Annotated in this window: 57 protein-coding genes, 2 tRNA genes and 1 other RNA gene (1 of these 60 only partly in view); 16 read left to right on the top strand and 44 right to left on the bottom strand. The window is 62.5% G+C overall.

The features are described from left to right. Positions 1-108: 108 nt before the first annotated feature. Positions 109-963, bottom strand: coding sequence for a DUF1206 domain-containing protein (locus AB0O52_RS17855; RefSeq protein ID WP_364540241.1), 855 nt, complete (start codon positions 961-963; stop codon positions 109-111). 81 nt (positions 964-1044) lie between these two features. Between AB0O52_RS17855 and AB0O52_RS17850 the strand changes: the two genes are divergently transcribed. Next, positions 1045-1338 (top strand): DUF503 domain-containing protein, encoded by a 294-nt coding sequence (locus AB0O52_RS17850; protein ID WP_364540238.1) that lies wholly within the window; start codon positions 1045-1047, stop codon positions 1336-1338. 72 nt (positions 1339-1410) lie between these two features. On the opposite strand, the gene purL is transcribed toward AB0O52_RS17850, so the two are convergent. The 3 genes from purL to purS are packed head-to-tail and all read right to left on the bottom strand — an operon-like array spanning position 1411 to position 4734. Further along, entirely contained in the window at positions 1411-3729 is a 2319-nt protein-coding gene (gene purL, locus AB0O52_RS17845; RefSeq protein ID WP_364540235.1) for a phosphoribosylformylglycinamidine synthase subunit PurL, read from the bottom strand. After that, positions 3726-4481 (bottom strand): phosphoribosylformylglycinamidine synthase subunit PurQ, encoded by a 756-nt coding sequence (purQ, locus tag AB0O52_RS17840; RefSeq protein ID WP_364540232.1) that lies wholly within the window; start codon positions 4479-4481, stop codon positions 3726-3728. The genes purL and purQ overlap by 4 nt, the downstream gene beginning before the upstream one ends. Position 4482: 1 nt before the next feature. Next, complete coding sequence (purS, locus tag AB0O52_RS17835) at positions 4483-4734, bottom strand: phosphoribosylformylglycinamidine synthase subunit PurS (RefSeq protein ID WP_028265707.1); 252 nt, start codon at positions 4732-4734, stop codon at positions 4483-4485. Between the two features lie 351 nt (positions 4735-5085). Here purS and AB0O52_RS17830 point away from each other — a divergent pair, with 351 nt between their 5' ends. The 3 genes from AB0O52_RS17830 to AB0O52_RS17820 all read left to right on the top strand — a co-directional run bounded on the left by AB0O52_RS17830 (position 5086) and on the right by AB0O52_RS17820 (position 9153). Beyond that, a complete protein-coding gene (locus AB0O52_RS17830) occupies positions 5086-5271 on the top strand; it encodes a hypothetical protein (RefSeq protein WP_364540229.1) in 186 nt (61 codons plus the stop codon). Positions 5272-5407: 136 nt separating this feature from the next. After that, positions 5408-5698 (top strand): DUF1540 domain-containing protein, encoded by a 291-nt coding sequence (locus AB0O52_RS17825; protein WP_364540226.1) that lies wholly within the window; start codon positions 5408-5410, stop codon positions 5696-5698. Positions 5699-6036: 338 nt separating this feature from the next. Continuing rightward, the gene (locus AB0O52_RS17820) at positions 6037-9153 is read left to right on the top strand and encodes a S8 family serine peptidase (RefSeq protein ID WP_364540261.1); all 3117 of its coding nucleotides are present in this window, start codon (positions 6037-6039) and stop codon (positions 9151-9153) included. A gap of 276 nt (positions 9154-9429) precedes the next feature. On the opposite strand, the gene AB0O52_RS17815 is transcribed toward AB0O52_RS17820, so the two are convergent. Genes AB0O52_RS17815 through AB0O52_RS17800 form a run of 4 tightly spaced genes read right to left on the bottom strand, consistent with a single transcriptional unit; the run spans position 9430 to position 11820 of the window. Then, on the bottom strand, positions 9430-9801 hold the full coding sequence (locus tag AB0O52_RS17815; protein WP_364540224.1) for a serine protease inhibitor: 372 nt from the start codon (positions 9799-9801) through the stop codon (positions 9430-9432). Next, positions 9798-10841: a 3-methyladenine DNA glycosylase gene (locus tag AB0O52_RS17810; RefSeq protein ID WP_364540221.1), complete on the bottom strand. Its 1044-nt coding sequence runs from the start codon at positions 10839-10841 to the stop codon at positions 9798-9800. The genes AB0O52_RS17815 and AB0O52_RS17810 overlap by 4 nt, the downstream gene beginning before the upstream one ends. Continuing rightward, positions 10738-11301: an SSI family serine proteinase inhibitor gene (locus AB0O52_RS17805; RefSeq protein WP_364540218.1), complete on the bottom strand. Its 564-nt coding sequence runs from the start codon at positions 11299-11301 to the stop codon at positions 10738-10740. Before AB0O52_RS17805 ends, AB0O52_RS17810 begins: the two co-directional genes overlap by 104 nt. A 24-nt stretch (positions 11302-11325) precedes the next feature. Next, entirely contained in the window at positions 11326-11820 is a 495-nt protein-coding gene (locus AB0O52_RS17800; RefSeq protein WP_364540216.1) for a MarR family transcriptional regulator, read from the bottom strand. Between the two features lie 123 nt (positions 11821-11943). Here AB0O52_RS17800 and AB0O52_RS17795 point away from each other — a divergent pair, with 123 nt between their 5' ends. Continuing rightward, positions 11944-12153: a hypothetical protein gene (locus AB0O52_RS17795; protein ID WP_364540213.1), complete on the top strand. Its 210-nt coding sequence runs from the start codon at positions 11944-11946 to the stop codon at positions 12151-12153. A gap of 155 nt (positions 12154-12308) precedes the next feature. Continuing rightward, positions 12309-12488, top strand: coding sequence for a hypothetical protein (locus AB0O52_RS17790; protein WP_364540259.1), 180 nt, complete (start codon positions 12309-12311; stop codon positions 12486-12488). Positions 12489-12640: 152 nt separating this feature from the next. On the opposite strand, the gene AB0O52_RS17785 is transcribed toward AB0O52_RS17790, so the two are convergent. Continuing rightward, positions 12641-13987, bottom strand: a complete 1347-nt coding sequence (locus AB0O52_RS17785; RefSeq protein WP_364540210.1) for an aspartate kinase — start codon at positions 13985-13987, stop codon at positions 12641-12643. Between the two features lie 252 nt (positions 13988-14239). On the opposite strand from AB0O52_RS17785, the gene AB0O52_RS17780 reads away from it, so the two are divergent. Together AB0O52_RS17780 and AB0O52_RS17775 are read left to right on the top strand one after the other, a co-directional pair. After that, a complete protein-coding gene (locus AB0O52_RS17780; protein ID WP_364540208.1) occupies positions 14240-15196 on the top strand; it encodes an ABC transporter ATP-binding protein in 957 nt (318 codons plus the stop codon). Continuing rightward, positions 15193-16374 carry an ABC transporter permease subunit gene (locus AB0O52_RS17775; protein WP_364540205.1) on the top strand — a complete coding sequence of 394 codons (1182 nt, stop codon included), beginning with the start codon at positions 15193-15195 and terminating at the stop codon, positions 16372-16374. The genes AB0O52_RS17780 and AB0O52_RS17775 overlap by 4 nt, the downstream gene beginning before the upstream one ends. 59 nt (positions 16375-16433) lie before the next feature. Here the strand turns inward: AB0O52_RS17775 and recR are convergent, their stop codons facing one another. The 4 genes from recR to AB0O52_RS17755 all read right to left on the bottom strand — a co-directional run bounded on the left by recR (position 16434) and on the right by AB0O52_RS17755 (position 21074). Then, a complete protein-coding gene (gene recR, locus AB0O52_RS17770) occupies positions 16434-17033 on the bottom strand; it encodes a recombination mediator RecR (RefSeq protein ID WP_364540202.1) in 600 nt (199 codons plus the stop codon). Positions 17034-17195: 162 nt separating this feature from the next. Continuing rightward, positions 17196-20378 (bottom strand): DNA polymerase III subunit gamma and tau, encoded by a 3183-nt coding sequence (locus AB0O52_RS17765; RefSeq protein ID WP_364540199.1) that lies wholly within the window; start codon positions 20376-20378, stop codon positions 17196-17198. Between the two features lie 33 nt (positions 20379-20411). Next, positions 20412-20508: signal recognition particle sRNA small type (gene ffs / locus AB0O52_RS17760), an RNA gene on the bottom strand. Between the two features lie 242 nt (positions 20509-20750). After that, the gene (locus tag AB0O52_RS17755; protein ID WP_364540196.1) at positions 20751-21074 is read right to left on the bottom strand and encodes a hypothetical protein; all 324 of its coding nucleotides are present in this window, start codon (positions 21072-21074) and stop codon (positions 20751-20753) included. A gap of 333 nt (positions 21075-21407) precedes the next feature. Here AB0O52_RS17755 and AB0O52_RS17750 point away from each other — a divergent pair. The 8 genes from AB0O52_RS17750 (at position 21408) to AB0O52_RS17715 (ending at position 28636) form a co-directional block, all read left to right on the top strand. Further along, a tRNA-Ser gene (locus AB0O52_RS17750) sits at positions 21408-21492 on the top strand. Between the two features lie 119 nt (positions 21493-21611). After that, positions 21612-22724: a site-specific integrase gene (locus tag AB0O52_RS17745; protein ID WP_364540193.1), complete on the top strand. Its 1113-nt coding sequence runs from the start codon at positions 21612-21614 to the stop codon at positions 22722-22724. Positions 22725-22843: 119 nt separating this feature from the next. After that, on the top strand, positions 22844-23383 hold the full coding sequence (locus AB0O52_RS17740) for an ImmA/IrrE family metallo-endopeptidase (RefSeq protein WP_364540190.1): 540 nt from the start codon (positions 22844-22846) through the stop codon (positions 23381-23383). A gap of 1030 nt (positions 23384-24413) precedes the next feature. Further along, a complete protein-coding gene (locus AB0O52_RS17735; RefSeq protein WP_364540187.1) occupies positions 24414-25223 on the top strand; it encodes a hypothetical protein in 810 nt (269 codons plus the stop codon). A 52-nt stretch (positions 25224-25275) separates the two neighbouring features. After that, positions 25276-26040: an SOS response-associated peptidase gene (locus AB0O52_RS17730; RefSeq protein ID WP_364540184.1), complete on the top strand. Its 765-nt coding sequence runs from the start codon at positions 25276-25278 to the stop codon at positions 26038-26040. A gap of 48 nt (positions 26041-26088) precedes the next feature. Beyond that, the gene (locus AB0O52_RS17725) at positions 26089-26388 is read left to right on the top strand and encodes a hypothetical protein (RefSeq protein ID WP_364540181.1); all 300 of its coding nucleotides are present in this window, start codon (positions 26089-26091) and stop codon (positions 26386-26388) included. A 276-nt stretch (positions 26389-26664) separates the two neighbouring features. After that, a complete protein-coding gene (locus AB0O52_RS17720; protein WP_364540256.1) occupies positions 26665-27828 on the top strand; it encodes an acyltransferase in 1164 nt (387 codons plus the stop codon). A gap of 100 nt (positions 27829-27928) precedes the next feature. After that, positions 27929-28636 (top strand): SGNH/GDSL hydrolase family protein, encoded by a 708-nt coding sequence (locus AB0O52_RS17715; protein WP_364540178.1) that lies wholly within the window; start codon positions 27929-27931, stop codon positions 28634-28636. A gap of 245 nt (positions 28637-28881) precedes the next feature. Here AB0O52_RS17715 and AB0O52_RS17710 read toward each other — a convergent pair whose 3' ends face one another. The 31 genes from AB0O52_RS17710 to AB0O52_RS17560 form a co-directional block, all read right to left on the bottom strand. After that, positions 28882-30087: a GDSL-type esterase/lipase family protein gene (locus AB0O52_RS17710; protein WP_364540175.1), complete on the bottom strand. Its 1206-nt coding sequence runs from the start codon at positions 30085-30087 to the stop codon at positions 28882-28884. Then, positions 30088-30444 (bottom strand): hypothetical protein, encoded by a 357-nt coding sequence (locus AB0O52_RS17705; protein ID WP_364540172.1) that lies wholly within the window; start codon positions 30442-30444, stop codon positions 30088-30090. Positions 30445-30456: 12 nt separating this feature from the next. Next, positions 30457-30957, bottom strand: a complete 501-nt coding sequence (locus AB0O52_RS17700) for a hypothetical protein (protein WP_364540169.1) — start codon at positions 30955-30957, stop codon at positions 30457-30459. Next, positions 30954-31280 carry a hypothetical protein gene (locus AB0O52_RS17695; RefSeq protein WP_364540166.1) on the bottom strand — a complete coding sequence of 109 codons (327 nt, stop codon included), beginning with the start codon at positions 31278-31280 and terminating at the stop codon, positions 30954-30956. Before AB0O52_RS17695 ends, AB0O52_RS17700 begins: the two co-directional genes overlap by 4 nt. Positions 31281-31391: 111 nt before the next feature. Further along, positions 31392-32354, bottom strand: coding sequence for a LysM peptidoglycan-binding domain-containing protein (locus tag AB0O52_RS17690; protein WP_364540164.1), 963 nt, complete (start codon positions 32352-32354; stop codon positions 31392-31394). A gap of 61 nt (positions 32355-32415) precedes the next feature. Further along, positions 32416-32745: a hypothetical protein gene (locus AB0O52_RS17685; RefSeq protein ID WP_364540161.1), complete on the bottom strand. Its 330-nt coding sequence runs from the start codon at positions 32743-32745 to the stop codon at positions 32416-32418. Between the two features lie 11 nt (positions 32746-32756). Further along, on the bottom strand, positions 32757-33143 hold the full coding sequence (locus tag AB0O52_RS17680; protein ID WP_364540158.1) for a hypothetical protein: 387 nt from the start codon (positions 33141-33143) through the stop codon (positions 32757-32759). Positions 33144-33169: 26 nt separating this feature from the next. Further along, on the bottom strand, positions 33170-34081 hold the full coding sequence (locus tag AB0O52_RS17675) for a hypothetical protein (RefSeq protein ID WP_364540155.1): 912 nt from the start codon (positions 34079-34081) through the stop codon (positions 33170-33172). Beyond that, complete coding sequence (locus tag AB0O52_RS17670) at positions 34081-35187, bottom strand: hypothetical protein (RefSeq protein ID WP_364540153.1); 1107 nt, start codon at positions 35185-35187, stop codon at positions 34081-34083. The genes AB0O52_RS17675 and AB0O52_RS17670 overlap by 1 nt, the downstream gene beginning before the upstream one ends. After that, positions 35187-36164: a hypothetical protein gene (locus AB0O52_RS17665; RefSeq protein WP_364540150.1), complete on the bottom strand. Its 978-nt coding sequence runs from the start codon at positions 36162-36164 to the stop codon at positions 35187-35189. Before AB0O52_RS17665 ends, AB0O52_RS17670 begins: the two co-directional genes overlap by 1 nt. 11 nt (positions 36165-36175) lie before the next feature. Further along, positions 36176-39859, bottom strand: coding sequence for a peptidoglycan DD-metalloendopeptidase family protein (locus tag AB0O52_RS17660; RefSeq protein ID WP_364540147.1), 3684 nt, complete (start codon positions 39857-39859; stop codon positions 36176-36178). 20 nt (positions 39860-39879) lie between these two features. Then, positions 39880-40278, bottom strand: a complete 399-nt coding sequence (locus AB0O52_RS17655; RefSeq protein WP_364540144.1) for a hypothetical protein — start codon at positions 40276-40278, stop codon at positions 39880-39882. A 50-nt stretch (positions 40279-40328) separates the two neighbouring features. Continuing rightward, positions 40329-40673, bottom strand: coding sequence for a hypothetical protein (locus AB0O52_RS17650; protein WP_364540141.1), 345 nt, complete (start codon positions 40671-40673; stop codon positions 40329-40331). A 29-nt stretch (positions 40674-40702) separates the two neighbouring features. Then, the gene (locus AB0O52_RS17645) at positions 40703-40843 is read right to left on the bottom strand and encodes a hypothetical protein (protein ID WP_364540138.1); all 141 of its coding nucleotides are present in this window, start codon (positions 40841-40843) and stop codon (positions 40703-40705) included. Between the two features lie 86 nt (positions 40844-40929). Beyond that, a complete protein-coding gene (locus AB0O52_RS17640) occupies positions 40930-41604 on the bottom strand; it encodes a hypothetical protein (RefSeq protein WP_364540135.1) in 675 nt (224 codons plus the stop codon). 52 nt (positions 41605-41656) lie between these two features. Beyond that, entirely contained in the window at positions 41657-42061 is a 405-nt protein-coding gene (locus AB0O52_RS17635; RefSeq protein WP_364540132.1) for a hypothetical protein, read from the bottom strand. Further along, complete coding sequence (locus tag AB0O52_RS17630; protein ID WP_364540129.1) at positions 42058-42357, bottom strand: hypothetical protein; 300 nt, start codon at positions 42355-42357, stop codon at positions 42058-42060. The genes AB0O52_RS17635 and AB0O52_RS17630 overlap by 4 nt, the downstream gene beginning before the upstream one ends. Continuing rightward, positions 42357-42686 (bottom strand): hypothetical protein, encoded by a 330-nt coding sequence (locus tag AB0O52_RS17625; protein ID WP_364540126.1) that lies wholly within the window; start codon positions 42684-42686, stop codon positions 42357-42359. Before AB0O52_RS17625 ends, AB0O52_RS17630 begins: the two co-directional genes overlap by 1 nt. A 1-nt stretch (position 42687) precedes the next feature. Continuing rightward, entirely contained in the window at positions 42688-43080 is a 393-nt protein-coding gene (locus AB0O52_RS17620) for a hypothetical protein (RefSeq protein ID WP_364540123.1), read from the bottom strand. 3 nt (positions 43081-43083) lie between these two features. Continuing rightward, positions 43084-43353, bottom strand: coding sequence for a hypothetical protein (locus tag AB0O52_RS17615; RefSeq protein ID WP_364540120.1), 270 nt, complete (start codon positions 43351-43353; stop codon positions 43084-43086). Positions 43354-43468: 115 nt separating this feature from the next. Continuing rightward, positions 43469-44485, bottom strand: coding sequence for a major capsid protein (locus AB0O52_RS17610; RefSeq protein WP_364540117.1), 1017 nt, complete (start codon positions 44483-44485; stop codon positions 43469-43471). 17 nt (positions 44486-44502) lie between these two features. After that, complete coding sequence (locus AB0O52_RS17605) at positions 44503-44889, bottom strand: hypothetical protein (protein ID WP_364540114.1); 387 nt, start codon at positions 44887-44889, stop codon at positions 44503-44505. Between the two features lie 12 nt (positions 44890-44901). Then, positions 44902-45534, bottom strand: coding sequence for a hypothetical protein (locus tag AB0O52_RS17600; protein ID WP_364540111.1), 633 nt, complete (start codon positions 45532-45534; stop codon positions 44902-44904). 86 nt (positions 45535-45620) lie between these two features. After that, complete coding sequence (locus tag AB0O52_RS17595; RefSeq protein WP_364540109.1) at positions 45621-46367, bottom strand: hypothetical protein; 747 nt, start codon at positions 46365-46367, stop codon at positions 45621-45623. A gap of 2 nt (positions 46368-46369) precedes the next feature. Further along, positions 46370-47788 carry a hypothetical protein gene (locus tag AB0O52_RS17590; protein WP_364540106.1) on the bottom strand — a complete coding sequence of 473 codons (1419 nt, stop codon included), beginning with the start codon at positions 47786-47788 and terminating at the stop codon, positions 46370-46372. Between the two features lie 11 nt (positions 47789-47799). After that, complete coding sequence (locus tag AB0O52_RS17585; RefSeq protein WP_364540104.1) at positions 47800-49113, bottom strand: hypothetical protein; 1314 nt, start codon at positions 49111-49113, stop codon at positions 47800-47802. Positions 49114-49324: 211 nt separating this feature from the next. Continuing rightward, on the bottom strand, positions 49325-49720 hold the full coding sequence (locus AB0O52_RS17580; RefSeq protein WP_364540102.1) for a hypothetical protein: 396 nt from the start codon (positions 49718-49720) through the stop codon (positions 49325-49327). A 20-nt stretch (positions 49721-49740) separates the two neighbouring features. Then, complete coding sequence (locus AB0O52_RS17575) at positions 49741-50376, bottom strand: AbiV family abortive infection protein (RefSeq protein ID WP_364540099.1); 636 nt, start codon at positions 50374-50376, stop codon at positions 49741-49743. A 150-nt stretch (positions 50377-50526) separates the two neighbouring features. Beyond that, positions 50527-50793 carry an HNH endonuclease gene (locus tag AB0O52_RS17570; RefSeq protein ID WP_364540253.1) on the bottom strand — a complete coding sequence of 89 codons (267 nt, stop codon included), beginning with the start codon at positions 50791-50793 and terminating at the stop codon, positions 50527-50529. 347 nt (positions 50794-51140) lie between these two features. Then, positions 51141-51213 (bottom strand) — tRNA-Leu (locus tag AB0O52_RS17565). 361 nt (positions 51214-51574) lie between these two features. Further along, positions 51575-51961: the 3' portion of a hypothetical protein gene (locus tag AB0O52_RS17560; RefSeq protein WP_364540096.1), read on the bottom strand. Its footprint extends 357 nt past the window's final position; the window shows 387 of its 744 coding nt (coding positions 358-744); the start codon falls outside the window, past its right edge; its stop codon occupies positions 51575-51577.

Genomic DNA, 51961 nt, shown 5'->3' with positions numbered 1-51961 from the left:
GTCCCGAAAACCCAGACAAATGACAAAGGGCTGGCCCGGAACACATGAACGCCCCGGACCAGCCCCTCAAAGCAATTAGTTCAGCAGTCTCCTAGTCGCGGGCCGCCGTCAGATCCGCTGGTAACGGGAGCGGAACAAGGAGTAGATACCGTAAGCCATGAGTCCGACGCTGACGAACCCCAGCACCCATCCGCCAAACGGTTGTTTCAGGAAGGCCTTGAGCGCCGAATCGAGGCCCCCTTGTTGGGAGGGGTCGTGCGCCGCTGTGGCGATCAGGATGAGCAGGCCGACGGCGCCGAGGGCCACCCCTTTCGCGCAATAACCCACCACGCCCAGCACCACAAACGCATCTCCCAGGCCCCCGGACGGCTTTCCCCTCAGGTTCTTTTCGTATTTGCGTGTGATCCCCAGGAAGACGTACGTGCCGGCTGCCGCCAGCAGCGCCACTCCGATGATCACCAGGACGACGGTGCCGGGACCGCTGGACATGAGGTCTGCGCTGGTCGTACGGGATTTCTCGCTGCTGTTGCTTGGATGGCTGAGCGCAAAACTGCCGAAGGTCACCGCGGCCACGGCGAAGACGATGGCCTGCCCGACTGCCTTGAGCCGGTTCATCCAGGGCTTCGAGCTGCCCCCGCTCCACCCCATCACGGCGTCGCTCGCCATGTAGAGGGCGAGGACGCCGCAGGCGATCAGCCCCGCCCACAAAAGGACGACCCCGCCAGGCGTGGCGGCCATCTGGCTGACCGCTCCGCTTTGGTCGGCTTGGCCGGATGAGCCCAGAGCGATCCCCAAGGCGATAACCCCGATCAGGAGGTGTATCAGCCCTACGGCCACGAAGCCGGCCCGCGCCACCACCTGGACGGTCCGTGAATCCCTTGCGTCGTCTACTGCGTTTTCCACCGAATCGGCGCCGCGGGATACTGCGTTACCGGCCTTGTTCGTATGATCGTCTGCGCCCATGGAGCTCCTTTGGTCTGCCCTCATCTTGCCACCGTGGGCTCCGAAGCGGGAGGGCGCGCCACTACTGGATACGATGAGCGCATGTGGATCGCGTGGATCGAATTCGACATCCTCCTCGGCGAGGTGCACAGCCTGAAGGAGAAACGCTCCCTGGTGCGGCCGCTGATCGGCGAGTTGAAACGGCGTTTCGAGGTCTCTGCCGCCGAGACCGGGCACTTGGACCAGCATCGCCGTGCCCTCATCGGCGCGGGCGCGGTGGCAGCAGACCGTGCGCATCTCGTGGAGGTGCTCGACGCCGTCGAACGCTTCGTTGCCGCGCGCCCCGAACTGGAGCTGCTGAGCGCCCGACGCCGGGACCTCCACAGCGAAGACTGACAACGAACAACGCGGGGTCACTTACGGCCCATCCCGAGGGGATTCTTGGGCCGTAAGTGACCCCGCGTTGGATTAGCCGAAGTACTTCGGCAGCGTGGCCTCGTGGGCTTCGCTGAGAGCGTCCAAGGAGAGCTCGTCCACGCCGTTGATCTCCAACTTGCCGCCGGCAGCGTCGACGACGCCGATCCGGAGGTGGGCGAAGCCGCGGGCGGTGCACATGTCCTTGAAGCGTATTTCCTCGGAGCGCGGAACGGACACGATGGCCCGGCCCTGGGACTCGGAGAACAAAGCCGTGAACAGGTCCACGCCGTCGCGCTCCACGAGTTCGTCCAACGCAATCCGGGCGCCGACGCCGTAGCGCAGTGCGGACTCCACCAGCGCAGCGGCAAGGCCGCCCTCGGAGAGGTCGTGCGCGGCGTCGATCATGCCGTCACGCGAAGCGTTGACGAGGATGTCGCCCAGCTGGCGCTCGATGGCCAAGTCAACCTTCGGCGGCAAGCCACCGAGGTGTCCACGCAGGTTGGACCATTCCGAACCGTCCAGCTCCGCAGCCGTGGTGCCCAGCAGGTAGATGGCCTGGCCGTCTTCCTTCCAGCCGGACGGGGTGCGGCGCGCGACGTCGTCGAGCTTGCCCAGCACCGCAACCACAGGGGAGGGGTGGATCGGCACGGTACCCGTCTGGTTGTACAACGAGACGTTGCCACCGGTGACCGGGACGCCCAGCTCCATGCACGCGTCCGACAGTCCACGAATGGACTCGGCCAGCTGCCACATGACGTCCGGATCCTCGGGGGAACCGAAGTTCAGGCAGTCGCTGACGGCCATCGGGACCGCGCCCGAGGTGGCGACGTTGCGGTACGCCTCGGCAAGTGCAAGCTGCGCGCCGTGGTACGGGTCGAGATAGGTGTAGCGGCCGTTGGCGTCGGTGGACAGGGCCACGCCAAGGCCGGTTTCCTCGTCCACGCGGACCACTCCGGCGTCGTCCGGGAACGCCATGGCGGTGTTGCCGCCGACGTAGCGGTCGTACTGCTTGGTGATCCAGGCCTTGCTGCACATGTTCGGTGAAGCAATGAGCTCGGTGATGGCAGCGGCCAGTTCCCCGGAGGTGGAGGGGCGGCCGGCGTCCTGCACGGAGCCCGTGAAGGTATCGGCCTGGACGGAATCCTGCCATGAGGGGCGGGCGAACGGGCGGTCGTAGACCGGACCGTCGTGGGCAACGGTGCGCGGGTCGACGTCGACAATGACTTCGCCTTCCCACGTGATGATCAGCCGTCCGGTGTCGGTCACTTCACCAAGCCAGGAGTACTCCACGGCCCATTTGTCCATGACCGCTTCGAACGCGGCGACGTTCTCCGGGGTGACAACGGCCATCATGCGTTCCTGCGACTCGGACATCAGGATTTCGCCCGGGGTCAGGGTGGGGTCGCGAAGCAGCACCGACGTCAGCTCAACCTGCATGCCGCCGTCGCCGTTGGAAGCGAGCTCGGACGTGGCGCAGGAGATGCCCGCGGCGCCGAGGTCCTGGATACCCTCAACCAGCGAACCCTTGAACAGCTCCAGGCAGCACTCGATGAGCACCTTTTCGGCGAAGGGGTCGCCTACCTGGACAGCGGGGCGCTTGGAGGGCTTGGTGTCGTCGAAGGACTCCGAGGCCAGCACCGATGCGCCGCCGATGCCGTCGCCGCCGGTGCGTGCACCGAAGAGGACTACCTTGTTGCCCTTGCCGGAGGCGTTGGCCAACCGGATGTCTTCGTGGCGCATGACGCCGACTGCCAGCGCGTTGACCAGCGGGTTGCCCTGGTACACGGAGTCGAAGACCATTTCGCCGCCGATGTTCGGCAGGCCAAGCGAGTTGCCGTAGCCGCCGATGCCGGCAACGGCACCGTGCATGACGCGGGCCGTGTCCGGGTGGTCGATGGCGCCGAAACGCAGCGGATCCATCACGGCCACCGGGCGGGCGCCCATGGAGATGATGTCGCGGACAATGCCGCCGATGCCGGTTGCGGCACCCTGGTAGGGCTCCACGAACGACGGCGAGTTGTGGGACTCGATCTTGAACGTCACGGCCCAGCCGTCGCCCAAGTTGGTGACGCCGGCGTTTTCGCCGATGCCCACGAGCATGTCCTTCTTCATCTCTTCTGTCACCTTTTCGCCGAACTGGCGCAGGTGGTTCTTCGAGGACTTGTAGGAGCAGTGCTCGCTCCACATGACGGAGTACATGGCGAGTTCGGCGCCCGTGGGGCGGCGGCCCAGGACCTTCACGACCTCGTCGAACTCGTTCTGCTTGAGGCCGAGTTCGGCCCAGGGGAGCTCGGTGTCCGGCGTCTTGGCCGCGTTCTCGACGGTGTCGATGTTGAACTTCTTGCCGACGGTTTCAGCTGAGGTAGTCACTGTGCGCCTCCCACGATCTTGTTCAGGACGGAGGTGAAGAAGCCCAAGCCATCCGTGCCGGCGTTGGACTCCGGGCCGAATCCTGGCTCCACCGCGTGCTCCGGGTGAGGCATGAGGCCCACCACGTTGCCGGCCGCGTTGCTGATGCCGGCGATGTCGCGGCGTGAACCGTTCGGGTTCCAGCCGACGTAGCGGAACACGACGCGGCCCTCGGCCTCAAGGGCGTCCAGGGTCTTGTCGTCGGCGATGTACTGGCCATCCTGGTTCTTCAGCGGAACCGTGATTTCCTCGCCGGCCTCGTAATCCGAGGTCCAGAAGGTCTTGTTGTTCTCCACGCGCAGTACCTGGTCGCGGCACAAGAACTTCAAGTGGTCATTCTTGATCATGGAGCCCGGGAGCAGGTGCGACTCGGTCAGGATCTGGAAGCCGTTGCAGATTCCCAGCACAGGCAGCTTGGCGTCGCTGTTGGCAGCATCGATGATGCGGGACATCAGCGGAGCGAAGCGGGAAATCGCGCCGGCGCGCAGGTAGTCGCCATAGGAGAAACCGCCCGGGATGATGACGGCGTCCACGTCGGCGAGGTGGGTGTCCGCATGCCAGAGCGCGACGGCGGTGCCGCCTGCGAGGCGTACCGCACGGGCGGCGTCGCGGTCGTCAAGGGTGCCGGGGAAGGTGACGACGCCGATTTTGGCCCCGAGCAATTGGGGTTCGACGGCCACAGGGGCTCCGCCGATCAAGGGAAGTTCAGTCATGTCAGGCCTCGACGACCTCGACGTTGACGACGTCTTCGATCACCGGGTTGGACAGCAGGGTCTCGGCGGCTTCGCGGGCCTGGGCGAGGATGGCGTCGGTCACCTCGCCGTCGACGGTCAGTTCGAAGCGCTTGCCCTGGCGGACTGCGCTAAAGCTGGTAAAGCCGAGGCGGGGCAGTGCGCCCACGATGGCTTTCCCCTGAGGGTCCAGAATCTCGGGCTTGGGCATGACGTCGACGACGATCCGGGGCATCCGGTAACTCCTGTGCGTGAGCGTTGGTTAAACCTTGGTTAAAGGCTGCCGCGGAGTGGTGCCGTCTCACGCCGGAACTGCCTCCAAACAGTGTTCAGCAACAGTGTTTAACGGCAGTGTCTTACGGAATAAGGGGGGCGCTCCGCGAGCTTGCATGCCCATTCTACCGGCCAAATCGCTACATACCCTATTTGCGGGAGATCGGTGAAGAGGTGGCAACCAGGCAAAAGGTACGCGCCAATTCGCGGCGCCGCCCCGACGACGTCGGGGGTTTTCAATGCCCGACGTCGTCGGGGCGCTGAACGACGGCGGCTCTGGCCGGGGGGTGGTTTGCGTCACTAGGATTGCGGCATGGCCGAGAACGCTAAGTCGATGGTTTTGCCCGTGGTCCTTGCCGCTGTTTTTGCCGGCCTGGGGAGGATGGTTTTCCAAAGGATCATGGCAGGCCGGGCTGCGCGGGAAAACCGCATATCCGTCCCGCCGGATGCATCGACAAGGGCCAAAATCAGCGACGCGTTGCGAGGGATCCGTTCTTAGCGCGGCCCGGGGCGCTGATACCGCACGGAGCGCAATAGGGTACGTGCAAATGCGCTAATCCTCCGGGTTAAAGGTGCGCATTCGGGCGTAGCTTGGAATTGCTGTCAAGGAAATTCCCCGCCCAACAGGAGGAGCAATGACCGAACACGTCGCCGAAGTGTCCGCATGCAGCGTTGGCAGCTGCGGATTCAACCATCATGGCTGCACCGCGTACGGGATCACGATCGGCGGAACCGCAGACCACGCATCATGTGCCACCTTCATTGACACGACGCTCATGGGAGGACTGCCCAAAGTCCTGGCGCATGTCGGTGCCTGCCAGCGCTCGGAATGCACCCACAACAACAACCTGATGTGCGAGGCCCACGATGTCCGGATCGGCCCCGGTGCCGATGCGGCCGATTGCTTGACGTACCAGCACGCCTGAGGCTCTTTTCGACCCTGCCTTCGTCATCAATATCTGAATATCCGCACAGCGGGCACGTCCCTTCCGACGGGGGCGTGCCCGTTGCTGCGCGCGGATGTATTCTGATGCCGAATGACATGACAAAAAACGTGAAATATGTCCTATGTCATATTCAGCTATCGCTCTGTACTCTATGAATCGGCTGGGACTTACCTGATTACAAGAACTGTCAATCGGTGCCCATCCTTAGTTGATTGATCTTGACATAACCGCCACGATCGCCCGGAAAGGTGCAATCACTCGTGAATTCACAAGGAAAGAGCTTCATTGGAAGCGGGGGGCTTCGAAAAGCTGCGGCGTTGGCCGTCGGATTACCGTTTCTGCTCTCCTCGGTGGCATTGACACCCGCCCAAGCTGCGCCCGCTTCCGGCTCAACGGTCTTCGGATCAACGGCTGCGGGGGTTGCCCGGAATGTCGACCCCAAGTCTTATCAGGATGGCCGCTACGTTGTGGTGCTGGCAGAGAAGCCAGCGGCCACTTACGACGGCGGAACGCCCGGCTATGTGCCCACTAAGCCCCAAGCCGGCAAGAAGCTCGACGTCGGCAAGGCCGAAGTGAAGCAGTACCAGGCCCACTTGCAGCAGAAGCAGCAGGACGTGGCCAAGCAGCAGAGCGTGAGCATCAATCGCGACTACACCACAGCCATCAACGGCTTCAGCGCCACCCTGTCCGCGAACCAGGCCGTCAATCTCGCGAAGAACCCCGATGTTCTCCTCGTGGCCCCGGACACGCAGTCGGCTCCGGACTACTCCACTACCGATTTCCTCAACCTCAGCGGACCGAACGGCGTCTGGAATACCCAGTTCGGCGGCCAGGACCAGGCCGGCAAGGGCACCGTGGTGGGCGTCATCGACACCGGCTACACGCCCACAAGCAAGTTCTTCGCCGGCGATCCCGTCCAGCCGCTTGTCGGAGACCCCCAGGTGGGCGTCCCGTACCGCACGAGTGACGGCAAGATCGCCATGCTGAAGGCCAACGGAGATACCTTCGTAGGCGAGTGCCAGAAGGGTACCGACACCGGGGCGGCCTTTGACGGAACTGCCTGCAATTCCAAAGTCCTCGCAGCCCACTACTTCGCAGATGCCTTCCTCCAGACGGTTCCGCCAGCCCAACGGGCACCCAAGGAACAGATCTCCCCCATCGACGTCGTGAGCCACGGTACGCACACGGCCAGCACCGCCGCAGGCGACCCCGGTGTGGAAACGTTCGTGGATGGCCGCAGCTTCGGCAAGACGAGCGGCGTGGCACCAGCTGCCAAGCTCTCGATCTACAAGGTCTGCTGGGAAGACACCGACCCCAATTCGGGCGGCTGCTACAGTTCCGCGGCCATCGCCGCCATTGACCAGGCTATTGCCGACGGCGTGGACGTCCTGAATTACTCCATTTCCGGCGCTACGGACACCACCACGGATCCGGTCTCGCTGGCGTTCCTCTCTGCCGCGTCGGCCGGCATTTTTGTCTCAGCGTCGGCAGGTAACTCGGGTCCGCAGGCCAGCACCGTCAACCACGGCGCACCCTGGATGACCACGGTTGCAGCTACTACCTTCTCCCAGGAGCTCCAAGGAACCGTCGAATTCTCCGACGGCACCAAGTTCCGCGGAGCGAGCATCATGAACCACCAGGTGAGCGGGGCCGGCGTCGTTCTCTCCGCAAACGCAGCCTCAGGTGCCGGCAACGCAGCGCTCTGTGCGCCTGGGTCCCTGGACCCGGCGAAAATCGCCGGCAAGGTAGTGGTGTGTGACCGTGGGGTGGTCGACCGCGTCGCCAAGAGCGCCGAGGTGCTCCGCGGAGGCGGCGTGGGCATGATCCTCGTGAACCTCACCAGTTCCTCGTTGGACACGGACAAGCACGCAGTGCCGACCGTCCACGTGAATCCTCCGGCCTCGCAGGCGATCAAGGACAAGGTCGCGGCGAACCCGGGAATTACCGTTTCCCTGGTTGACCACGACACCACCGGGCTCCCGCTCGAGGCCCAGCCGCAGATCGCCGGATTCTCCTCCCGCGGCCCGCTCCTCGCCACCGATTCGGATCTCCTCAAGCCGGATATTTCGGCTCCCGGCGTTGCTGTACTGGCAGGTGTTTCGCCGATCGGCAGCAACGGTGATGAGTACGGATTCATGTCCGGTACTTCCATGGCATCCCCGCACATTGCAGGTTTCGGAGCCTTGATCCTGGCGAAGAATCCCGATTGGTCACCGGCGATGGTCAAGTCGGCCATGATGACGACGGCGAGTGACGTCAAGCTGGCCAACGGAAGCAAGAACCGGGACGTCTTCGCTACGGGCGCGGGCGAGATGAACCCTGCCAGCGTGCTGGAACCGGGCCTGGTCTACGACGCGGGAACCGAGGACTACCTGAAGTTCATCCAGGGCACCGGCGTCGATCTCGGAAAGCCGGGACTTGGCGCGACACTGCCGCGCGACATGAACCTTCCCTCGTTCGCCCTCGGTAACCTCGCGGGCAAGATCGAGGTCACGCGCACCGTCACCGCCCTGACCCCGGGGCAGTACCGGGCGACAGCCGATGTCCCTGGCGTTGACGTCAAGGTGACCCCGTCCGTGCTGAACTTCAAAGAAGCCGGCCAGAAGAAGACCTTCACGGTGACCTTCGAGAGCAAGAGCGCGCCACTGGGCACCTTCGCGATGGGATCGTTGAAATGGGAAGGCGCCAACAAGTCGGTGGTCTCCCCGATTGCGGTCCGCCCGCAGTCAGTACTGGCATCCAAGAGCGTCGCCTTCACGTCCCAACAGGCAAGCGGATCGGCCGACATCAACATCGTCTCCGGTTCCGACTCACCCACTGCTGTGACCGTTGACGGCCTATCCAAGGCTGATTCCTCGGCCACGGAGCTTGTTCCCGGTCCCGTGGCTGTAGCGAACAATGCTTCGAACTTCGTCAAGACCGCCACCGTTGCCCCCGGAACGGCGTTCGCGAAATTCTCGGTGATTTCCTCCGATCCCACCGCCGATTTCGATCTGTATGTTCTGTCGCCGTCGGGTCAGTTGTTCACGGCAGCGACGCCGAGTGCCAGTGAGTCGCTCTCGCTCGACAACCCGGAACCCGGGACGTACACGATCATCGCGAACCTGTATGCCAGCCCCAACAACCGGCCCACCAAGGCCAGCGTTGATACCGCGATCCTGGGCGCAAACCAAGGCAACGCCACGGTCACGCCCAACCCGATCAACATGAAGAACGGCAAATCCGGAAAGCTCACCTTCGCGTGGAACAAGCTGACTCCGGGCTCCTACATCGGGCGACTCACCTTTGCAGGCACCAGCTCGCCGACATTTGTGTCCGTCCTGGTCTCGGCAAACGGCAGCGTGTCCGTCGCGCCGAATGACGACCAGGAAGGCCAGCACGGCAAGGGCAAACTGCAGAACGAAGGGGAAGACCAGTCGAACAACGCGCTTTAGTGCGGCAGTGATGGTCTGACAGATATGCAAGGCAGCGGCCGGCGGGATATCCCGCCGGCCGCTGCCTTGTGATCCCCCCGGACGCCCGCTCACGTATGTGGTCCTTTTTGCGGACGCCCGCTCAGGTATGTGGTCAAACGGCGGAACCCTGTTGCAGATTATGTGAGCGGGCGTGCGGGTGGGGAGGGGTTGTTTGTGAGCGGGCGTGCGGGTGGGGAGGGGTTGTTTGTGAGCGGGCGTGCGGCTGGGGAGGGTTGTTTGTGAGCGGGCGTTGGGCTAGATGTCTCCCGTTGATCCTGCCACGCCGCCGAGGAGTGCGGCCATGGTGCGCCAACGGGCGATCTCGCAGCCGTCCGTCCGGCTGAAGCGGCTGCTGACCTCGCGACCGCGGAACCGGCCCGTCACCACGGCCACTTGGGGACCGCCGTATTGCTGGGTGCAAATGCGGTCCGGCCGGGGAACCGGAAAGAAGATCTCTTCGCCGAACTGCTCGACGGCGGCAAGCGCCGCGCGGGGGTCCGGAAGCGTTGAGCCTTCGGAGACTTCGCCGCCCGAGCCGAGCAGGACGAACTGATAGTCCGCGGCGCCTGGTGCCTCCGTCAGCGTGATGGTGAGTTCGACGTCGTACTTTCCATTGCTTGAAGTCATCGTTGTCCTTCGAGAGAGGGTGTTTGTGCCAGGATCTCCAGGAGCGGCCGCACTTCGTCGAGCACCCGCGCACGCAGCGCTTGGGCCTCGGCGGCGAAGGCCCTCTGATACTCAACGTACTCGGCCTTGCCTTGCGGCGTCTCGATCCTGATGGCCGGATATCCCCACTCTTCAAGGTCGTAGGGCGAGGCCTGCATGTCCATGGCCCGGATGCGCCAGGACAGTTCGAAGCAGTCCATCACCAGCTCGCTTGGCAGGGCCGGCGCCAGCTTGTACGCCCATTTGTAGAGGTCCATGTTGGCGTGCAGGCAGCCAGGTTGTTCCATAGTGCGCTGGTTGTCCCGCGTAGGGGCGAGTTCGTTGAGCGGGACGGCGTCCGGAGTGTAGAAACGGAAGGCGTCGAAGTGCGAGCAGCGGATCCGGTTGTCTTCCACCACCGTGTCTGTGCCTTCGGAGCCGAGCCGGAGCTTGAGGTACTCGTGGCGAAGATCGAACTTGTCCTGCCGGTAGACCATGGCCCACTCGTGCAGTCCGAAGCAACCAAACTGGGCAGGGCGTGCAACGGTTCCCGCGAGGATGATGCCGGCGAAACGGAGGGCCTCGGTGCGGTCGGCCGCGAACTTTCGGCGATCGAAGGTGACAGCAACGGTACCGGCGGGCAGGCCCGCGGCCGCCAGCGCGCCGTCGTCGAGCGCTTTGTAGTACTTCCACCCGGTCCGCTCCGCCGCTTTGGGGCCGGAGAGGACGATGCCGTCTCCCGGGTGCCAGCGCAGCAGCTGGCCGGGCTTCTGGGTGTAGTAGGTGAAGAGGAAATCTTCCACGGGGTGCTTCTGGCCTGCGGAGCGCCGGGCCAAGTATGGCTTGGCGTAACGCTCAACGCGGGCATGGTGGGCGGCCTCCAGCGCAAGCCATTTCTCTTGCGGGAGGTGCCTGTAGTTAAGCTCCGGCACCGCTGGAACCCAGGATGTCGGCGACTGCGGCCCATGCGGTGATTTCGCAGCCGTCGGTGAGTTTGTAGGAGGAATCGACGCCCACGCCATCCACCGCCCCGGTGACTGTTGCCGTCTGGGGGCCACCGTAGCGCTGGCTGCAGACTTGGTCGCTAGGGCGTGGCGAGCGCGTAAGGAGGGCCGGGTTCTTTTTCAGGGCCGCGCACGCTGCGGCTGCGGTGGGGTGGTGGCTTTCCGCAGCGGGGACGCCGCCGGTGCAGACGAGCGTGTAGCTCTCGGGCGCCGCAGTAGGGGAGAGCTTGACGATGATGGAAAGCTCGGCATCTCCGCGGCCGGGAGAGGTGGGTGTGCCCGGGGTGAAGGATGGGGCCGGTTTGGGAGATTCTGTCTCGTCCGGGAGGAGCCCGGGGGCGCTGCTCGACGGCGAGGACGACGTGCTGCTGCCGGGCGCCGTGCTGCTGGGCGAACCGCCCCCGGGGCCGGGCGTGCAGGCGGCAAGACCAGCGAGGGCGAGGACGGCCAACACAGACCGGACTATTCGCAGGCGCATGGGTTCTCCTTGATTCATGCCAGTTTATCGCCCGGTGGCCGCACCGGGGAGTTGAGTGGCCGCGATGAGCCCGGTCATGGCCCGGTGAAGTTCCGCGACTTCCGCCCGGCTGAGCTGGAGCCGCTCCATGATGGTTCCCGGCACGGACGTCGCCTGTTGCCTGAGGGCGGCGCCGGCTTCGGTCAAGGTAATGGCGAGGGCCCGTTCGTTTCCGTGGATGCGGTTGCGGGTGACGAATCCTGCTTCTTCGAGCCGGCGCAGGATGGGTGAAAGGGTAGCTGGCTCGTGCAGGAGTGCCTCGCTGATGTCCTTGAGCGTGCGCGGGCTGCGTTCCCACAGGGCGAGCATCACAAGGTACTGCGGATGGGTCAGCCCCATCTTTTCAAGCACGGGCTTGTAGACCCCCACGACGCTCCGCGACGCTACCGTCAGGGCGAAGCACAATTGACGCTCAAGCAAAAGGTCGTCTTCCGGCGAGGCGGTGGTTTCGGCGGCAATGGGTGTGCTTGCGGCAGCCATGGCTTGCTCCGTTCCGTGTCGGCGACCGGCTGTAGCGGTCGATAATTAGTGTACTAATTGTTAGTGTACTCTTAAAGCACAGCATCCTTTTGAGAGAGGGTAGACTAGGTGGCCAAAGAGACCATGACCCAGAGATTCATGCGTGCAACCGGCAAGCTGCGGGTGATTTTCGGTCCGGCGCACAGCAGTTCCCTGGATCATGAAATGACCGAGGAGAACAAGCGCCTCCTCGCGCGGCGCCAGGCCGAAGCGCAGCAATGGGAGACGATCCGCAGACCCGACGGCAGCACCTACGTGGTCCCCAGGAACCCGGACGACAAGTCCCTTCGCTAAAGGCTCCTGCCTCTCAGCGATCGACGCCGACCCGGGCCTTTTACGGGTTCCGGGCGTAAAATTGGCCTCACTGGAACCACTCAGCTCCAACCGCACGGCTGGACCTCGCAGCGGGGAAGGAGGTGGGAATTGTGGGACATGCACTCGATAGTTTCATGAAGGTCACAGATCGACTGCGCTTCTGGTTCGGCCCGGCAACCCGGGGTGACATTGATGCGCCCGTAGTCCACAAGCATGACGACTTCGAGAGGGCGTCGGAAGAAGAACTGGGGCATTTCGTCGTCGAAACAGACGACCAGGGCCACCACTACGGAATCCGCAAGGAAGGCACCTGAAGCAGCTCAGCGGCTCCAAGGCCGCAGCAATGCAAAAGAACCGGAGCATCAGCTCCGGTTCTTTCACGTTTAAGTACTTCAGATCCCGAAGGCGGGTGCCCGACGGCGGGTGCCCGACGGCGGCGGCCGGCAAGCGTCCGGCTAGGCGCCGGCTAGCGGCCGGTGCCGCCATAGACGGTTGCCTCGGCTTCGCCGTCGAGCTCGAACGCCTTGTGGATGGCGCGCACGGCATCATCCAGCAGATCGGCGTGCGTGACCACGGAGATGCGGATCTCCGAGGTGGAAATCATGTTGATGTTGATGCCGGCGTCGGAGAGCGCCTTGAAGAAGGTGGCGGAGACGCCCGGGTGCGAACGCATGCCGGCACCGATCAAGGAAAGCTTGCCGACGTTCTCGTTGTATTCGATGCTTTCGAAGCCGATTTCAGGCTGCGCCGCACGGAGGGCGGTGAGAGCGTCGGCGCCTTCCACGATGGGCAGGGTGAAGGAAATATCCGTGCGGCCGGTGCCGTGGGTGGACACGTTCTGAACGATCATGTCGATGTTCGAGTGTGCCTTGGCGATGACCTGGAAAATTGCGGCGGCCTTGCCGGGAATGTCCGGGACGCCGACCACGGTGACCTTGGCTTCTGAACGGTCGTGTGCAACACCGGAGATGATTGGCTGCTCCAAGGCAACTCCCTCTTGAATCGTGATCTTGTCATCGGCGCTGGGCAGGACCCAGGTGCCTTCGTTCTGGCTGAATGAGGACCGGACGTGCAGGGGCACGCCGAATCGGCGGGCGTATTCCACGCAACGCAAGTGCAGGATCTTGGCGCCGGAAGCTGCCAATTCCAGCATTTCCTCGCTGGAGATACGGTCGATCTTCGTGGCAGTGGAGACCACGCGCGGGTCGGCCGTGTAGATGCCGTCGACGTCCGTGTAGATTTCGCAGACGTCCGCTTCGAGCGCGGCGGCGAGGGCCACGGCGGTGGTATCGGATCCGCCGCGGCCAAGGGTCGTGATCTCCCGGGTGCTCCGGGTCATGCCCTGGAAGCCGGCCACGATAGCGATGTGCCCCTTGTCCAAGGCAGTACGGATGCGGTGGGGGTCGACGTCGATAATGCGGGCCTTGCCGTGGATGCCGTCCGTGATCATGCCGGCCTGCGAGCCGGTGAACGACTGGGCGGAGGCGCCGAACTTGTTGATGGCCATGGCGAGCAGGGCCATGGAGATGCGCTCGCCTGCGGAGAGGAGCATGTCCATCTCACGCGCGGGAGCAGAATCGGTGACTTGGGCGGCGAGATCCAGGAGCTCGTCGGTGGTGTCTCCCATGGCGGAAACCACCACGACAACCTCGTTGCCGGCCTTTTGTGCGTCAACCACGCGGCGGGCAACACGCTTGATGCCTTCTGCATCGGACACCGAGGAGCCGCCGAACTTCTGCACGATCAGCTGCTTGGTCTTGGCAGTCTGCGCGGGCAGGTCTTCGGTTTTCACATCGGTAGTGGGCAAACTCATGCGCGCACCCTCACTGCATCAATTGGGGATCGTACGTTGCGTGGCCAGGTGGCGGCACGGCTACGTGGCTTATGTGGCCAGTTTATCGCCGGGCGCGGCGGCCGGGGGAATTGTGACCAAATCTCGGCCCCTGGGTGCCCGCCGGGTGGTTTCGGCGTGGCGTACGATCAAGACATACGCAGCCTGCGGGCATGTGGGCTCACGGGAATTGAAGCGTACTTGTTCTGTTCGGGGGAAACAGGTGAGTAGAGCATGTCCATAGCTGAAAGTCCAAGAGTCCCGGGCAGCGGCGCCCTCGGGGTATCCGCGGAAGGCGTCTCACGCCGCTTCGGTACGGTCCACGCGGTGGAGCACATCGATTTCCACGCGCCGGCCGGGAAGGTCACGGCGCTCATCGGGCCCAACGGGGCCGGCAAAACGACGCTCCTTCTCATGCTTGCCTCGCTTCTGCGGCCCGACTCCGGGACCGTCCGGATCGACGGCCTCGATCCTCTGCACGACAGCGCGGCCGCCCGGCTTCGGATCGGCTGGATGCCGGACACCCTGGGGGTATGGGAGTCCTTGACCGCGCGCGAAATCCTGGTCCAGATGGCCCGCTTCTACCGTCTGCCCAAGACCGGTATCGCCCAGCGTGTTTCCGGGTTGCTCGAACTTGTCCGGCTGGACCCACTTGCCGACCAGCCGGCCCGGGTCCTTTCCAGGGGCCAGCAACAACGGCTCAGCCTGGCCAGGGCCCTCATCCACGACCCCTCCGTGCTTTTGCTCGACGAGCCTGCGTCCGGCCTCGACCCGGGATCCCGGGTGGAACTCCGAAACCTGCTGCGCCGCCTTGCGGCGGAAGGGAAAGCCGTGGTGGTTTCCTCCCATGTGCTCAGCGAGCTCGATGAAATCGCGGACGGAGCGGTGTTCGTCAGCCACGGCCGCACCGTGAAACAGCAGACCCTCGAGGAGGCGGCCCTGCAGGGCCGGCGCTACGCGATCACAGCCCTCGACAACGGGGCCCTCACAGCAAAGCTCAGCGAACTCGGGCTGGAATACCGTGTAGAGGCGGGCCGCCGCCCGTCGGTCACCTTGCTGTTGACGCACGACGACGGCGCTGCCGCCCTCCTGGGCGAACTCGTCCGGTCCGGCATCGGCGTGGTTTCCTTCGCCCCGGCCGCGGGTGCCCTGGAAGAGACCTACATGAACCTGGATACGGAGAGGCGATGAGCAACGTGACTGAAGCCGTCCCAGGCCCGGCGGAACCGCACGGAATTACGGGAGGCGGGAACGCCGTCGTCGGGTATCTTGGCGGGATACGCGACGTCGTGGTCCTTGAGATGAAACAACGGTTGCGCTCGCGCGGCTGGTACATCATGTTGGGCATCTGGTTCTTTGTGATCGCGGTAGTGACGTGGCTGACCTGGCTCGCCTGGAACGCCAGCATGGAAGCGCGTCGTTCCGCAATGCCTCCGTCGGCACTGTCGCCGCAGGACGGGGCCGGTTCGATGATCTTCGAGGTCGTGCTGGCTTTCGTGCTCCTGTTTGCCCTGCTTGTGGCACCCGCGCTGTCCGCCAATGCCATCAACGGAGACCGGGCCGGAGGCACACTGGCCATCCTGCAGATCACGTTGCTGACTCCGGGCCAGATCCTGTGGGGCAAGTTCTGCGCGGGGTGGCTGGCGGCGCTCGCCTTTCTGGCGACAAGTTCCCCGTTCCTTGTGTTCGGAATGTTCCAAGGCGGGCTGACCCCGGGGCACGTCGTGGTTTCCCTGCTGATGCTGGCCGTGGAACTGGCCGTTGTCTGCGGGATCGGAGTGGGGATTTCGGCGCTTGCCGGGCGGCCCTTGTTCTCGATCGTGGTGACCTACTTGGTCGTCGCCGCATTGGTGGTTGGATCGTTGATTTCCTTCGCACTGGGTGCGCAACTGGCGCAAGGGACGGTGTTGGCCAACTCTCCCGCTAGCCGTTCCGTGCTGTATGCGCCGGTGCAGCCGGATCAACAAGGGCAGCCGATTGAACCAGCGCAGCCGGGCTACAGCTGCGAGGGGCCGCTGGTGGAGCATCCGGCCGTACGGACCGAACGCGTTGCTTGGATGCTCGCGTTGAATCCCTACGTGGTGGTGGCCGACGCGATTCCGTACCCGGACCGGAGCGGGACAGGGTTCTACACGGTCGGGATGATCGAAGGCATCAGCCAGGGTGCCAGGTCCGCGCTCGCCGGCCCGGACCACACTTACCTATGCGCCAACGGCGTGCCGCAGCCGCAGTACCTCGAGCAGACGACGCCCTTGTGGCCGCTGGGACTCGGCCTGCAACTGCTCCTGACGGGGCTGCTCATGTGGCTCGGCTGGCGTTCGCTGCGGACGCCCGCAAGCCGGCTGGCCAGCGGCACACGGATCGCGTAAGCCGGGCGGTTTCGTAAGGGTCCGCAACGGCGTCGGGGGTTTTCCGGGAAGCGCGCTGCCTAAATGAGGGCGTTGCGGCGGCCCTCGAAGGCCCTTCCGAGGGTAACTTCGTCCGCGTACTCCAGGTCTCCGCCCACAGGGAGGCCGGAAGCAAGCCTGGTGACCGTGATGCCGATCGACTTCAGCATGCGTGCCAGGTAGGTGGCCGTCGCTTCGCCTTCAAGGTTGGGGTCGGTCGCGATGATGATTTCCTGGATGGCGCCGTCGTTGAGCCTTGTGAGGAGTTCGCGGATGCGGAGCTGCTCGGGCCCGATACCGGCGATCGGATTGATCGCGCCGCCGAGGACGTGGTAACGGCCGCGGAAAGACCGGGTGCGTTCCACGGCCAGGACATCCTTGGATTCTTCCACCACGCAGATCACGGAGGGGTCGCGCCGCGGATCGCGGCAGATGTTGCACAGCTCCTGCTCGGTGACATTGCCGCAGACAGTGCAGAACTTCACCCGTTCTTTGACTGTGGTGATGGCCGCGACCAGCCGCTTCATGTCCTCGGGATCGGCCTCGAGGATGTGGAAGGCCAGGCGCTGCGCCGACTTCGGCCCGACGCCGGGGAGCCGGCCGAGTTCGTCGATCAGCTCTTGTACTGCGCCTTCGTACACAATGTCCTCGTTCGTTTGGTGTAGACGCCGCTGTTGTTCGGCGGCGTCGCGGTTTGGTGGCACCTTTTGCGGGCGCCGGCGGGCTCTCAAGCGGGGTTCCAAGAGGTTCCCCGCCGAACCCCGTGCGTGCCCGGCGCAGGGTGCTGTTACGGCGTCTCTTTATTAGCGGCGCATGCCGTCCAGCGACCGTTCTTCCAGTAGCTTTCCGCCCAGAATACGCTCGACGGCGGCGCGTCCAAAGACTCCCGACTCCTCGATAGTTTCGTCGTCGGCACTCGGGATGTCTTCCACGACGATGCCGGGCGCGACGGCGGTCCGTGCCGGTGCTTTCTCGCGGCCGGCCATGGCTTCGGGGCTGTTCGAAAGCCGTTGGTAGAGGCTCTGCTTCCCGGGTCCCGAGGGCGCCGGCGCTGCTGCAGGGGCCGGGGCCGCTTGGGCAGGGGCCGGCGGAGCGGGTTGCGCGAGTGCTGCGGCCGAGTGCGCGGTTTCGCCTCCGGGCGTCGCTGCTGCCGGTGACGTGCCGGCGGGCGATGTGGCCGCCGGGGGTGTACTGCCTGGTGATGTGCCTGTGCCTGTGCCTGTGCCTGTGCCGGAGGCCGTGGGCTGGGGCGCCGACCAAGTCGTTGACCAGTCGGCGGCTGGTGCCGTGGCCGCGGGCGGTGCCGAAGCCTGCGGCTGATTTGGAATCTGGGCGGCGGCAGGTTCATAGACGGGACTGGGTGTCGCCGGCGCGGATGAAGCGGCCTGGCCGTCAGGGACCGCAGAGCCCGCGGAACCGACGTTGGACTCGGTGCCGACCACCCACGAGCCCGGCGCCTGCTCGACAGCCCTGGACCATGGATCTTCCGAGGCCTCGGACTTCTTCCCCGCAGGTGCCTGGATGGAGCGCTTGATCTTGGGGGTAGAGCTGGCCGTGGGCATGGCGGTGAAGCCCAGGGATGCCGGCGGCTCCCAATCCATGGGCGGTTCTTCGTCCAGCGGGGGAGCGTCCTCGTCCCGCGGGGGACCCCAGTCATCGTCCGAATACGAGTAGTCCGCGGCCGGGTCCGTCGGTGCCGCGGCGGTCGACGCGGCTGCTGGGGCGAACGATGCCGGGGCGGCTGCTGAGGCCGGAGCCTGTGCAGCAGGAACGGGTTGGGTCGGAGCTGCGGGCGCGGAAGGAACCTGCCCCGACGTCGCCGGCGCCCCTGGTGTTTGTGCCGTGGATGCTGGTTGCGCCGTTCGGGCTGGTTGAGCTGTTGGTGCTGGTGCCGGGTCGGCTTTGTCTGCTTCCGGGGCAGCAGGGATCTGTGTCGCAGGGGCAAGTCCCCATGCGCTGTCCACAGCGGACGACACAGCTGGAGAGGCGCCAACCCCTACAGGTGGCGCCGGGTCAGTAGGTGCTTTTGGGTTTGGTTCAGAGCTACCTAAGCTGTTGCCGCCAACGACCGAAGTGATCTGGCAGTCGATGCCGATTGTCTTGTGGATGGCCTGGCGTAGGTTCTCGGCATGGTCTGCGCGGCTGAAGGCGCTCGCAAGGCCGTCAGTGCTGAATGCAAGAGTCAGAAGTTGGCCGTCGAACTGCGCCACCTGCGCGTTTGCTCCCACCAGCGCCCAGCTGCTGCGTTTGATCTTGGTCAGCGTCTGGAGGATCTCGGGCCAAGCCCGCCGGATCACCTCTACATCGGCGCCACCGGTAGCGGGGCGAGGGGCCGGCGAGGGTGCTGGGGGTTGTGCGGGCGCTGGCGCCTGGGCGGGCGCGGGCGTGGGTTCTTGGGCCGGTGCCGTTACGGCCTGGGCGCGTTCCTGATCGGTGGCTGACGGAGCCGCCGGCGCACTGTCAACGGGCTGCGTCGCAGGAGCTTGAGCCGGTGCATGCGCAGCTGCTTCGGGACCGGGGCGGCTGGCCTGTTGCCTATTTTCATCCACGGGCCAGTCTGTAGTGGAAACGCGGGGCGGTGTCAGTTGTTCCCTGGACGGTTCCCCGGAAACAGGCTGAGGGCCGGAAGCCGGAGCCTGGGCGACCTCGACGGGCCTGGATGTGGGTGCCTGAGGCGAGGGTGAGCCGAGGCTTGGTGAGTCGGAAACCGTGCTGGCAGCCGCCGTCGGGCCTTCCACTGGTTGATCCGCTGGGCGGGAAGTCGGCGCGGCGGAAGTGGAAGGAGCCGAAGCAGCTTCCACGGGAGGGAGTGCGCCGCCATAGTTGAGGCGGCGTTCGACGCGGTCGATCCGGGCCGCGATGCCGCGTTCGGTCTGCTCGGAACTGGGCAGCAGGATCCGGGCGCAGAGCAGTTCGAGATGCAGCCGGGGCGAGGTGGCGCCCGTCATTTCAGTGAGCGCGGTGTTAGTGACATCGGCGGCACGCGAGAGCTCAGCGGCACCGAGGTTGTTGGCCTGGCTACGCATACGGGCGATTTGGTCCGCCGGCATGCCGCGGAGGATTGCCTGGGCGCTTTCGGGCATGGCTTGGACGATGATGAGGTCGCGGAACCGCTCCAGCAGGTCCTCGACGAAGCGCCGGGGATCGTGACCGGTTTGGATGACCCGGTCCACGGCACGGAAAACGGTGGCCGAATCGGACGCGGCGATTGCCTCTACGACGTCGTCGAGCAGTGAAGCATGGGTGTATCCAAGCAACGCGACAGCGAGTTCATAGTCCAGGCCGTTGGGTCCGGCGCCGGCCATGAGCTGGTCCAGGACGGAGAGGGAATCGCGCACCGAACCACCGCCGGCCCGGATGACAAGGGAGAGCACGCCAGGAGCTACGGGCACGTTCTCCTGTTGGCAGAGAAGCTCGAGGTACCGCATCAGGGGCTCGGGCGGCACCAGCCGGAAGGGGTAGTGGTGCGTGCGGGAGCGGATGGTGCCGATGACCTTGTCCGGCTCAGTGGTGGCGAAGATGAATTTGATGTGTTCCGGCGGCTCTTCGACGATTTTCAGCAGCGCATTGAAGCCGGCAGAAGTGACCATGTGGGCTTCGTCAATGATGAAGATCTTGTAGCGGTCCCGGACCGGGGCGAAGGTGGCGCGTTCGCGGAGATCGCGGGCGTCGTCCACGCCACCGTGGCTGGCGGCGTCGATCTCGATGACGTCGAGCGAGCCGGAGCCGCCGCGGGCCAGCTCAACGCAGCTGTTGCATTTTCCGCAAGGAGTGTCCGTGGGGCCTTCGGCGCAATTGAGGCAGCGGGCAAGGATGCGGGCGGACGTGGTTTTTCCGCAGCCGCGCGGGCCGGAAAAGAGGTAGGCGTGGTTGACCCGGTTTTTGCGTAGGGCCGTCATGAGCGGCTCCGTGACGTGTTCCTGCCCGATAACGTCCGCGAAAGAATCGGGGCGATATCTGCGGTAAAGAGCAGTAGTAACAGTCACAGGGAAAACCTACCTATAGGGACTGACATTTAAATAAGAGACCCCTCATGCACCCGCCAGAGCCCATCTACCCTTGCTACCTTCCGGTCCTGGGGGAGTTCAACAGGATGACGCCACATGAGGGGCCGTCGATAAGCTTACCCGAAGTTGTCGGGCCCTCCGAATTTGCGGACATGGGCCATGTGAGAGCGATGAAATGGACATGTCCCCTCGGTGCTTGGTGGTTCCATGGGACATGCCCCCTGTTAGAGCCAAGGACTGGACATATTCGTATTCTGCCCAGCGCTCAAGGGGTGGGGAGGGCATGTCCAATTGCGGGGGAGGGGCTGTCCAGTGCTTGAGGGGTCGGGGAGGGCATGTCCTGTGTGTGGGCTAGCGCCAGCCGTTCACAAGCCACGTCATGAATGCAGGCTCCTCATAAGGGTGGGCTGAGCGCAGAGCATGCACTACGGCGTCGAGCAAGTCCGCCTCAACTAAGCACTCGACCCGGATTTCCGGCACCTTTTCCCCTTGCCCCACGGCTCCGATGAACGGTTGTGCACCCGGCAATGGTGTGAATCGTCCGGTGCCGGGGGTGGTGAAGGAGCAATGCGAATAGTCGCCGATTCTGCCAGCCCCGGCATCGCCGATCGCAGCCAGCAAGCTCTCGCTATGCGATGCCGGAACGTAGACGACGAGGGCGTGCAGTTGGCTCATGGCACCATCCTCCCAGTGCTCGCCGAAAAACAGGTCAGAGGATGGTTCTTAATCTCCATTGCCAAACCGCTGAACGGAGCGGACTATGGGTATGTACACCGATTGGGGCAATCTCAAGATTGTGAGCTGCAGGGCCTGGTTTCAGGGGCTGGACCCAGCAGCTCAACGGAGTGCCGGAGGAATGGACGCATTGGGGGCGTCCATTTTTACGTTTAAGCCCACGGAGGGCAAGCTCGTAAGCCCACGGAGGGCAAGCTCGGCATCATGAAAGTCCCGATTGGGCTATGCCGAAATTCTCGGGTACAGTGGAGTCTGCTTTTGATTCAGAAGCATGGAGAATTCGCCTAGCGGCCTATGGCGCACGCCTGGAACGCGTGTTGGGTTAACGCCCTCGGGGGTTCAAATCCCCCATTCTCCGCGAGAAGTGCCCCTAGATTTCAACGATCTAGGGGCACTTTTGCGTCTACGTTGACACGGGGCCCGGATTTGTTGACAGACCTCGGCGTTACAGTGCTCGTATGGCAAGTATTCGAAAGCGTGGACGTGCAGATGGGACAGCCTCATACGCCGTTCTCTGGCGTGACTCCGGACACCGGCAAGCAAACCTCCTACCCCTGGGAAAGCGAAGCGGAAGCGCTGAGGTTTAAGCGCCTGGTGGAGGCCAACGGGAACTCGCTGAGTGCGGTAGAGAAGATCCTGGAGAAAGTAGCCATCGGAGGGCCGACCGTAGCGGACAACCTCCTTCGGCATGTCGAGCTGCTTACGAGTGCCGGCCCGGACCAGATCAAGCGCTATGAACGAGCGATCAACAACTACTTCGGTGGGCGTATTGGGAAGATCCCCGTTGCCGCTGTCGAGCACGAGGACGTCATTCTGTGGATCAAATCCATGCAGGGGAGCAGCTACAACGGCAAGCCGCTGTCCGCCAAGACGATTGCGAACCATCACGGGCTATTATCGGCGTCAATGGAGACGGCTATCCGACTCAAGCACCGCGCTGACAACCCATGCCGTGGGATCAAGCTGCCCAAGGATGACGCGACAGAAGAGAAGATGTACTTTATGACGGCGCAAGCATCTCTTGAGATCGTCAACGCGCACCCCGAGCGCTACCAGGTCTTCGTATCCTGCCTGCGTGCGACCGGGGCGCGCTTCGGAGAGGTGACCGCTTTCTATGCGGATGACTTTGACCTCGATGGCGCAACGCCGTCCGTACGGGTGGAGCGGGCCTGGAAGCGTGACGAGAATAACCGGTTCTACATTGGACCGCCAAAGACGAAGAAGTCCCGACGCACGATCAGTCTGCCGCCGTCGTTCGTGAAGTGCGTTCGCCCCCTTGTGGAGGCTACCGAGCCGGGTCAGCACGTGTTCCGCACCACCTACGGCGGTCCGGTCCGGCACTCGACCTTCTGGCAGTTCTGGAACGACGCCATCGAGACGCTCGACTATCCGAAGGATTACAGGCCGCGCATTCACGACATGCGCCACACTCACGCGTCACTGATGCTGGCCGGGGGCATGAGTATCTATGAGCTCTCCCGTCGGCTCGGGCATGAGAGTATCCAGACCACCATTGACCGATATTCCCATCTGGTTCCGGACGCGCACTTCCGAGCAATCGACATTGCCGAGCGCGCGCTGGAGGCATGAGGGAGCAAGGTGTTGCGCTAACATGAGTGTCAAGTGACGGTATCAACAACCTGTGGATAAGTAATGTTTCCCAAGGAATTGCCATCGTTCCGTCGCAAGCTAAGGAAGAGGGGGGTGTAATGCGCTGGATAGACTCGTTGGGAGCCGAAGATGTTTGCATCTGGAACACCGAGAAAACAGCCACGGAGGCTCTCCGGGAATTCGTGGTGGATGAGGAGCAGCGCTTTCGACCGCCAATCGATCCTTCCTGCATTGCGCACGACCTTGGCGTCGAAGTGCGCTACATCAGTGCGGAGAACTCTCTTTCGGGCTTCGTTGCGAAGGAACAAGAGGATGTCCCTGCAATCATCTACGTGAATGACAGCCACAGCGCTGTCCGGCAGCGATTCACCATCGCGCACGAACTTGGACATTACATTCAAGAGACCGCCCGCGGAAAGAAGACGTTCCAAACGCTGAAGCGGCTCAAAGGCCATTCCGACCAGGGCACCGATGAAAAGGAGCGGTGGGCGAACGGATTCGCAGCCGCCCTTCTAATGCCCGCCGGTGCGACTAAGCGCCTGTATGCATCGGGAGAGACAGTACGTGAAATGGCTGAGCGCTTTGGGGTATCTACATTGGCAATGGAGTACCGGCTGGCTAACCTCGGCGTAGCCTGAGCATGCCGGTAGATGTTGACGAGGCCATCAAGGAATACCTAAGCGGCCTCCGCAGTGACACCGAGGGGCAAAAGCCCCCTCGCGGACACAGAGGTGGCGGAAATTGGTTCACCCGATGGTGGGGGAGCCTCTTTATCGTTCGCTTGTGGCGAGGAGCAACAAACCGAATACTCGTATTCGTAGAGTCATCCGACCCACTGGCTCTGACTGGCGGGGACACGGCAAGCGCAAGCGACAAGCAACGCGAGTCGCTTCATCGAATCATGAAGACCAATCAGAGGCTTCGTCTTCGGAGGCTTGTCGCCAACTGGGCGATCTTCTTTGTAACCCTTCAGCTTGCTTGCTCCAACTGGTTCTTCTGGACCTACCTAGCGGAGAACCGGTTCTCTGTACCAGAAGGGGTGATGATCTCTTGGATGTCAGCATGTGTCGTCGAAGTTATCGGGATCCTTGTTGTTATCGCAAGGTCGCTGTTCCCTAAGAGAGATCGCCTCAGTTCCGAAAAAGATTCTAAGTGACCTCTGGCGGCCGGCCGGCCTTGAGCTCGTCAGTCGGCCTCGCAGTTACCGATGGTTCGCCGGACGCGCACGACTCATAATCGTGAGGTCGGGAGATCGAGCCTCCCCACCGCTACCAAGTGAAAATCCCCTAGAAATCAACAGTTCTGGGGGATTTTTTCATGCTTCAGATAAGTGCCGAAGTGACCTCACTGTAGCTACTCATGTAGCTACGCGCCACGCTCGGCCACGGCTCGACTGAGGGGGACAGGTGGCGTCTAGCGCTCGGAATGATTGTGCCTACACCGCCCGTAAAGATTTCGTAAAAATATCCGGTTTGGCCTGATGCTTGCCGATAGCTTGGACACGTGCCGCCACTTGGAGTTCCCCCCATTTTCTCTGGGTGGCGGCCTCTCCATGCTTGCCTCCGCTTAGACTGTGCCAGTGGGCGTTACCTGCACTATCGAAGCGCCGGACGGCAGCTTCAGCCAGCTCGGCACGTCTGCACCAACTCAAGCGGGGAGCTGAACCAGATGTACATTTTCGAATTGACCCGGCCCGGCTCCTGGCTCACCGGGATACCCGATCCGGAACGCCAGCGGGACGTCCAGGCACTGCTCGACCTTCTGACCACTTGTCTAGAAGATGCGGCAATTTCACTGTCCCTATTTGAACAGGCTGCGGCAGAAGCGCGCGCGTCGGATCTCCAACGTCGAGATGACATTGAGACGACATGGGACGCAGAGCGGGCCCGTGAGCATAGAATCCAGTCTGAGCTCGAGGCGCAACTACCGGATGACCTCGCATCATCGGACTGGTTCGACGTTCGGACGAGGATAATGCGGCAGTCTCTTGTCGAAGCTAAGCGTGAGCGTTGGTGCGAAGGTTCAATTCCAAAGTCTTACCGTTCCCGCGTCCGGGTTTTACATGCAAAATCATGCCTCTACGCTTTCGATACAATCGCTAAATCACTCAAGCTTTTGAAGGAAATGCCTGAATCACATGAGGGCATGGCCCGAGCATGCTCGATTTTCTCTGATGCGTTTCCTGGCCTGGTCGGGGTCAGGGACTCGTCCCACCACGCGGAAGACCGGGTGCAGGCTAAAAAGCGCGCGAATAGGATTGAGCTTCAGCCGCTCATCAACAGCGCCATTCACGCCCCGCAGGGCGGCGTTCTGTTCGTGAATTCCATCTTCGACAACCGATTCGGTGGGACGCTAGCCGATGGCACCTTCGGGGAGATTGAGATAAGCACCGAATCGGTCGCGATAGCTCAACAGGTGGTCCAATTAGCACTTGACGGCTTTCAATGGGAAGGCCCCGCGAGTCATTTGCCACACTAGGCAGTGCTCTTCCGCCCTGAGTCGGTCCATTGGGCAGCGCCGGTCGACAATCATGCACCAAGGCCGCGTCCTGACACCATGGAGGATCCTGCGGCATGATGAAGTGATGTGCGGACGCTATGTTGTTTCGAAATCAACTGCCGACTTGATGGCCGCCTTCGACGTCAGAGAGTCGTACATCGAGGAGCTGAAGCCTTCCTACAATGAAGCTCCCACTGACACTGTGCCGTTGATCTTGGACCGAAGTTCGGGCGACGGCGAGCCGGTGACGAGGAAGCTTGTGCCTGCCCGCTGGGGTTTGGTGCCGTCGTGGGCGAAAGACCCCAGAGGCGGCGCTCGGCTGATCAACGCCCGGATGGAAACTGTCACCGAGAAGCCATCCTTCCGGAAAGCTGCCTCGACCAGGCGCGGTTTGCTTGCTGGCGACGGCTACTACGAGTGGGAGAAGAAGCCGGGCGGCGGGAAGATCCCGACTTACCTGCACGATGCCGATGACCAGATCCTGGCGTTCGCGGCACTGTTCGAGAACTGGCCAGATCCAGCACTGCCGGACGGTCACCCTAAGAAGTGGTTGCGGACGGCCACGATCATCACCACGGCGGCCTCAGATGCCCTTGGCCATATCCATGACCGGACACCGCTGATCGTGCCGCCTGAAATGTTCTCGGACTGGCTCGACCCTGAAACGACGTCGGAGGCAGATGTTCGCGCCCTGCTGGACTCCATGCCCGAACCCCATTTAGTGCCCCGCATCGTAAGCGACAAGGTCAACTATGTCCGGAACAACGGGCCCGAACTCGTCCAGCCGGCCACCTGACGCCCGCTAACTATGCTCATTGTCTGCCCGCGGTGGGAGGCTCTGGCTGTGGAGGAAAAGAAGTTCTGGGGACCGCCGCGTGCGCGCAAGGTCACGCCCGTGGTACCCCCTGTGGATCCTGCAGCCCTGGAGGGTGCGACGAAGCCCAAGGAACCGCTGCCGGTCTTCGTGAAGCTCGACTACGAAAGCGGGCAAAGCCACGAGGTGCCCGCTTTCGCATACGGGTGGACGAAGGTGCATGTGTTGGTGTCAGTGCCCTGGCCGATGGATTACTACGAAGGCCGCAAAGAAGTCTGGGTGGAAGCATCCAGAGTGCGACGTCGGACAATCGACCCAAGAGTGCGTTAAAGATCCGAGAGCGCGTTAAATACGAAAACAGCCCCTCACCGTGGGGGACGGCGAGGGGCTGTACGTGTGTAGTTGTGGGCGCGGGTACACGGGCCCGCAAGTTACCAGGCGCCCATTCCCACAGGCCCGAAGCTGGCTCGGTCCGAGGTGAGCTCGGAAGATCAAGCCTATTCATCGCAGGCTGCAGATGACAAGGGGCACTTGACCATGTCTTATGGGCCGTACAATGTCCAAAAACATATGGTTTATTGGGGGAACTGAGTGGCCGCCTTGTCGATGAAATACCGGGAGCTTGATCTTGACGTAGTCCGCGGGGTAGCGATATTGCTCGCCATGGGCTGGCACTTCAACGCAGTTACTGGCATTCCTGTGATTGATGTCCTGCTTTGGCCGGGTCATGCGATCGGCTGGGCCGGCGTTGACCTGTTTTTCGTCCTCAGCGGTTTCCTTGTAGGTCGGATCTTGCTGAAAGAACGAATAAAAACAGGAGCGTTTGACCGCTGGCGGTTCATGAAGCGCCGGGCGCTCAAGCTCTGGCCAGTGCTGTATGTCTACCTCATTGCCGAGCTCTTCATGAGCAACAACGGCTGGCAAACTTTCTTCCTTCAGAACATCGTGCATCTCCAGAACTACCTTGGCACTTCGCTGTCGCAGCTCTGGTCCCTGGCGGTGGAGGAACACTTCTATCTACTTGCCGCCATCCTCTTCCCCATATTTGCACGGCGCGGCGGTCAACCGAAGATCCTGCTGACGATCATGACTTCAGTGCTCGCTGCGTGCCTGTTGTTCCGTTTCATCGGTGCAGCAGCCGGTGCTTCGGAGGTGCAAATTCAATGGCAAACGCATTTCCGCGCAGATTCGCTAGCGGCTGGCGTGATCCTCGCCGTCCTATCAGTGCACTACGAACCCATGTTCACGCGGATGCTGAAGCTTCGATGGCTGTGGCTTGGCCTTACCGTGGCCGGGACCGCTTTTCTGGTAATAGTCCCGAGACCTAGCTTCATTGGAGACACCGTAGGCTATACCGTCGCTTACATAACAGCAGGGTCTTTCATCCTCCTTCTGTATAAGGCGGCGTGGATTCCCAAAACGCAATGGGCGTTGCGCCCGCTCGGCCGGTTGGGTCTATATTCGTACGGGCTCTACATCTGGCATGCTGCAGCCGCGGGGTTCCTGGTCATGGTGTTGACTAAGGCTGCGCCCGTCGTACCCGCAGCAGCGTTTGTGATGGAAAGCCCGGTGCTGGTCGTCGTGCTCAAATACGCTATCGCGATCGCCACAGGCATCGTGATGACGATCGCGATCGAATGGCCAGCACTGCGTATCAGGGATCGATTCTTCCCCTCTGAAGTGCATGCAACTGACCGTCCGAACGCTCCAACTGTCAGTGAGGTATCTGTTGCGTCAGGCCAAGTGGCCGACGTCGCCTCAAACCCGTAGGCCGATAACGCTAAGCGATGCGATCTCAGCTTTGGGGGCTCAGTCGCGGCCTGCGCTGGTCGCCCCAATGCAGTGGTAGTTCAGGCCTTACGCGTCCCTTATGATTGGGGCAAACTACTTCTTGGGGGATGCCTTGAAACGTCGCGCCTTGCTTGTCTTCGCTGTGACTGCTGCCGTTCTGGCCGGATGCGCCGAGGCACCGCCGGTATCAGATCAGGTGCAGTCTTATTACGACAGCCACAAGTCCTTGCAAGCCGCTTCACCGGCCATCAAAACTCTCGCTTTCGCCGCATATGGTGACTCGATCACCAACGGCAATAGTCCGGATTTCGCGGCGGGCAAGTTTGGCTCCCTGTCCTGGGCAAGCTATTTAGGCGATGGCTTCACTTTCGCGGGCGGGTGGGCGCAGGGTGGCGTCAAGTCTGAGACGATGCTCCAGCATGCTACCCCGATAAAGGCTGACGTGTTGGTACTCCTTGCCGGGGCCAACGACTATGCCAACAGTGTCCCGTTTGATCAGACAACAGCGAACCTTGATGGCATCGTGGCAAAGACCGGGGTTGCGCGTGTCGTTCTTTCAGCGGTTCCACCTCGAGATGCCACGCCAGATGCGGCAACGGTGTTCAATCAGAAGCTTGAACAGTTGGCCACGGCCCGTAAGTGGCAGTTCATTGATCCTATGGCCGGGGTACGCAACGGCGACCGCTACGCCCCTGGCATGACCGCGGACGGAGTCCACCCCACCGAAGCAGCGGCCAAGATCATCGGCCAGTCACTCTCCGCCGCGATCAAGGGCGCCCATCCGTGAACTACTTGCCCGTGCGTGTCTTTCAGGCCCTATACTCTCTGCATGGGGATTCGACCGATTGACCGACTGCTGATCTGGTTGAACCGTCCGCGTAAGTGCGCTGAGTGCGGGGTCCGCGTTTCCGAGAACCCCGCATCGCTATGGGACCCGGCATTTTGCTCTGACGAATGCCGCGCCGAGTACCCCCGCTCGACGGCCGTCTAGCTCTACTTGATCATCGTTCCGGTAGCCGTCACGAAGTAGGACTAGTTCGGGCTCTGGGCCACGGTCTCTCCGATGGCCGCTGTCAGATTGACCACTGACGGATAGCTGAAGGCCACGGTAGCCGCAAATCCGGCGCGTAGGCCCGCAAGAAGATTCACCGTGACAGCCCCGGAGGAAGGTGCGGCGAATTCCATGTAGTAGACGCCGCGGGTTACGGCTGCGCCTATCCCTAAGCTGACCGGCTTGTACGTGGTCCCGCCGCCGCATTGAATCTGGACTTGAGATGTCGTGACGCCATCGGTCGTGATGTATCCCCCAATAGCGATGATGTCACCGGCGGCCACTGTAACCGTGCTGACACCCTGGAGGCCGCCTGAGGTAGTCGCTGATGCATTCATGGCGATCTGCTGCATCTTGCCGGGCACCAAGGCATCGGAAACCAGGGAGTACACGGTGTTGGCATCCGAGGTCGACGCACCGTAGGTGCTGAAGTTGTCCGGCTTCTTGAGGTCGCCTGACGTCGCCTGGAACAGTGGATTGCGCATGAGCCAGATGCCCTGCCCGGAATCCACGAGATCTGTGCACAGGGAGGGCATCGTGCCAGCAGGTCCTGCCGCGTTTAGAGTCGACACAACGAGGGCTCCGATTGCCGCTGCGGCTGCTGCGTTGCCATGCGTACCGTCAGCGGCGTAGGCATCTTTCCAGTTCCCGGCCGGCGTGGCCGTAATCCCGTCTTTCGCCAGAAGCGTGTAGAAGTCCACGAGCGGAAGGCCGTTTTGGATGGCAAAGCGGCGAATCCAGATGTTGGCCTTGAGGATGACCCTCTGCCGCTGTCCCGCGGTGTTCTGGGGTGGGACTGTGCAGGCCACAGGGATCGAACCCACGGCTTTGGCTGACCGATAAATCGCCTTGAGGTTGGTGGCGATGGTGTTCACTATTTGGATGTCAGACTGCCCGCCCGAGATGCCCTGGCCGATGTCGTTGGTTCCCGCCTGAACCAGAAGGTAGGTGGGGCGCCTAGCCAAGGCTGTCTGGACCCGGGCAAGGATCTGGTCGGAGCGTTCGCCGCCGATTCCGTGAAATCCGGCCGAGGTGTATTTCTGCTGCGAGGCCAAACCCACGTGAAGCGGGAACGCATCGCCGTAGTTGTACGTGGCGAAGGGCCCCTGGACATGACTATCACCCAGGTATGCGATCGAAGACCCGCGAAGGAACGGGGGCCGGGAGGGGGCGTCGAGGATACCCATTTAGCTCACCACAATCTGGGGTACGTTGGTCGCCGCGCCGTTGGCGTTGCGAGTGATGGTCGGCTGCGTGAAGGTCTTCGTGACCGGAGAGCCGTAGGTGATGTTGTAGGCGAGTACCGCCCCGTTAGCGTCTCGGCTCGTGATCGTGAGTGTGCCTGGTGTCCCATCGGGCCATGCCACACCAGCGCTCATAACCTGGTCCGAACCGTCCAGAGTCACCGCTCCAACGATCAGGAGATCAGGGCTTTTTGCCGCCTGGACAAGCCCAAGAACCTGCCCGGCTCCGAGCCTGGTCGGAAGGCTTTCGTCCTTCACTCGGCCATCGTTGCCGACGATTGCCGTCTTGATTATTGCCATGATTCTGGCTCCTTATACAGTGATTAGTAGGACGTTGGGATTGGTCGGGTCAACGGCCACCGTCCCGTCTGACTTGGTGCTGATGAGCAACACGTTTGGATTTGAGGGGTCCACTGCGAAGCCGCCGCCCGCGGCTGTTGCGGACGCAGCTTCGGCGGCAACCTTTGCGGCTGCGGCCGAGGCAGCAGATTCGGAGGCTGAGCCTGACGCTGTGTTCGCGGCCTCCCGAGCCGCTTTAGCTTCGTCCAACACCGCCTGGGGCGAGGACAGGAACCCTGTCAGGCCGCCGCCCGACCATTTCACCCGCATGCTTGGGGCCCGGAAGTTCGGCCCAAACGCGTCCGGCGAGGATGTCAAGGGGTTGGCCAGCGGCAGTCCGTTCGGGTCAGTCAAAACAAGAGGCGTCGTACCCGCAGTGTCTGCCTCGTCATAGATCGTGATCTGCGCATTCGGGGCCCGGGTGAACGTCACGGCATCAACGAATAGCGCCGCCTCGAAAGGGTACGTAATCATGAGGCATCCTTGTGGTCTGCGCGGTGCGCTGGGCGGTCATCGGTCCTCTGTCCGGCTTGTTCGAGGATCGAAGCCCACCAACGCAGGATGGTCGTGTAGGCGAGCTGCTGGGCACCGTAGACGGCAAGGATTGTCTGCGCCCAACCAGCAGTGCTGTAGAGCTGACCACTGACCCACAGATAGCCGGTAGCGATCGCCAGAGAGACGACGATCGGTACGGCCACCTTGATGACCTTCGACCAGGACTCGGACTTGGCCCAGGCAATTCCGAGCGGAGAGACAACGGTGAGGACCGCCGTCATGATGGTTGCGAGCGTCTCCACTAGAGAGCCCCTTTCGAGAGTTCGAGGACCGCAACGAAGGCGTCCACAACGGTCAGTGCGTAACAGCCCAAGCAGGTGGCGCCCGCCACCCAAAGAAATGACCGCATGGGCCTAGGCCTTGATGGTGAGGACGTTGCCGATGTAGATCTCGGCATCCGGCCCGGGAAGGCCGTTGAGTGCAGCCAGGTAGGTCGGGTCCAGGCTGTAGTAGTCAGCGATGGACCGGATGGTGTCCGGCTGTTCGATGATCCACACCAGAGGACCGGGAATCCACACCTTCTGGCCGGGGGTGATGCTGTTCTTGTCGATGCGGTTGTAGGCCGCGATCTGATCGACGGTCGGGCCGTTGTAGTAGGCCTGGATTTTGGAGAGCGTGTCACCACGCTCAACGACCCAGTGGATTTCGTTGTCACCACGGATGATCTGGCCGGGGGCAGGAGCCGGGGTCGCCGCGGGTGCCGGGGCGGGAACGGAAGCGGGGACAAGAGATGCAGGAGCGCCGCCGCCGAGAACGGCGTTGATCGACTCCCGTAAGCCGTCCATGCCGCCCGGCCAGCCAGCCGGGTCGATCTTTCCCTCCGAGGAGTATTCGAGGTGGCCCAGCTGGAGGCGCAGTTCCTCCGGCTGGTTCAGGAGGTATGTCCGCTCCAGTGCCGCGCCCAAGTGCGGCGCAACCCTGATCTGGTCCTCAGTCCAGTCGAATGGCGCGACACCGGAGGACTCCATTTCGATGCCGATGAGGTAATAGTTCCCGGCGTCCGTGGGAATCCCGGCGGCCGAACCGCGGCCCGCATGGTTCGCCAGCCCAGCGGCGACAAGGTAGACGGTGCCGTTGCGCCCGAACACGATGTTGCACAGGGGTCCGGCTAGGTCGGAGCGCCCACCGATGCACATGTTCAGGGTCGGCGCGTCGGAGCCGGCGAACGCGCCTCGGTTCGTGGCGGTGTGGTGCCAGAGGACGCCGCGCACGTCGGCCAGATCCTGCCCGGCGTAGCCCCGGGAGACCCAGCCTGCGGTCTCAACAACGGTAAGACCTGCAGCGCGAAGGACATTTGCAAGATTCGAGAGCTTCATGATGGCCCCTTTCCGGGCATGAAAAAGGCCCCGGCGACTGCCAGGGCCTTTCGTGAGTTGGTTAGGTGGTGCTGTTAGGCGGCGGCTTCTTCAGAACGGGCCAAGGACGAAGCTCCTGATCCGTCATACCATGCTCGGTGCAGTCTCGGCGCAGCTGGGAGGCGTACTCTTCCGTGATGCGGCGGTTATGCGCCTCCCGGTCGGCCCGGTCACGCTCCCTCTCAGCATCCGCCCAGGCCTCGTTGCGTTGCTCCTTCAACGTGACGTTCCGGGCGCGCTCCCGGCCTGCTGCTCCCGTGAAGAATTTCACCAGGCCTTTGATGAGTTCCAAGGCGACCATGCCGCCGCCGATGCTGACCATGGCCAGCACGAATTGTTGTGTTCCGTCCATTCGCAGGACCTCTACTTTTCGGGGTCGTAGGCGAAGTGCTTGATCTTCACTAGGCGGACGGCGAACGTGAGAAGGGCGAACGCGATGAAGCACATTGAGACGATCCGGGCGCTCGGCTGTGTCAATGGGAGCGCCAGCACCGCAGCGCCATAGATCGTGATCGCGAACATGCATGCGATCGTGGCAGGCCGTTCAAGCCACCAGATCCCCGGCAAGGTCGTCAGCGAACCGAGAACGCCGCCGAAGATCAACAGCCCGGCCCAGACATGGACAAGGATTTCGCCAAGGCCGCTCTGCATCGTCCGGGGAGGGTCCAGAAGGACGGCCGTGCCAGCGATCGCCATCATCAGGTAAGCGCCGCAATAGCAGATGGAGAAGAAGCGTGGCTCTTGGATCATCAACCACAGGTTCTTGAGGACAGCGATCATTTCATGGCCGCGATTCCGTTGAGCTGGCAGATGTTCCCTTGCGGGTACGGTCCGACCGAAATGCCAGCTCCGTTGACGACGTAGAACGTGCCGGAACGGTAACCGTTCGTCGTCCCCGGAACGAAAGTCGTGTCAACAGGCTGGAGTCCCGCGGGGAGCTTGGCGATAATCCACCGCTCAACGACCGAGCCGGTGGCGCCCGAGTACCGGACGTCAGCTGAAACCTGAAGGAGTTGGCCGCGGGACAAGATACGGGCGCTGGCCCTGGACGCGCCGTTGTTCAGCCACCCAGCTTCCAGTGGCAATTGGATCCATGGTCCCGCGCCGTCCTCGTTGACCCAGCCGGGCATATCGTTGGCCAAGAGTTCGTAGGACCATCGGTTGCCGTTGATCTTGACTGAGGCGCCCAGGCTGGCGAGGTAGCCGAGAGCCAGCTCATCCTTGGCGATCATGCCGCCGTTGCCAGCCCAGCACCGCATGTCGATGATCTTCTCCGGCGCGCTCAGACCGGCCTTCCATTTGACCAAGGCAATAGGCTGGTCATCCTCGACGCCGGGACCGGTCTTGCGCGCTGCGGGGATCTCGGGATCCGCAGATCCCGGAGTCGCCACGAGTGTGGACGGGCCGCCTGCTGCAGGCTGCCAGTTCCTGCGCACCGAGATCAGGTCGTAACGGACGCCCGAGACGATGGTGCCGCACTGCACGACCTGATCCATTGCCGCCTCGTCCGTGACTCCCCAGCCATGGGCCTTGCCCTTGGTCACGATCACCGCGTACGGGATCGACGGATGAGGCTTCACCTTGAAGTCTTCCGTGCCGTACACGCCGTAATCGGGAACACCTGCCCGGTTCTTTGCCCGGTCGGTTTCGGTCACTACTCCGTCGTAAAAGACGCTGGTCAAAGCCATTAGCGGGCCTTCCTGTCTGCGTTGTCGCGCTGCAAGGCGCGGATTCTTTTGGCCAAGGCGGTGTCCGGGTCGTCGGTGCGCTCACCCACAATGGGTGTGGCCGTGTCGCCGTCCTTGTCCCAGGACAACCGGGCCTCTCGGAGAACGTCGGTGAATGCTTGCCCGCGGATCATGGCCGTCACGCGGTCGCCCACGCGCAGCCCGTCCCCGCCGTAGCGGAAGTGCTTTGTCTCGGACAACTCGAGCGACAGCCCGGCCAGCGGCGCACCTTCTGCAAGGACTTCCTTCGCGCGGTCGGCGTAGACGTCGCCGGAGGACGAGTCACGGGCGTCTTGCAAGACCTCGATGATGTCGTTCCACGCCGTCTCGCGCGCATGCTCCGTGAAGCCTTTGAACTCGCGCGCGACGCCCTCACCTTGGCCGCCGACAACCACCCGGGTCACGGCCGGGGCTGCCAGCGAGTATGTCCCGCCGATAACCGTCCCTTTCTCCGGGGACAGGTGGTGCGCGTAGTCCCTGGGCGTATAGCAGTCCAGCACTAGGCCGTTGCCTTGCTGCCGGACGGTGACTCCGATCCCTGCTTGGTCCACGGCCGGGAACAGCCGGTCATAGGCAGGGTGGAAGCGGAATGTGTACTTCCCTGACGTGCCGCGCCCCAGGGACGGCGCCACTGCAAGCGGGTAACCCAGCCGGGTTGCGGCCTCGGCCATGACCGTCTTGACGACAGTCTCAGCCGGGCCGGTAATCGATCGGTATTCGACGTCCTGCCCGGTGAGCGGCGCCGTCGGCTTCGGCCAGGCAAGCCAGTTGTTGAGGATCCGGAAATCGTCCTCGACCGTAAAAGTCAGCGTGGCCGCCGTCGTGAACTGGCCGCCGGCCAACCTGACGGGCCCGGACATTTGAAACTCGCTGTGCCGGTAGATCATCACCCGGGCGCCAGGCTCCATGAGGTCCGCAGCCCGGCGGTGGTTCGCGTCGATCGTGAACGTCGCGGTGGACTTTACGTTGTGGCGGATGGTCGGCTTCAGATCGAGCGGCCGCCCAACCCAGCCCTTGAACTCCCAGCCTTTGTACACAACGATCTCGTAGGGAATCTCGGAAGCCACTACCAAGCCCTCCGATACCGGTTCTGCACCTCGGCAATGACGCTGCCAGTGCCAGTCATTTGGATGGTCAGCGGGCGGTCCTGCCCACGCGGAATCGCAACGAACGCCGACGTCGGGTCAAGCTCCGAGGTGCGGTCCAGCGGCGACAGGATCGACTTCGTAGCCTCGTCCCATGCCCCGTACCAGAGCACCTGTCCGTTTACCGGGTCAGTGTCCAGCTGCACGGCATAGCCCGCGGGGATCTCGAACGGGACGATGATGTCATTGCCGCCGACACCGAATGAGACGGCCGAGGTGTGACCGACAACCGTCCACACCGGATAAGCCGCGACGTCGCCGTCGTTCGTGAACGTCGCTTCCCCGAGCGCGCCGCCTGGCGATAGGTAGTGGATGGCATCCGGCGGATAACCGTAAGCAATCCGGTCCGCCTCGGTGATGTAGTAGTTGCGCATGTCGCCCTGCGCCCATGACTTCGTGACTTTCTCGCCAAGCCAGTACGGCTTATCAGCCAAGAGGTTGATGCCGTACTTCGCCCAGCCTCGCTGGATCGTGTCATGGGTCAGTTCGTCATCGGCGCTGATCAGCCGCAACCCGAGCGTCCGACGATCACCGTTCGGCAATTTCGCTGTCCAGGTGCCCTCGAAATCAGGGTCGAGACTGCGCCAGAAAGCACGGTCCCGCTCCATGAACTCCGCGGAGCTCTTATCCGAGTACAGGTAAAGCGGCCAGAAAGCGTCGCGGTCCTTGGTTGACGTGCCGAGATGCCGCGAGCCGGCCACCGCGGGCGACGAACTGGACTGCCGCTCAAACGACGGCATTTGCAGCCCTCGCACCCCCGGCCGCAGGAACAAGCCTGCGGCCGGGTTGGTGAGCTCCCACTCGCTGCCATCCCAGCCCGTCCATGACAGGCCAATGCCCCGCCATGGATTCACCGGAGGCGCCGGCGGCCTGTACGGGGCGGCGTAAACGATACCCACTATGTGACCTCCTAGATTCCGAAGGCAGCGAAAGTATCGCGCCGCTTCGTCTCGATACGGTTGGCAACCTCATCCGGATCCCATCCGACGTTGCCCTTGAAGATCACGTCCCCGCGGCCGCCGGCGCTTTCGCTCCGGAGGGTCGCGAGCCGGTGAATATCGGCCCACTGCTGCGGGTTCAGGATTGCCTCGGGCTGTCCTGTCCGGTTGACGACCTGCGAGACGCCCGGGGGCAGGATGCCGCCGAGGTCATACAGCGCGGGATCGCCGATTGCGGAGCCCTTGCCGCCGCCAGTGATGACGTCCGCGACAGTGCTAAACAGCTTCTTGCCGATGCCGATGGCAATGTCAGCCATGATGCCCGCCGCTGGGAACGCCGACTTGAACTGCGAGAGCAGCCCGTCGATGATCCCGCCGAGCGGGTTGAAGCCGCCGCCCGATGGAATCCCGGCCCCGCCCAGGTAACCGTGCGGGTCGATGTCGTTGGGCCAGCCGCCCGCGAACGTGCCGAAGTGCAGGTGAGGCCCGGACGTGATGCCCGTATTGCCTGACAGCGCAATCTGCTGCCCGGCCCGGACCATCTCACCAACCCTCACGGCCATCGAGGACAGGTGAGCGAACCACGTCTGGATGCCGGAGCCGCCGTCGACGTGGATCTCGTTTCCGCCCCAAACACCCGGAGCCGCAATGCCAGGACCGGACCAGCTAACCCGGCCGCTCTCCGTGGCGAACACCGGAGTACCGACCGACGCCGCAAGGTCGATGCCCTTGTGGACCCGGTTGTAGCCCTGCGTTTCGACCATCTGCTTTAGCGGGTTCACGAACCCGCCGTTCATGTAGCCGGCGAGCGAGTCTGCCAAGGCGTACAGGTTCCGCACGCCAGCGCGGCGGGTCTGTTCCTTGGTGAACACGAACTCGCCGCCGTGAACGATGCCCGCGGGCTCGTCCTTGGCGCCGTTGCCGGTGTAGCCGCCATTCATGAAGCCCTTGGGCAGCGCCACACGGGGCAGCTTGTCCACGCCCGGCAGGATCCCGGCAATGGTGTTGAACGCGCCAATCAGACCGTCATTGATGACCGTGTCCACGACGAAACGGACCGGAGCCTTAGCGATATCGAGGATCGTGTCCCAAATTTTCTTGACCGCATCGACACCGGTCTGAAAAGCATCCGGGATGGTCTTCGTGATCGCCGTACTCAGGAAATCGAACACAGGCTTGATGACGTTGTCCCAAGCCCACTTGATCGCCGAACCGATGCCGTCGAAGGCAGGCTTTACGACATTCTGGTAAAGCCAATTCACGGCCGGCCCGAGGATGTTCTGGAAGAAATACACCCACGTGTCGATCGTTGGCTTGATGACGTTCAGCCACACCCAATTAATCGCCGAACCGATAGCGTCAAACACTGGCTTGATGACGTTCGCGTAGAGCCAGTTGACCGCCGCCGGGAGGGTCACTTGGAGTATGTACGCCCAGGCATCAATTGTCGGTTTGATGACGTTCAACCACACCCAGTTGATCGCCGCGCCGATCCCGTCGAAAACGGGCTTGATCACAGATTCGTAGAACCATGTGAACACGGCGGCAAGGACGTCCCGGACGAAACCGATGGCCCCGTTGAAAATCGCGACGGCCGCGTTCCACCAGTCAGCGATGGTCGAACCGATCCCTTGGAAAACCGGGACCATGACGTTGTTCCACCACCACATGAAGAGCGGCGCGAGGATGTTCTGAATGATCGAAACGACCACCTGAAAAATGCCCCGGAACAGCAGATAAAAGCCACCCAGGACCACCGCGGCGCTATCGAAAACCGGCTTCAGAATGTTCGTGTAGAGCCAGTTGAAGACATCGCCCACGAAGCGGACAGCGGCCATGATCCCGTCGAAAACGGGCTTGATGATCGACTCGTAAACCCACTGGATTACAGCGCCGATACCTTCAAAGACCGGCTTGATTATGTCCGTCCACAGCCAGCTAAAGAAGTCGCCAACCGCTTTCAGGGCCGCATCGACGCCGTCCTTGAACCAGCCCACGTTGTTGTAGGCCCAGACGAAACCGGCCACCAGCGCGGCGATAATGCCAATCGCCCAACCCACGGGCCCAAGAGCGATAACCCAAGCCGCAGCCATCTTGACGGCCTGCGCGGTAGCTTGGGCAGCCATCGCGATCCAGCTAGCGATGATCGAAGCCTTCGCGACAAGCATTGCCGCCACAGCCTTTACCGAGTCCCACTGATACATGAGCCAGATAGCGGCCGTGATAGCGCCAGAACTAACCGCAGCCGCAGCCATGGAAACCCATCCGGCGACCATGACAACGACAGCCCACGAGTGAGTAAATGCACCCTTGACGGCCGCACCCTTCGAAGTGGCCCACGCTTGCGCTTGCTTGGCCGCGGACGCGATAGCCTCGACGCCGAGCGCCACCCAGTGCGGGATGAGCGTAAAGGCAATGAGCCCGGCGATGATGCCGATGGGCTCGCGCATATCCCAAAGGAACTTGGCTACCTCGCCCCCGGTCGAGAGGACCTTGCCGAGCGCGTCAGGAATCTTTAGGACCATGTCGCGGACGGTCAGAAGGAAGTCAACGAAACGGGAATCCTCTTCCCAGCCGAACGCCTGCCGTAGCTTCCCCGTGTAGTCGCCCCCGACGACCAGGTCATAAAGACCCTTCGCGCCGTCGCGGACCTTCAGAAGGAAATCGACCAACTGAGAATCTTCCTCGACATGGAAAATCTCGCGAAACTTGGACGTGAAATTCCCGCCAACAACCAAATCCCAGATCGCTTGCGCACCAGAAAGGGCCTTGTCAAGGAAGGTCCCGATTGCCGCGCCGGCGATCTTCGCGCCCTCTTCGAGAGGCTTGAGCCAGTTGATTGCCCCAGCGAAGAACTGCTGGATTTTCGGGTACACGCCGGACAGCAGCGAGGCGCCGATGCGGCCAACTGAGGCGATGGTGTTCTTGAACGCCCCCCGTAGGGTTTCGCCTGACTTGAGCGCAGCCCCGCCGAGACCCTTCTCCATGGCGTTCTGGAAGGTCTCAAAATTGATCTTGCCTTCGGATGCAAGCTTCACGGTTTCCTCGGCGGACTTGCCGAGCTCCTTGCCAAGCAGTTGGATAATCGGGATACCGGCGTCGTTCAGCTGGGCGATAACGTCGCCCTGGATTTTGTTGGACGCGCTCACCTTGTTGAAGATGGCTCCCATTTCGCCCATGCCGACACCAGCGATGGTCGCCGCGTCGCCTGTGAGCTTGAGGGTTCTCTCAAGATCCTTGCCGGGCTTCACGCCAGCAGCGACGGCGCCAGCTGCGACGGTCGCGGCATCACCAAGCCCAAAAGCGGTGCCCTTCACGGCGGCCATGGCGTCGTTCATGATGCCCTGCACGGTCTCAGCCGAGTGGCCCAGGCCGCTCAGCTTGGCCTTCGCCTCCTCGATTGCCTGGAGCCGCCCGAAGCCCTTCGCGAGGGCCGTACCAAAGGCCGCGCCGACGGTCAGCCCGCCGGCGATCCCGGCGGCCTTCATGGTCCCGGACATGAACCCGCCAACAGCGCCAGTAAGTTTGCTGCCGAGGCTCTTGCCGGCGCTGTCTCCAGCGCTACTTGCGGCGCCGTCGAGCTCCTTGCCAACCTTCTTCTGGAGGTCCTTGAATACCGGAACCACAAGGATGTCGGCTACACCGATCGTGGGCATGAGGGCCTCCTATGAAGTTGTCAGATGTCCTCCGGAGAGAATCCGAACTGCTGGACGAACATCTCTGCCCAGTTGCGTTCCGCTGCCTCGACGGCGCGGTCAATCTCGGTGTACGGGGCGGGGAACGGCGTCTCTTCGCCAGGCTTCCCGCCGGCCGCTGCGATGCTGATTTGCCGCAGCCCTTTGACGGCGTGGAGGATCTCGCGCAGCACAGTGATGTTCAGGTCAAACTCTGAGATGTTTGGTGACCAAGGATCAGCGTCATCCTCACGGCGTGAAAGCCTCTGCTCAGCCAAGATGACGGCCATTTCGGGATCGTTGGCGATCGCCTCGTTGAGCCTGCAGGCGGTGGGGAGCATATCGATCAGTTCGAGCAACCCAACCCACCTACCAGCGGCGTACCATTCCGCCAGATCCACGCCGTACTCCCGCAGGAGGTCGGCGCGGATCTGGGGACGGTAGCGGCTTACTAGCTCGCGGAGGCGGCGCCGTTTCCCGCGGTGCCTACCGTCTGCTCGTAGTAGGCGATTGCGGCCTGTACGACGGCGCCCAGCTCGCGGACGGACAGCTTCTCAGCCTTCAGCGCCGCAGCGTCAGCCTTGGTCAGCCACTTCCCAAGAGCGTCCCAGTTGGTCGAGCTCTTGCTCAGAGCGCCGAAGATATCCTCGGCCTCGACCGACTCGATCGCGTAAATGTCCGGGAACGTGATGACTTTCGAACCGGACAGCGCAACCCGGAACGGGTCCGGCTTGGCGACCTCCTTGCGAAGGCTTACGAGGGACAGGTGGACGGTCGGCTTGTCATTTGCAGCCATGGTGTTACCTCCGGGTGTGAGGGGTGGATTTACTTGGTGGTCTTGGCGGTGTCGGCCTTGGGGGCCTCGGCCTTCTCTTCGGTGTAGCCGTCGCGGCGAAGCTCAGCGGCTTCGGTAGCTACGGCAGTCTCGACGGCGTGCTTGCCGTCCTTGGAAATGAATCGGGCCATGATCGACTCCTGAGAACTTCGGGTGTGAGGTGGAAACGGTGCGCGTCGCCACACCCGGAAAACGACGCGCACCGTGCTTGAGGGGGTTAGGTCGCGGCAGTGAAACCGAGGACCGTCTTGGCCTTCAGGGCCCCGGTGCCGCCCATAAAGTGACGGAGAGGAACGCCGGTCACCGCGTCGGTGAGCACTTTCATGGTCAGCGGGGTAGTAACCGGATCGGTCGAACCCCACTTCTGCGCGTCTGAAGCCGACAGCTTCGTGGCACCGTACGCGCGACCCAAGAGCCACTGGTTATCTGCCGGGCCGTCAACGCCGAGCACCAACATCTGGTATTCCTTGTTGCTCGGCATTTCGGGCTCGTCGAACACGATCTCGCCGGTTGTCGCTGACTGGGTGACGGCGGAAAGGTCGGTTCCGTAGGCCAGTTCAAGCATGTGCTGGCGGCCATGTTCCAGTGGTGTGAACTTCACCGACCTGGCAACCTCAGTCACGTCAGTGCGAACCGCGCCGCTGTAACCAAGAGCCTTCACTTCCTCTTCTGAGGCGTCCCGGCCGAACTCGATCCCGTCCGGCGTGATCATGCCAACCGGGAGCCATCCCTCGGTCTTGAAGTCGGCGAGACCACCGTCAGCGGCAAAGAGGGTGGTCGGTAGCGGCTTATTTTCCGATGCGGCGCGGAGCAGGACGACAGCCTTTTGAACCTTACGGATAAGGCCTCGGTTGTCAGATTCCTGACGAAGTGCTTCAAACGTTGATGCCATGACGAACAGACCCCTTTCAAGGGCTCAGAGTTGGTTAGATCCCCGAACGGGGCTAGATCGGCCGGGACGTTACAAGGAAAGTCGCGACGGCCTTATTGAGTGTGTCGGACTGGTAAGGAACATCGGCCGGGGTTACGTCGGCCTCGATGCTGTCGATGAATCCCGACGGTGTTTCGATGTCCGTGCCGATAAGCGATGCAGCGACAGATTCGAGCGTGTTGACGGCGGCTTGGCCCGGCGCGTAAACCTCGATCGTGGCCCGGTCCACACGGTCAACGAATCCCCGCGTGCCGCCCGTGACGTAGATAAGCGCCATAGGGAACGGGCCCTTGATCTCGCCGTAGTCGCCTGCAGGGATTTGGTAAACGGCCTTGACCGGCTCACCAAGATGCGTGGCTCCGTCGATCAGATCGAACAATGCATCGCGCGTGTCCGGGAAAACGAGAGCGTCGATCATCTGCCCCTCGCCCTCATGGACTCTGCGACCCGGAGCAAGATCGCGTCTCGCGTGTCACGCCAGTCGGCCCGGGACTCGCGCACCACGGCTCCGGCGCGCCGATCGTTCGCCCAACCGACGGTGACCGTCGAAGGTGCGGCCTCATAAGTGCCCCGGCCCACAGCCTGAGCGTTACCTGCCAGCCGCTGCGCGGCGGCCAAGGTTGCCGCCGCGACCGCCGACGACGTCCCAAGATCCTTGAGCCCGGCATCCTCGGCCAAGTACGACTTGGAACCGGGTACTTTGTGCAGACCCATCAGCCCATCACCAACCCAACCTCGGAACCTAACGGCCACTCACCCGGGCGACCCTCAACAGACCATGTACCGGCCATGCGCGCACCATCAGGCACGCGGATCCGGTCGGCGGGCAGGAACGTGAAGCCAGGATCCCGGTAAAGGACAGCTTTCGAGTCAACGACGTCGGACCGGTCCAGCGGCTCCGCCGTCGCGCGTGGGCCGATGATGCAGTCGGTCACGGGGATCTCCTGCGCCGGCAGGGGATTGCCCTTGGCGTCACGGCCACCGCCGCGAAGCACCACAACGTCAGTGCGCCACGACTTCGGGAACATGCTCACGATGCCCATGTCAGCCTCCCGTGTGGATCGTCCAAGCCTGACGTCGCTTCGACTTGGCAAGGAGCCGCTTGTCAGCAGCGGTCAGGTAGAGGCTGCCGTCAGGGTTCGCCATCTTGCCGCCCATGCTGAACGGCCCGGCACCGAACTGGAATGACTCCATCCCGGCCGGCGGCCCGTTCTCGTCCTTCGGCTCAAGCGCGCGCTTGACCATGCGGCACACGACCAGGCGCGGCACATCAGCGTCAATCAGTCCACCGATGATGCGGCCGTCGAGATCCGGGTACAGTGCACAGACTTCAACGGATGCTTCATGAAGCTTTTGCTGAGCCTCGGATTCTTTCGCGGCTGGAAGAGCCGACCAGTGCTCCTGGAGGTCTTCCAGCGTCGCGTAGTCGGCCGCCATTGGTTAGGCCTTCCGGGGACGGCCGCGGCGCGCAGCCGGCGCGGTGAAGTCGGGGGCGTCGGTCTTCGCGGCGGGGTCGACGTCGTCGCCTTCGCCGTCACCCTTGCCAGCGTCGTCGGCCGGATCGCTGTCGGCGCCTTCCGAGCTGCTCTCGCCGTCAGCGCCACCGTCGGTGAAGTCAGAGGCGTCGGTCCCGACCTCGGGCACAAGGCAATGCTTGCCGACGAGACCTTCCGCCCACTCGGGCAGCTCGTCACCCGGAGCAAAGTGCACGGGCCCAGACTCATCATGAACAAAAACATGTGCGGCAAAAGTCGCCACATTAACTCCTAAAGATTGGGGCCGAACGGCGCCCGGGCTCGAAGCCCAGGCGCCGCCCAGCGGTCAACTAGAGAACCTTGGCCACGAAGGACAGGTTCGCGTTCGCCAGAACGGGAAGGGCGATGGCATCCGAGACAACCTCGGCGATCATCGGGGGCTTCTCGTTCTTGTAGACACCGACGACGACACCGGGCTGTTCGGACGGCTCGATGGCGTAGTTGGAATCCATCGAGGTCAGCGTCTGGCCCCAGAAGGTTGCACCCATCTCCGACTGCCCGGACTGCGGATCAACCGGGGCAGGCAGGAACATCAGGCGGTCATCAGGAAGCACCCGGCCGGAAGCCGTCGAGCGGTCGTAGATGAACAGTTCCGGCAGGCCCGCGGAGGTCAGGAGGCCGCGCACGTCAGCTTCCAAACCGGGGCGGGTGGCGCCGTTCGCCAGCAGCGTGGCGAACTCCTTGCCTGCGGCCAGCGCACGGAACACGCGGCGAGGCATGAGAATCGCACCAGCATCGGTTCCGTTGTTCGTCGCGGAGTACACATCCGACCATGCGTTCAGGTCAGACATGCGGCTCACGGTCGGATCGGACCAGAGCGACGCCGCCGTGACGCTATGGGTGCCCGAGCGTCCAAAGTCATCATCGGAGATGAAGTTGCCCTGATTGATCGTGGCTTTGCCAGTATTGAGCACGGTGCCACGCAGGCGCTCGATGCGATGGGCTACAGCCGTCGCAGCGTTCTTGATCTCCTTGAAGATCGAAGCCCGGATCAGCTGATCCGAAGCGTTACGCAGCCTGAGCTGGTCATATTCGGAGACGGGGCGGTTCTGCCCCAGCGCAGGAAGTTCGAGCGTGACTCGCTGGCCGGAAGACGACCCAGCGGTGCTCGGCTCAGCGTCGAAAGCACGGAACTCGGCCTCCTGCACAAAACCGGCCTGGCCCTTGAGGAATCGAACGGTGATGTCAGAAACTTCAACGTTCGGTAGCCAGCGGGCCAACGAAGGCTTGTTGACCTCGAGTGCGGCCAGCTCGGCGCGCACGAATCCGGTAGCTTCAGCGGGGGTGATGAGATCAGTCCAAAGCATAATCAGTCACTCCTTTCTTAGACGTAGACGATGGTCGTAGCGGACAGCTTCGCGGCCGCAGCGGGCTTGACGAAGGCACCCGGGACCTTGGAGGCAACAACGCGGCCGTGGTCCAGCAGCGGTGCAGGCACATTGGTTGAACCCTTGACCTTGAGGTCAAAGAGAATGTGACCGGCGAGAATGCCAGCACCGGTCACGGTCGCCTCAGTGGCGTCGTAAGGAACCAACAGGCCAGCCACCTTGGCGACAGGCTGTCCGGAGCGCAGGAAACCGTCCGGGTAGTGGGTTGCTTCGGTGAAAGCGGCTACATTGACCGTCTCGGTGCGGGCATTGCCAATGGCATGTCCGGAGCCGAGCCACGCAAGGTTTCCGCTGCCGAAAGTTTCAGTTGTAAGACGTGGCATGGTTGATCCTTCCTAGGAAGATTTGGGATACATGGATGCATGAAGCTCTCGGCCGGCGGCGATAGAGCCGCCAGTCGGGTTGTTTTCGCCGGAGCGTTTGCCGGATTCGTGAACCGGGCCAGGCTTCCCCTCGGCGCGGGCGTAGAGCTCGGAGATCTTCTTGGCAGACGCCAGGTAGCTGGCCTCGTCCGTGCCGGTTACCAGGTCTTGGTATTCCTTGGGCACGGGGTGCTCAGCCAGTGCGGTGAGACGGGCATTGGCGGCCTTGAGCCTTGCGTTCTCGGCAGCCTGATCGTCACGCTCCTTCTGAGCCCGCTGAATGTCGGACAGCTTGGCGTCCTCAGCAGCCTGAATTTTCGCCTCAGCATCAGCGGCACGCTTTTCGGCAGCAGCTCGAGCATCGCGCTCAGCCTGCAAAGCCTTCAGTCCGCCCTCGCCAAGCTTCTCGCCGGCGGCCTTCGCGGCGTCCGCTGCTGCAGCGTCGGCTGCGGCCTTATCGGCCAGGGCCTGCGCAGCAGCAGCCTTTTCAGCGTCCGTCTGGTCCTCCATGACAGCGTCACCAAAGGTGAGCCGGTGGAAGGCCATGAGCTTCTGGATGCCGCCGGGGGCGGTGATGTCGATGCCGTGGGGAAGATTCTTGCTCAATTCGAACTCCTTATTGGATGCCGTATCGCACGGCGAATAGCCCTGCCCGCATCGCACGGAAGGGAGAGTGTGAACCGCCGGAGCGGTTAGTGGGTGTGGACGGCGTCGGTAACTGCGTCTGGGTGAAGCCTGCGGAAGGCCGCGCTGATGTCCTTGATGTCGCCCGATGCGGCCTCGGCGCGGGCTGCCTCGTACATGGCGAGGTAGTCATCCGGGAGGTAGCCGGGCGGATAGTCAGAGGCCTTGCCTATCCGAACAACCGCGCAGTTGCAGTCGCCGTGGAACGCATCGCCTTTGCCAGTGCCGCGCCGATCGCCGGCGGATTGCTTGGACAGGTAGACGGCGTCGCGCGAGGCAAGCACCAAGCACCAGCTACATGTCTTGGCGCCGGTCGGCACGCGAGCCCATCGGGCGCCTTCGCGCTTGGCGTTGTAGGAGATCGCATCGCGGCCCGGCTGCTTCACGTACTTGTCCGTCGCCGACAATAGACCGCCAAGCATCGAAGCAGGATCCGGGGTCCACAGCTGCTTGGCGAGGTAACGGATCTTCGCTTGTACAGCCGATTCAGGAATGCTGGCCGCACCAGCCGCCGCCTGGAAAATTCCAGCCGCGCCGGAAGCCGCCCGGAGCTCGTCGTAATAGTCCAGGGCCAGCGTTTCAGCGACCGAACCATACTCCGACACCAGCAGCGGCACGAACTCCAAGAGAGCGTTGCGCACAGCCTCCGGCTTTGCCAGATTCAGCGTGCCAAAGAACCCGGCCAGCTCATCACGGACAAGCTTCGAAAGCCCTGCGTTAGCCGCCCGGAACTGCTCAATGATTGGGTCCGCCACTACTAACCGCCAGAGCTAAACACGGGCGCTGCGGATGCCTTCGAAGCTGCCACAAGGGCGTCGAGACGCTGCCCTGCCTGCGCGCGCTTCGCATACGTAAGGTTCCGCTCGATCTGCGACTTGGAGAGCCCGTATTCCTCCATGGCAACCTCAGGATCGCCATTCGGGAACGCCGTCGTGTACTTCAATGCCGCGTCAGACCGGGCAGCACGAGTGGGTGTGCCAGCGTCCGCAAAGTTAGCTGCCAACCCGCGCAACTCGGCAGCCATGGCCGAGGTTACCCCGCCATATTTGACGGCCAGGATCGTGCGGGCCAGCGCCTCGTGTGCAATCTTGTAGCTGATATCCCGCTCGTGCTCAACCATGGCGACCATGTCCGACTCTGAAGCGAGAATCGCATCAGCCGAGGACGGATTGTCGTGGATGATGCCGAGATAGCCGACCGGGATTGACAGCTCACTAGAGACCATTAGCCCGATGGTTCGCATCATCTCCGAGTGCGGTTGCATTGAAGCTTGCTGGAGTTGCTTGATGTCCGGGCGGACAAGCTTCTGCTCGTCCTCATCGAACACGTCAGGCAGCGCCCACATGCCGCCAATCAGGGCTTCCAGAGGTGAGATCCGCTTACCGTCCGGACCGGTGAAGTGTGCCTCGTCAGCGCCCAGCAATGCCCGCTGTGGGGCAGAGAAGAACTCGGCAGTGACTTCCTGCCGGAGCATCGTCCGCACGCCTTTGTCGATGTAGCCCATCAGCGGGCGGGTCACCCTCGACCGACCAAACGGGCGAGACAGAGACCAGCCCCAGATGTACGGGATGCACGGAACGAGATCCGGCACGCCGTCAATCTCCTTCGTGACGATCCAACCGTTCACCGTGGACTCGACCCGCAACGTCAAACCCGGCACGTACAGCAGCGCCACGGTCGCGGACACCATCTCCAACGCCAGGACTACCCGATTCGTCCGGGCGTCAACCTCAGCCGTAGCCTCAAGAGCCGTTCGGGCTGCAACGATCACCTCAGGCTCACCAAGAGTGGAATCGCCAGGGGTCACAAAAACGAACGCGACAGAATGCTGCAAAGACGACTCAATTGCCATCCGCTCCACAGCGCCAAGGTAGTTGTCCTCGAAAGTTGCGTTTACCTCGTCCAGCAGCTTTGACGGGCGCGGAAGAGTGAAGCCGTCAGGCCGGATCCGCGACGCCGGAACCTTGATCCCCTTCGACGCCCAACCAATCGGCGTCTGAAAGTCGATCATGTGCGGCGGAACCGAAAAGCCAATCTTGTCGAGACGCTTCTTGTCCTCGGCATAAGCCTCCCGCAGGTTGTTACGCGAGGCCTTACGCCGGATCGTGGACAGCATCCGGTAAAACGCCGTCGACTCCTCAAAAGAGAGCTTCCGAACTACGTCAAGAACAGCCACCAGCGTCACCCCTAACCAACAATTGCGTGTCTCGGCTTCCTCTCAGAAGCTGGAAGACGACGTTTAGCAAACTTGACGGCGCCGAAATGGGCGCACGTAACGGAAACGATCGGAGACAGATCAACATCGAGGCTCAGACGGTTCCACTTGAATGAGCCAGGACGGTTCTTGATCTGATCCTTCACCGTGTTTTTCGCGGAAAGATCAAGATGCTCCTGCCCGAAGTGCGAGATCGCCGGATGCTTCTCCACAGCCTCGTGCAAACCAGCGCACGCCTGTGTGTACTCAGCGGCACCAAGGATGAACACGTTCATCCTCTTGGCTTTCAAAGGCGCTTCAAGCAGGTCCCGGGCCGGAGAGAACGAATCAATGACGATCGGAAAACGCCGCCTAGCACGCTCCCACAACCACTCAACGAGCGCCGTAGTGCCCCGCTCATCGAAGGGAGCGTCAGCGGCCAACTCAAGATGGATGCCGTCGCCTTCAGCAAACGTCGAAACACCGATGGACACCTTGGTTCGCTCCGGGTTCATGTCCACGCCGTATGCGGCAATAGGCCACTCAGGATCCGGGTCATCAATCGCCAGGTCATCCCACATAGTGAAGGCGCGTTTGCCTGCCTCGGTAGGTGTAGGCCACATGTTCAGCCGCTCGCGCGCGTAGGACCGCGGGGAGAACTCATTGAGCTCGTCCTGAATCGTCTCCAAAGAAATGCGAATGCCCAGCGCCGGGTTGGCGTCTGCGGCATTTCGTAGATCCCGGACGAACTCGGCAAGCTCGGAGTCAGTCATTTTGTCGACGTCGCCCTTGGCGGAGTGCTCCACCCACGCTGCGCGCTTATTCTTGCCCGTGACCGCGTTGTTCCGGACACGAACAAACGGTTCGCCGCGCTCGGACAGGTCTTTGGGCGGCGTGCCCATGAAAATAGTTACCGGGTCGCCAGAAGGGGCCGCCGAAATCGTCGGCTTCAGAGCCTCCTGCTCGTCCTCTTCGTACTCCTGTGCCTCGTCAACCACAAGGACGTCGAAGGACGAACCGCGACCCGCCCCGCCCGTGCGGGCGCCGAGCTCGATCATGCCGCCGTTGTCCAGCACGATGGCTTCCTGGCCATTGGTCTTGCGGATCTCAATGACCATGGCATTTAGCTCAGGGAATCTGGCGTTCGGGTCGTTGACCTTCTGACCGAAAAAATGAAGCAGGCGCTTGAACGCCTTCCGCGCCGAGGTGAGCAGGTGCGAGGTGTGCAGGATCTTGAGGCCCAACTGAACAAGCATGTACAGTTCGACAGCCTCCAGACTGCCGTTCTTGCCGTTCTGCCGCGGCACTGAAACGCCCCACGTGCCAGCACACCAGCGGCCCGTCGTCGTAGTCCGCAGCCACGCGCGCACAACCTGCGCCTGCCACTCGTCAAGGATCAGGCCGTAACCAGCGGCAAGGTCGATCGCGGCCTCAGCGTGGTCGCACGAATACCCGCGAGGAGTCGGAGCGATGTAGAAGCGGGCGTCCTGCGAACCCTTCAACGGACACCACCACCAGTCAGGCCTTCTTCAACCCCCGCGCCTTGATTCGATCAAGCGGGGTAACATTCGTCGGCATCGGCACATTGGCCGGCTTCGCGGCAGCGTCAGCCGGGGCAAGCTTCGAAAGGATCGTGGAAAAGGCGATCGCCTGCTGGCGGGCCTCAGAAAATACGTTCTGGAACTTCACCTCGACGTTGTACTCGCCGTCCTCACCGGATTCCATGTCCAGCCGGAACTGCATGAGGTTCAGGACGCCCTTGCCCTGAATGATGTTGTCCAACTCGTCCAAACGGTCAGCCAGTCGGGCAGCCTCAAGCACCAGCGCATTCCGCGGTACATCCTCGGTGGCCATCGCTTCCCAGATCGACAAGCCACGCTCACCAAGACCTGCAACAGGGTCAGAAACGGTCATGGATGCCCCTGTCTGTGCGCCTATTGGTCTTCTAGGATCCGGGCTGGCTTGTTGAAGTTCTTCTTCCCGTATTGGACAATCGGCTGCCATACGTCGTGCATCCAATCCGGCTCTTCGCCCGAATTCTGCATTCTCACGTGGTCTTCCACCAAAAGCATGTTTGCAGCCTGCGCAATTTCTGAGAGCAGGCCAGAAACGCCGTCAGCAGGAACATCAGACGGCGATCGGACGTCCTCCCCAGCCAGGTCGACATAGAAGCCGGCCTGCTTCTTGAGGTTGTATTGTTTCGCGATAACCGCAAGATCCTCTTCTGACTTGGCTTCCGACGCAAAGCTGGCGAACCAGTATTCCCACATCATGCTTACGCCCTGCCCGTATTGGGCAGCTTGGGTAATTTTCGCCGGGTGGCTTCTCGCCTGCTTCTCGAAATCGGCTGGGATTTCGACATCCGGCAGGTTCCCCGCCCACGCATGTTCGGCTTCGCTGTACAGAAGCCAAGCCTTCCCAAGTTCCTCGGCGGCGAGTACTCCCAGAGCCTGGGCCCGTCCAGGAGAACCATGATCAAGAAGAAGCTGGGCATCCACGAGGAGGGCAACGACATTTCCCATAAGTGCCCTCCACCAACGGCGGGCAAATTGTGAATCGACGGTAGTCACAAAGTGATGCTACAGGCGGTTCCTAAGCTCGGGGGGATATTTTCGCTAATGCCTAGGGGTGCGAACGGGAGGCCCCGGGGAGGGGTCCCTCCCCATACCCCGATATGGGGTTCTGGGATACGAGTTTTCGTATCTGGGGTTATCCACAGGTCACCATCGGCGGCTGGTTTTGAGCGGTTTGACCGCCATCACTGTTGCCGCTTTGGGTGCTTGGCGGTTGCCTTTGGATTGGTTGCATCTGCGGCATATCACGATGACGTTTGATAGTTCGTCTCGTCCGCCTTTGGCGTGTGGCACGATGTGGTCTGCTTCGGCACTGCATGGTGTGCGCCCGACGTCGTAGTTGAGCGTGACACCGCAGTGAGGGCATCGCGTCTGGCCATTGGATTTGGCTAGCTTCTTGGCTTGGCGTGAGATGCGCTTCCATGTGGCTGTGCCGGTGCGTGAGGTAGCGATGCCTACCTCCTAATGCTTGTCTCTGGTTGTGCTTCCGGTTTGCCTGAGACGGTGGCCGGTATGTGGTGCCTTGGCTTGCGGGTCGCGGGACGAATGATGCTTTGCTTGCCGACGTTCCAAGGTCTTAGCCCCGTACCAATTCCGCGTCGCCATCTCCTGGGCTCGGCATCACATGTTCTTGGGGATGGTGGTTCCGGTGCGGCGGCAGGTGGTGCCTTGGCAGGTGGAGAGAGCGCACACCCGGTTCCGCCTTGGTTCGCTGGCCGTTCGTGAGGCGGGGCGTGACTTTGACCGCCGCTACCGGAAAGTGGGTCTCCCCGGATTCGAACCGGGACTGTGCAGGTTTTGAAGCTGCTGTCTCTGCCGTTGGACTAGAGACCCTTGTGGCCCGCGCTCATGGGGGTTGTCGCGGGCCGGACGCTGCCTCTCGGCTGTGCCTCGATTCGGGGAACCATTGTGGTTCCCGTGGGCTGGGGCGGCTTTGCACCGCCGACGATTTCAGGTCGCCCTCATTTGTCCAGCCCTCCCGCCGTTCATGTCCGGCGGGCTATTCAGTTGTTGGTTCTTGTGCCAGGCCCGGGCTTGGCGCGCCTCGCCCGGGTCCAGCGTTGCAACGGTCACCAGCCGTTGCTCTTGCTTCCCGGTTTCCCGGGGAAGTGATTCGGGCAACAAAAAAGGCCGATCCGAGTGGATCGACCTGAGGTTGCTGACACTTCTGCCCGCGGATTTAGTGTACCAAAACTTATGCGACTGTCCTCTTCCGCGCCCGCATGTCTTCGAAAACATTAAGGACGTCGCCAGGGTAGTAGATCTTGCGGGCTTTGATGTCCGTTGTTACCCGGTCGAGGACGTACGGAATTCGACCGAGCATTACCCAATTCTCAAAGTCCTTTTTCTGGATGATCACTTTGGCTTTGTTGCGCAGATATTCCCGCGCATCCTTTGGCGTCATTGGCTGTCCTCGAGCCTTTTCCCGGAGGCGGTCCAGAATGTCAGCGATCTCGTGGACTGTTCCGCAGGCCGGACACTTGACTGAGTCGTCGTACGGGTCTGCGACCAGCCGACCGTCACACAGCGTGGGCGCGTCGCCGTCTTCGAGCGGCGCACCGCAATGGCCAAAGACTCGTTT

This window comes from Arthrobacter sp. NPDC080073 (assembly GCF_040686575.1).
In the GTDB taxonomy this organism is placed as follows: domain Bacteria; phylum Actinomycetota; class Actinomycetes; order Actinomycetales; family Micrococcaceae; genus Arthrobacter.
The sequence above is the reverse complement of the archived record's forward strand: the minus strand, read 5'-3'. Positions and strand labels throughout refer to the sequence as shown.

Excerpts from the sequence above, each read along its gene's own strand:
- AB0O52_RS17855 (WP_364540241.1), bottom strand. The coding sequence starts at position 963 with ATGGGCGCAGACGATCATACGAACAAGGCCGGTAACGCAGTATCCCGC.
- AB0O52_RS17850 (WP_364540238.1), top strand. The coding sequence starts at position 1,045 with ATGTGGATCGCGTGGATCGAATTCGACATCCTCCTCGGCGAGGTGCAC.
- purQ (WP_364540232.1), bottom strand. The coding sequence starts at position 4,481 with ATGACTGAACTTCCCTTGATCGGCGGAGCCCCTGTGGCCGTCGAACCC.
- purS (WP_028265707.1), bottom strand. The coding sequence starts at position 4,734 with ATGCCCCGGATCGTCGTCGACGTCATGCCCAAGCCCGAGATTCTGGAC.
- AB0O52_RS17830 (WP_364540229.1), top strand. The coding sequence starts at position 5,086 with ATGGCCGAGAACGCTAAGTCGATGGTTTTGCCCGTGGTCCTTGCCGCT.
- AB0O52_RS17825 (WP_364540226.1), top strand. The coding sequence starts at position 5,408 with ATGACCGAACACGTCGCCGAAGTGTCCGCATGCAGCGTTGGCAGCTGC.
- AB0O52_RS17815 (WP_364540224.1), bottom strand. The coding sequence starts at position 9,801 with ATGACTTCAAGCAATGGAAAGTACGACGTCGAACTCACCATCACGCTG.
- AB0O52_RS17810 (WP_364540221.1), bottom strand. The coding sequence starts at position 10,841 with ATGGCGTGGGCGTCGATTCCTCCTACAAACTCACCGACGGCTGCGAAA.
- AB0O52_RS17805 (WP_364540218.1), bottom strand. The coding sequence starts at position 11,301 with ATGCGCCTGCGAATAGTCCGGTCTGTGTTGGCCGTCCTCGCCCTCGCT.
- AB0O52_RS17800 (WP_364540216.1), bottom strand. The coding sequence starts at position 11,820 with ATGGCTGCCGCAAGCACACCCATTGCCGCCGAAACCACCGCCTCGCCG.
- AB0O52_RS17795 (WP_364540213.1), top strand. The coding sequence starts at position 11,944 with ATGACCCAGAGATTCATGCGTGCAACCGGCAAGCTGCGGGTGATTTTC.
- AB0O52_RS17790 (WP_364540259.1), top strand. The coding sequence starts at position 12,309 with ATGAAGGTCACAGATCGACTGCGCTTCTGGTTCGGCCCGGCAACCCGG.
- AB0O52_RS17785 (WP_364540210.1), bottom strand. The coding sequence starts at position 13,987 with ATGAGTTTGCCCACTACCGATGTGAAAACCGAAGACCTGCCCGCGCAG.
- AB0O52_RS17780 (WP_364540208.1), top strand. The coding sequence starts at position 14,240 with ATGTCCATAGCTGAAAGTCCAAGAGTCCCGGGCAGCGGCGCCCTCGGG.
- AB0O52_RS17775 (WP_364540205.1), top strand. The coding sequence starts at position 15,193 with ATGAGCAACGTGACTGAAGCCGTCCCAGGCCCGGCGGAACCGCACGGA.
- AB0O52_RS17755 (WP_364540196.1), bottom strand. The coding sequence starts at position 21,074 with ATGAGCCAACTGCACGCCCTCGTCGTCTACGTTCCGGCATCGCATAGC.
- AB0O52_RS17740 (WP_364540190.1), top strand. The coding sequence starts at position 22,844 with ATGCGCTGGATAGACTCGTTGGGAGCCGAAGATGTTTGCATCTGGAAC.
- AB0O52_RS17735 (WP_364540187.1), top strand. The coding sequence starts at position 24,414 with ATGTACATTTTCGAATTGACCCGGCCCGGCTCCTGGCTCACCGGGATA.
- AB0O52_RS17730 (WP_364540184.1), top strand. The coding sequence starts at position 25,276 with ATGCACCAAGGCCGCGTCCTGACACCATGGAGGATCCTGCGGCATGAT.
- AB0O52_RS17720 (WP_364540256.1), top strand. The coding sequence starts at position 26,665 with ATGAAATACCGGGAGCTTGATCTTGACGTAGTCCGCGGGGTAGCGATA.
- AB0O52_RS17715 (WP_364540178.1), top strand. The coding sequence starts at position 27,929 with ATGATTGGGGCAAACTACTTCTTGGGGGATGCCTTGAAACGTCGCGCC.
- AB0O52_RS17710 (WP_364540175.1), bottom strand. The coding sequence starts at position 30,087 with ATGGGTATCCTCGACGCCCCCTCCCGGCCCCCGTTCCTTCGCGGGTCT.
- AB0O52_RS17705 (WP_364540172.1), bottom strand. The coding sequence starts at position 30,444 with ATGGCAATAATCAAGACGGCAATCGTCGGCAACGATGGCCGAGTGAAG.
- AB0O52_RS17700 (WP_364540169.1), bottom strand. The coding sequence starts at position 30,957 with ATGATTACGTACCCTTTCGAGGCGGCGCTATTCGTTGATGCCGTGACG.
- AB0O52_RS17690 (WP_364540164.1), bottom strand. The coding sequence starts at position 32,354 with ATGAAGCTCTCGAATCTTGCAAATGTCCTTCGCGCTGCAGGTCTTACC.
- AB0O52_RS17685 (WP_364540161.1), bottom strand. The coding sequence starts at position 32,745 with ATGGACGGAACACAACAATTCGTGCTGGCCATGGTCAGCATCGGCGGC.
- AB0O52_RS17680 (WP_364540158.1), bottom strand. The coding sequence starts at position 33,143 with ATGATCCAAGAGCCACGCTTCTTCTCCATCTGCTATTGCGGCGCTTAC.
- AB0O52_RS17675 (WP_364540155.1), bottom strand. The coding sequence starts at position 34,081 with ATGGCTTTGACCAGCGTCTTTTACGACGGAGTAGTGACCGAAACCGAC.
- AB0O52_RS17660 (WP_364540147.1), bottom strand. The coding sequence starts at position 39,859 with ATGCCCACGATCGGTGTAGCCGACATCCTTGTGGTTCCGGTATTCAAG.
- AB0O52_RS17650 (WP_364540141.1), bottom strand. The coding sequence starts at position 40,673 with ATGGCTGCAAATGACAAGCCGACCGTCCACCTGTCCCTCGTAAGCCTT.
- AB0O52_RS17645 (WP_364540138.1), bottom strand. The coding sequence starts at position 40,843 with ATGGCCCGATTCATTTCCAAGGACGGCAAGCACGCCGTCGAGACTGCC.
- AB0O52_RS17640 (WP_364540135.1), bottom strand. The coding sequence starts at position 41,604 with ATGGCATCAACGTTTGAAGCACTTCGTCAGGAATCTGACAACCGAGGC.
- AB0O52_RS17635 (WP_364540132.1), bottom strand. The coding sequence starts at position 42,061 with ATGATCGACGCTCTCGTTTTCCCGGACACGCGCGATGCATTGTTCGAT.
- AB0O52_RS17630 (WP_364540129.1), bottom strand. The coding sequence starts at position 42,357 with ATGGGTCTGCACAAAGTACCCGGTTCCAAGTCGTACTTGGCCGAGGAT.
- AB0O52_RS17625 (WP_364540126.1), bottom strand. The coding sequence starts at position 42,686 with ATGGGCATCGTGAGCATGTTCCCGAAGTCGTGGCGCACTGACGTTGTG.
- AB0O52_RS17620 (WP_364540123.1), bottom strand. The coding sequence starts at position 43,080 with ATGGCGGCCGACTACGCGACGCTGGAAGACCTCCAGGAGCACTGGTCG.
- AB0O52_RS17610 (WP_364540117.1), bottom strand. The coding sequence starts at position 44,485 with ATGCTTTGGACTGATCTCATCACCCCCGCTGAAGCTACCGGATTCGTG.
- AB0O52_RS17605 (WP_364540114.1), bottom strand. The coding sequence starts at position 44,889 with ATGCCACGTCTTACAACTGAAACTTTCGGCAGCGGAAACCTTGCGTGG.
- AB0O52_RS17580 (WP_364540102.1), bottom strand. The coding sequence starts at position 49,720 with ATGACCGTTTCTGACCCTGTTGCAGGTCTTGGTGAGCGTGGCTTGTCG.